This window comes from Streptomyces sp. NPDC056628, from assembly GCF_042792555.1.
Lineage (GTDB): Bacteria > Actinomycetota > Actinomycetes > Streptomycetales > Streptomycetaceae > Streptomyces.
Genome location: NZ_JBHTWG010000025.1, coordinates 55,922 through 106,843 on the forward strand (window position 1 = coordinate 55,922; position 50,922 = coordinate 106,843).

Genomic DNA, 50,922 nt, shown 5'->3' on the forward strand with positions numbered 1-50,922 from the left:
GATGCCGCCGCCGGCCAGGATCAGCGACCGCTTGCGGGGACGGACCGACTCCTCGGCCACCTCGACATGCCGGGTCACCGGACGCCTCCCCGGGTCGCGGACGGCAGCGACAGCGGCACGGGCAGCCTGGGCCGTACGAAGACGTCCCACAGCGAACCGGCGAAGAACAGCCCGAAGCGCGACAGCGCCCCGGCCTGCCACAGCGGGTTCGCCGTCGCACTGATCCGCACGGTGGTCAGCTGCCGGGCGAAGTCGAGGACGCCCAGCCGGAGTTCCCCACTGAGGACCACCGGACCGTCCGGTGCGCTGCCGCGGCGGATACGGGTGTGCAGCGTCGTGGTGGAGCCCCAGATGTCGAACCGGCCGTGGTCCCGCACGTCCTTGACGCCGTCCAGCAGATACGGCCGGCCGTCCTCGCCGAAGAACGGCAGCGTGTAGATCATCTTCCGCGCGTCCCGGTCGTCACCCTCGATCAGCAGGTTCACCGCTCCGCCCGCCACCTGGGCGCCGTCCGGACCGGTGATACCCGGCACGTGGACCGTGCCGCGGACGGCCATCGGGTGCGTCGCGTCGTTCAGGAAGTCCGTCAGGACCGGCGCGGTCACCGTCACGCGGAAGAAAGTCGCGGCCCCTTCTCGCGGGGCGGTGTTCTCGGGGCGGTACATAGGGCCGTGCATGGTCTCGGTGAACCGCAGTCCGGTCCCGGGCGCGGCCGGGGCCGGAGTACCACCGGCCGGAATGTGCAGGGCGTCCAGCGGATCCGCCACCGGGACGGCGTGCTCCCGCTCCGGAGCGGTCCATCGCGGCTGCCCGGCGATCCGGCGGATCAGCGCCTCGACGTTGCGTTCGGCCACCGCGGTGATGGTGTGCGCCGGATTGACCCCGGTCGAGGAGGGCAGGCATCCGCCGTCCAGGACGAACAGGTTCGGGTGGCCGAACACCTCACCCTGGGCATCCACCACTCCTTGTGACGGGTCGTCGGCCATGACGCAGCCGCCCAGGTTGTGCACCGAGACCGGCAGACGCAGCGCCCGCCACAGCGGATTGGCCGCCGGCCTGGCACCTAGCGCCTCGGCCATGTCCTTGCAGAAGCGCTCCTCGGTTTCGTACAGGCCGAGGTTCTTGTTCAGGTTCCAGGTGACTCGCAGATCATGGGTGACCGGCACGAGCGAGATCCGCCCGTCCGCCGTGTCCCGGCCCATGGCCAGGAAGCACGCCGAGCGCTCGCCGTCCTTCTCATCGTTGCCGATCCGCTCGCGGGCCGCCTTCCTGATGCCCGCCAGTACGTCGTCCTGGGCCCGGTGCAGACCGACGAGGCGCTCGTCGTCCTCGTCGAGCATCTGCAGCAGTCCCGCGATCTCGCGCGGGAAACCGCCCTCCTGGAAGAGGAACCAGCGCCGGGCGGCACCGGTGCCGCGGTCGTGAACGATTGCGGAGGTGATGGTGGGGCCGGACCACGGCTCCATCGGCAGATCGGTGCCGAACGCGAAGCCGAGATAGTCGCCGTTGCCCGAGTAGCGGCGGCCCAGCATGGAGGACAGCCGCGGCAGCGTGCGGTACTGGTCCCGGCAACGCAGTAGCAGCTCCGTGGTGTTGACCGCGCCCGCCGCGAGGACGACGACCGGCGCGGTGGTCCGGCGCTCCTCACCGCTCGCCTCGTGATCGGTGAACAGGACCTCGTACGCACCGTCATGCGCCGGAGTGACGCGGGTGACCTCACAGCGGGTGCCGAGCTCCGCCCCGTGCTGCGCCGCCACGGTCAGATAGTTCAAATCAAGAGAGTTCTTCGCCTGGTAGTTGCAGCCGATGTCGCACTCCCCCACATGGCGACAGCCGTACTGCTGGGCGCCGAACTTGTTGGTCCGCAGGGTGTACGGGTCGCCGAAGTCCACGGCCAGCGGAGTCAACGTGAACTGACCACCGCGCCCCATTCGTTCGGCTGCCTCACGAGACCGCTGGGTCTTGGGCGGCACCCCGAACGGCTGGTCGTCGCTGACGGTGTTCAGGTCCAGCATCCAGGCGGCCAGGTCGTAGTAGGGATCCAGCGACGCCCGGTCGTATCCGCGCGGCCACCCGTGCGCGAAGCCGTCCGGGGGCATCCGCAGATGCACATTGGCGTAGATGTGCGAACCACCGCCGTACGCGGCACCCTGCACGATCGTCATCTCGTTGATGGGACGCACATCGAACAATCCCTGATCGTGCTGATACAGCCAGCCATTCAGCGGATTGCTCCAATCACGCGGGAACGAGCCCAGCGTGTACCTACGTCCCCGTTCCAGAATGCCGACGCGCTGACCCGCCTGGGCCAGTCGGCACGCAGCCACCGCCCCGCCGAATCCGCTTCCGATTACAAGGGCGTCATAACGGTCACGCATGGGTTACCCACCTTCGCCAGTGTCTGCCAGGCCTCGGCAAGCGATCGCCCAATACGGCGTCGTCACCCGCCGGTTGATGTGCGGCATGCCGGAACATGCCTGTCGCAGCCGCGCGCGCCAAGAGGCGTTTCTCGAAGAAGGGTCTATTTCGACCATAAGTGACATCTATGAATATGTCGTCCGGAAGGCGTAAGCCCCTGTGGCGGGCGCGACATCGCCCGGACCAGATCGAAGTCCCGCTACACTCCCGCCACCCGACGAAAAGACCAGGTCAGACAGCGAAATCCTGCTGGAGTATTAGTGGCTAGTGAGACCAGGACCGAGATCACGCCGCCCGAGTCGGCAGTTTTACAGCGGGCTCCGTTCCCCGCCTCTGGCCTGCGACTTCATTTGAGGACGCCATTGTCGGGGGACGCCTGAGGGAAACACGGCACTCACGCCGCTCCCGTGTGTGCCGGCGCCCATGCTTCGGGCAGCGGCGCTCACCAAACACGCTCCCCAAAGCCTCCCAAACTCCTGGGGACTCAAGCACGCAGTGTCCTGGTTGGGGCAGGGGGACGGCCTTCACTGAGCTCACTGGATCGGGGAGTCGGGCGGGGGAAGCCGGATGGTGCTCTCCCGGTCGACGGAGTCGACGCCATTGACCGCCTCCAGGGCCGAGATCCGGTCCTCTGCGACGGTACCGGAGAGCGTGCCGAGGACCGGCTGCTCGCCCGTGACCGTCAGCCCGGCCCGCCGCAGGGCCTCGACCACCTCCGCGAACCGGTCGGGGTCGACCGCAAGGATGACCCCGACCGGCGCGGATGGGGACGACTCGCTCACGGGGCCTGGAGCAGGCCCGCCCCGACGTCCCGGACGGGCTGCATCAGCGGGAACGCGCCGGACTTCAGGCCGGCCATGAGATCGGCCGCGGAGGCGTTGGGGTTCGCCTGGGCGAGCAGGGCGATGACACCCGCCACGTGCGGCGTGGCCATGCTGGTGCCACTCATTGACTGGTACCCGCCGCCGGGGGCGGCCGAGTGCACCTGCCAGCCGGGCGCGGCGATGTTGATCTCGCCGCCCTGTCCGTTGATGCTGGCGTTGGAGAAGAACGTCGGCGCGATCGCCTTCTCGAGCGCGGCCACCGCGAGGATGGAGGGACAGTTGGCGGGCCGACCGACCGGCTGGATGACCCGGGGGCGTTGGCTTTCGTTGCCCGCGGCGGCGACGATCACCGTTCCGCGCTCCAGCGCGCGCCGGGCCAGGATCTCGTAGGTCTGCGGGAACAGTTCACCCGGTCGGACCCCAGCGCCCAGCGACATGGAGATCACCCGCGCGCCGTGAGCAACGGCCCAGGCCATACCCGCCAGTATCTGGCCGTCGGATCCGATGCCCGCGTTGCTGAGCACCTTTCCCGCGAGGATCTGGGCCTCGGGAGCCACGCCGTAGCGGGGGCCCTGCCGGGGGCCGGCCGGACCGGCGGCGGTGCCGATGCAGTGCGTGCCGTGGCCATGGCCGTCCTTTACGGTCTCGCCGGGCACGAAGGATTCCGTCGCCTCGATGCGGCCGGCGAAGTCCGGATGGTCGGTGTCCACGCCGGTGTCCAGGACGGCGATCTTCACACCGCGTCCGGTCAGGTGGGACAGGTTGGCCCGGATCGCCTGCAGGCCCCAGGTCCACTTCTCCTCGATCCAGGACGGGCCCTGGCCTGCGGCTATCTCGGCCCTGGTGTGGCGGACGACCACGTCCTCGTCGCTGCGGTAGGCCGGGAAGTATTCGGTCGGCGCCTGCTGCGGGGCGGTGATCGGCAGCGCGTAGACCATGCGCTCCGGTTCCGCCGCGATGATCGAGGGTTCCGCCTCGGCCGTGGTCGCCAGCGCGTGGCGCTGCTCGGGCCGGACCTCGACGACGGCGGCGTTGAGGTCCTCGAAGAGAACCGAGACGTCGGGTCGATCGAGGAGTTCGGCAACGTTCCCGGCCTCGGTGCCTCGAACGCGCTCGACGGACGCGATGTCGGCGGAAGAACGCAGTGCGTTGATTCCGCTCTCCTGGTTGCTCGGGTCGAGCAGGACCACGTACCGGCCGGTGTACTCGGCGCCCTGGCCTCTGACGGAGCCGTTGGGCCGGTTGGGCTGCTCGCCGAAGGCGCGCCCGTCTATGGGACCGATCGCCATTGAATTTCCCACTTTCTGCTGGTTTACCCCGCTTCGTGGACGCTCGCCGATGCATGGAGTGTCGGGTGCGAGGGGTGGCGGGGTGCGGTTCAATCGTGGATCAACGCGTGATGCCGTCGCCAGCAAGGCTGCCCCTCGCCAGGCCGTCGGCGCCCCTCGCTTAGACCGTGGCATTGGGCACGGAGGCCCGCAACTTAGCGCCGCCCCCACGGCGCGAGGCGGCGCCCCGCCTGTCGGCCCAATGCCTCACCCTTCATCTGACTAGCTGGTCAGGCAGCGAAAACCTGCTGGAGTACTAACTGATCGTTTCAAAATGAGGTTCGGAGTCGTCTCAAGCAGATAATCCTGCGGGCGAGTTGGAGTAGTCCGAGGTGGAGGTCGGCTCGTATCTCGTAGCGGATTCGGAGTCGTTTGAACTGGTGGAGCCATGCGAAGGACCGCTCGACGACCCAGCGGGTTTTGCCCAGACCGGAGCCGTGGGGTGTGCCTTTGCGGGCGATCTTCGGTGTGATGCCGCGGGCCCGGATCAGTCGGCGGTACTTGTCGTAGTCGTAGCCGCGGTCGGCGAACAGCCGACGTGGCCGGTTGCGAGGCCGGCCTCGAACACCGCGGATGCGGGGTATCGCGTCCAGCAAGGGCATCAGCTGGGTCACGTCGTGACGGTTTCCGCTGGTCAGCGAGACGGCCAAGGGGGTTTTGTGCCGGTCGACGATCAGGTGGTGCTTGCTGTCGGGCCGGGCCCGGTCGACCGGCGAAGGTCCGGTGTGAGCCCCCCTTTGAGGGCCCTGACGTGCGAGCCGTCGATCGCTGCGTCTTCCATGTCCAGCAGTCCTGCCGCCCGCAACTCTGCCAGCAGCACCTCGTACAGTTGCGGCCAGACGCCCGCTTCGGTCCAGTCCCGCAGACGCCGCCAGGCCGTCACGCCACTGCAGCCGACCTAATCCGCTGGCACGTCCCGCCAGCTCACGCTCTTGCACAGCACATTCTGAAACGATCAGTAAGAGCGCTGATTCACACATACGGCATGCCGAAATCCCGGGCGCACACCACGTGTTGGGGTTCAGGACGAAACAGCGGAGAGGCCGCGGGCGGCGTACAGGGCGGCGGTCGTGAATTCGGTGGGGCTCGACCGGCACGCGGTCGGGATCCTGTACGAGACGGAGGTGACGGGGACGTACGAGACGGTCGCGTTCCGCCGGGTGCCGCGCGGAGCTGGACCAGACGTGACAAACACCCGAAGTGGGAAACCGGTACAGGAAGTTGAAACCAATACGGTAAGAATCCCCCGTTTGCTGGCATCTGCTCCTGATGTGAGTATGTTATGGGGAGCCTGAGCACGTTGTGGGGGGCCGGTGCAGGGAGCACCCATGGCCGACGCATCCCAGGACAGTCAGAACACAGCCGTCGTCGACACCGTGGTCGTCGGCTCGGGCTTCGGCGGGGCGGTCACCGCGTACCGCCTCGCCGAAGCCGGCCAATCGGTGGTGGTGCTGGAGAGGGGGAAGCCGTACCCGCCGGGCGGCTTCCCCCGCAGCCCCGCCGAGATGGCCCGCAACTTCTGGGACCCGAGCAACGGCCTGCACGGACTGTTCGACATCTGGTCCTTCCGCGGTCTGGAAGGCGTCGTCTCCAGCGGCCTGGGCGGCGGATCCCTCATCTATGCCAACGTCCTGCTGCGCAAGGACGAACGGTGGTTCGTTAAGGAGTCGCCGCTACCCGGAGGCGGTTACGAGAACTGGCCGGTCGGCCGCCCCGACCTCGACCCGCACTACGACCGGGTGGAGCGCATGCTCGGCGCCACGACCTACCCGTACCAGAGCACCTCGAAGACAGTCGCCCTGCACCGGACGGCCCGCCGGCTCGACCTGCCGGTGTTCCGGCCGCCCCTCGCCGTCTCCTTCGCGCCCCGGCCCGGTGCGCCGCCCGTGCCGGGCGCGCAGATCACCGACCCGGACTACGGCAATCTGCACGGCCTGCCCCGCAGCACCTGTCGGCTGTGCGGCGAGTGCGACATCGGCTGCAACTACGGCGCCAAGAACACCCTCGACCACACCTACCTGTCGGCTGCCCGGCACCACGGCGCCGATATCCGCACCCGCTGCGAGGTACGAGGTTTCACGCCCCGTCCCGGCGGCGGCTACGACGTCTCGTACGTCGTGCACGACCCTGCCCGGGAAGGCCGCCGTACGGCCACCGACCGGCTGTCCCTGCACCGCATCGGCTGCCATCGCCTGGTGCTGGCGGCCGGCACCTTCGGCTCGACCTATCTGCTGCTGCGCAACCGGGCGGCACTGCCCGGCCTCAGCAGCGCGCTGGGCACCCGGTTCTGCGGCAACGGCGACCTGCTCGGGCTGGTGCTGCGCGCCACGGCGGGCGCCGACGGAGACCGTCCCCTGAGGCTGGACGCCAGCAGGGGACCTGTCATCACGAGCGCCGTGCGCGGCGGCGACGCACTCGACGAGGACGGCTCGTCGGGGCGCGGCTTCTACATCGAGGACGCCGGCTACCCGGACTTCGTGGCGTGGCTCGCCGAGTCCTCCCGACTGCCGGGCGGCGCCCGCCGCCTTCTCGGGTTCGGACTGCACCGGCTGCTGGCCCGGCTCGGGGTGGATCCGGCGAGCCGCGTCGGTGGGCAACTGGCGCTGCTGCTCGGGCCCGCCGTGTTCTCCGCGACCTCCCTGCCCCTGCTGGGCATGGGGCGGGACGTGCCGGACGGCCGGATGCGGCTGCGCCGCGGCCAGCTCGACGTCGACTGGACGACGCTCACCTCACGTGCGTACTTCGAGCGGGTCCGCTCGACCATGCGGGACATCGCGGGGGCGCTGGGCGGCGACTTCCTCGACAACCCGCTGTGGTGGTGGGGCAACCGCGTGATCACCGTGCACCCGCTCGGCGGCGCCCCCATGGGCCGTCATCCCGGGGAGGGCGTGTGCGACGACATCGGCGAGGTCTTCGGGTTCCCGGGCCTGCATGTGCTGGACGGATCGCTGCTGCCGGGCGCGGTGGGCGCGAACCCCTCCCTGACGATCGCCGCCGTCGCGGACCGGGCCTGCGACCGGATCCTGGAAGGGAAATCGGCGCCGCACGCGTCCGGCCGGGCCCCGGCGGGACGTACGGCACACGAGGGGCCGGCGGCCGGCGGGACCGCGCCGCGCACACCGGCCGAAGCCGCTCCGGCGGGCTCCACCGGTACTGCGTTCGGCTTCACCGGAGCCCCGGCGGACTCCGCCCCCACCCCGCCCGTCGAGCCACCGACCAGCCTCAGCTTCACCGAGGAGATGAAGGGCCATGTCGCCCTCGACGTCGACGACCCCGAGGAGGGCCGCGCGCTCGGACGCTCGCTCGGACAGCGGCTGAGCTTCCGGCTCACCATCACCGCTGCCGACGTGGACCGCTTCGTCGCCGAGCCGGCGCACGCGGCGGACGCCGCCGGCCACGTCGACTGCGACATCCTCGGCGGACGGCTGGAGGTGAAGCACGGCTGGTTCAACCTCTTCACCCAGGACGGCGACGCGGGCCGACGGCGCATGCTATACCGGCTCCACCTGCGCACGCAGGAGGGCGCCCCGCTCACCCTCACAGGGCACAAGGACGTCCACGACGACCCCGGCGCCGACGTCTGGCCCGACACCTCCACCCTCTACGTCCGCCTGCTCGCCGGGCACACCCACCCCGACGACGACGCCACCGCGCCCGTGATCGGCGCCGGGATCGTCATCATCCGGATCGGTGACTTCCTCCAGCAGCTGACCACCTTCCGCACCACCGGCCCACACCCGGCGCGGGCGATGGAGCTCTTCGGCAAGCTGTTCCTGGGCGAACTGTGGGCCGTCTACGGCGGACGCCTGGCGCGCGCCGTACCCGCGAAGGACAGGCCGTGAACCTCAAGCACCTGCGCGCCCACGCCAAGGAACTCGGCTTTACCCCGTGCGAGCCGGTGCGCTGGCTGGACCCGGCCTCCCTCGTACGGACCGGCGTCAAGGTCGCGCTGGCCGACGTGTTCGCCGCGTACGCGGACAAGCGGGAGATCCAGGGCACTCTCAGGGCCGAGCCCCTGCGGGCCCCGCTCGACGACCCGGACGCGCGCGAGATGTGGATCGACCACGTCGCCGACCTCGGTGACGGATTCGACGCCACCGCGTCGGTGGCCTGGTCCCTCGCCGCCCCCGGCCTCACCGTCCGCCGTGAACGGCTGCCGCGTGGCTCGCTGCTCGTGCTCGGTGGCGACGAGACCTACCCGGTGGCGTCGATGCAGCTCTACCGCGACAGCATGACCGGCCCCTACGCCTCGGCCCTGCCGGCCACCGAGGGCGCTCCGCCGCTGATGCTGGCGTTGCCGGGCAACCACGACTGGTACGACGGCCTCACCGCGTTCCTGCGCACCTTCGGCCTGCGCCAGCCCGTCGGCGGCTGGCAAACCCGGCAGACCCGCAGCTACTTCGCCGTACGACTGCCGTGCAAGTGGTGGCTCCTCGGCCTCGACAGCCAGCTCGGCGCGTACCTGGACGACCCCCAGCTGCGCTACTTCCAGAACCATCTGTCGGCCCGTCTGCGACCGGGAGACGGAGTGATCGTCTGCTGCGCCGAACCCACCTGGGTCAAGTGTGCCGACGACGCCGGCGCCTTCGACACGCTGCACTGGTTCGACCGCGCCGTGGTCCGCACCCGCACCGACCCACGCACCGGCGAGCCGGTGCCCACCGGCGCGTCGATCCGGCTGTGGCTGACCGGCGACAAACACCACTACGCCCGCTACGCCGAGCGCCTGCCCACGGATCCGCCCGAGCGCGAAGACCTCCCCCCGGATCCCCGGCGCCGGCAGATGGTGACGTGCGGTCTCGGCGGCGCCTACCTGGCGTCGACCCACACCCTGCCCCGCAGCCTGTCGCTGCCGCCAGCAGCGACCCGGATGCAGGAGAAAGACGACCCCGCAGTGACCTTCACGCGCGCCGACGAGAGCACGTACCCAGAGGTCCGGGAGTCCCGTCGGCTCGCCCGCCGGATCGCGGCGCCGTGGTCCCCGTACTGGCTGCCACGGCGCAACCCCGGTTTCTGCCGGCTCACCGCGGCCGTGCACACCGCCGCCTTCGTCGTTTTCGCCTTCCTGTTCGCGGTGGCGCGGAACCAGCTCCAGCCCATCGACGCCGTGCGACAGGCGAGCGCCGCGGACCTCGGCCTGTTCACCGCGGTGACCGGCGGTGTCCTGCTGGTGCTGTGGGGTCTCCTGCGCCGGACCTGGCGTCCGCGCCCGGCCAAACCCCGGGCAGCCGACGCCGTACTTCTTCAGGCCGTGGTGGCGCTGGGGGCTCTCGCCGTCTCCGTCGCGCTGCCGTTCCCCGCGCGCTGGCCCGGCTGGGCGGTGCTGCTGGTCTGTCTCGCGGTCGCCGCGGTGCTGGGCGCGGTGGCCGGCGCGCAGGCCTTCGCCCTGTGGGTGCTGTCGGCACGCGGCGGCGCCGTCGCCGACTGGCAGATGTCCGGCCAAGCCGTCGAGGACCACAAGGGCTTCCTGCGTCTGCACATCGCGCCGAACGGCGACCTCACCCTGCACGCCCTGGTGCTCGACGGGATCTGCCGCCAGTGGAACCTGGCCGACGCACCGGGCGGCCGGAAACGCGCGGTGCCCGCCGAGCCCCTCACCGTACGGCTGATCGAGGACCCCGTCGTGATCGCCCGGGAGGCGAAACGCCATGACCCCACGCCCCGGACCGAACCCGCGCGGCCACGGCAGCAGCGGCCCCCGGACCGGGACCGGCTCCGTCCGGCGCACGCCCACGCGCCCTACGACCCGCCGTGACCACATCACCGAGGTGCGGCCCCTCACCGCCCGCGACGGCCTGCCGCTGACCGTCGTCCATGTGCAAGGCCGGCATCCGCCGACCCGTGGGCCGGTGCTGGTCGTGCACGGCGCGGGCGTACGGGCCGAACTCTTCCGGCCGCCGCTGCCCAGGACCTTCGTCGAGGCCCTCATCGACGCCGGCTGGGACGTATGGCTGCTCAACTGGCGGGCCTCCATCGACCTGGACCCGATGCCCTGGACCGTCGACCAGGCCGCCGCCCACGACCATCCGGCCGCCGTCGAGCACGTCCTCGCCGCCACCGGCGCGGACCGGCTCAAGGCGGTCGTGCACGGCCAGGGCTCGACGTCGTTCGTAATGGCCGCCGCGGCCGGGCTGCTGCCCCAGGTGGACACCGTGGTCAGCAACGCCGTCTCGCTGCATCCCGTCGTGCCCGCCGTGTCCCGGTTCAAGATCAGCAAGGTGGCACCGATCGTCAGCCGCGTCCTGCCGCACCTCTCACCGGCCTGGGGCGACCGGCCCGAGGGCTTCGCCGCCCGCTGCGTCGCCGACTTCGTCCGCGCCACCCACCGGGAGTGTCGCAACGGCGTCTGCCGCATGGTCAGCTTCACTTAGACGTCGTTTCTGGGCGTGATCACTCGTTGAGCCGTGCATGACGGATCTGGTGGAACGGTTGGTGCCGGACGAGTTGTGGACGTTGTTCCGGCGGGTAGTCCCGCCGAGGAGGTCATACGCCCGCAAGGTGGCGGGCGACGTCGGGCCGGGGACCGCGAATGTTTGGCGGCGATCATCTTCGTGGCCACCTCGGGCTGCACCTGGCGGCAGCTGCCTGGCCCACCGTCTACCGGCGCTTCGCCCAGTGGAGCCGAGGGCGGGTGTGGGCCCGACTGCACCGGGTCGTCCTCGACGAACTCGGCGCTCGGGGCAAGCTGGACTGGTCGCGATGCGCCATCGACTCCGTCAGCGTCCGGGCGGCAAAAGGGGGCCACTGACCGGACCGAATCCGACCGACCGTGGCAAGCCGGGATCGAAAATCCACCTCATCACCGACCGAAACGGCGTGCCGCTGTCGCTGGGCATCTCCGTCGCAAACATGCACGACAGCCTCGGCCTGCAGCCGCTCGTGCGCGGTATCCCGCCCATCCGCTCCCGCCGCGGCCCGCGCCGCCGGCGCCCGGCCAAGCTCCACGCCGACAAGGGCTACGACTACGACCACCTGCGGAAATGGCTTCGCGAGCGCCGCATCCGCCACCGCATCGCCCGCAAGGGCATCGAGTCCTCCAACCGGCTGGGCCGACACCGCTGGGTCGTCGAGAGAACGGTCTCCTGGCTGGCCGGATGCCGCAGACTGCACCGCCGCTACGAGCGCAAGGCCGAGCGCTTCCTCGCCTTCGTCGGCATAGCCGCAGCCCTCATCGGCTACCGCCGACTCACCAACTGAAACGACGTCTTACGGCTCCGGACGCTCGGCCCTGTGGTCCCACGCGAACCTCGACGAAGCCACCCACGACTGGATCCGCGGCGAGTTCGCCGACGTCCCCATGACTTTCTTCGCGCAGATGGACGCCTGTGTGCGGGCCGGCCATCTCGTGGCCACCGGCGCGGTCGAGGGCCTGCTGTTGTCCTTCACCGACCGGGCACCGCAGACCGACGCCCGCTTCGCGCTGTTCGCCGGCGAGGACCACCGCTGCTTCCTCGCCGAGAGCCAGCGCCGCACCTTCAACTTCCGGCACCGTCACCGCCCCGGCCGCGACAGCCTGCACCTCCTGACCGGCTACGGCCACCTCGACGTCTTCCTGGGCCGACGCGCGGCGGCCGACACCTATCCGCTGATCCTGGAGGAGCTGGTGCGATGAATCCCGCACTGGGCCTGGCCCGGCTGGTCCTGTCCGCGGCACCGTCACCGGTCCCGCGCCGGCAGCGACGACTTGCCGGACGGCACGCTCTCGTCGACGGCATCCCGTTCGTGCTGCCGGTGGATTCCGCCGACACGCCCGCGCTGATGGCCGCGTTCCCCGTCGACCGCGCGGCGGCTGCCCGGCGGCGAGCTGCACCCGCTGGCGATCCCCGGCGGCCGCGGTCTGCTCGTCGTCACCGTCGTCGACTACGCCCGCACCGACATCGGCCGCTACATCGAGTTCTCCGTGGCCATCGCCTGCACCCACGGCTCCCGGCCCGCGCTGCCCCTGCTGCCCGGGCTGCTGCGCGGCAGCTTCGGCACCGGCCAGTACGTCGTGGACCTTCCGGTGAGCAGCGAGATCTCGGTCAAGGGCGGCAAGGGCATCTGGGGCATGCCGAAACACCGGGCCAGCCTCGACTTCCAGGTGAGCGACCGGGCCGTCTCGAGCCAGTCCGAGGACGACTACCGGCTGGGCATGCTCATCGAGGTCGAGCGCCCGCCCGACACGCGGCTGCCGCTGCGGGTGGCCGCGGTCAACTACTGCGCTTTCCGGGGGATGCTGATGAAGTCCTCCATCTACTTCGAAGGCGCCGCCGACATCGCCCTGGGCAGGCAGGCCCGCGCCCGACTCGTCCTCGGCGACGCCCCCGGAGCCGCCGCGCTGCACGGCCTCGGGATCGCCGAACAGCCGCTGTTCACCTCCCGGCCATGAACACCTTGCTGCTGGTGAACGCGCTGTACTTCCTCTTCGGAGCCACGATGTACATGGGCACCATGTGGGTGCTGCGTCTCTTCCTGTATCCCACCTGGCGTGCGCTGACTCCTGAGAACGTCGACGTGCACTTCGGCGTACCCATGACGCTGGCGACCCGGTTCTTCACGGTCGTCGTACTGCTGATGTTCATCTCCGGCATTGTGCTGGTGGGAAGCGAGTGGGGCAGCTGGTACGTCGCGCTGGCGGCCGTCTGCCTGGTCGGTATCGCGCTGCTCACCTGGGTCGGGCAGGGGATCATCATCCCGGTCAACAAGCGGATCCGGGCCGGCCGGTTCGACGGCCAGGTCGGCCTCACCCAGCTGCTGGTGCGGCGAATGCGGCTCAACGACATCCGGTTCGTCGGTGCCACGGTGACCTGGGCGGCGATCGTCTGGTACATCGCGGCAAGGGGGATCTGTGGGGTGCCCTCTCATGACCCTGCTCCCGGCCCGGGTGACCGGTGACCCGCTCCGGTTGGTCCTCCCGGCCATCGCCGCGGTGACGATGGTGACCGGAGTGTGCCAGCTGGTGGCCCCCGGCCCCGTGCTGGAGCTGCTCTCCACTAACTGATCGTTTCAGAATGCCGTCCGGCGGAGACGCTGGCGGCTCATGGAACAATCTCTTTAGCCACGGGCTCAGGGGGTGACGCCGTATGGAACGGGTTGGGGCTGGGCAAGACCTCGTGCTCGGTTACGTCCGTGCTCTGAAAGCGATTGACGAGGCCATGAGGGTGGCGATCCCCTCGCTTGAGCGACTGGCAGACGTCCTTGGCCTGGCCAGATCGCGCCGGATCAGCCGGAGTGGGCACATCGGTACCTACTCCTACACGGTTCATGGGGCGGGATGTCGATTCGTCAGCGGCAACGGCACTGAGGTCGATGTGGACTTCGAAGCCGACGGAAGCGAAGTCTTCGACCTCTGGCGGCTGCGCTGGTATGGGCTGAGCCTGCCGGAGCCTGTTGACGTCACGGATGAGGACCTGCGGTCCGCAGTGCGGTCGCTGCAACCGCTTCTGGCCGAGGTGCGGCCGGGGTGGTACAGCGTAGCCAGCTGATCGCTTCAGGATGATGTCCGCAGACGGCGCAGGCATATGAGGCTGCAGGCCAATTCGAGCAGCCCCTGATGGAGGTCGGCGCGGCGTTCGTAGCGGATGCGGAGCCGCTTGAACTGGTGCAGCCAGGCGAAGGCGCGCTCGACGACCCAGCGCACCTTGCCCAGTCCGGAACCGTGGGCGACGCCGCGTCGGGCGATCAACGGCTTGATACCCCGCTTCCACAGCAGGCGGCGGTACTTGTCGAAGTCGTAGCCCCGATCCGCATACAGACGCCGTGGCTTGCGGCGGGGGCGTCCCCGCGCTCCCCGAATCGGCGGGACCGCGTCGAGCAGGGGCAGGAGCTGGGTGACGTCGTGCCGGTTGCCGCCGGTGAGTGTGACGGCGAGCGGGGTTCCGTGCCGGTCGACGATCAGGTGGTGCTTGGAGCCGGGGCGGGCGCTGTCGACGGGTGAGGGGCCGACGTGGTCCCCCCTTTGAGGGCCCGGACGTGCGATCCGTCCACGGAGCAGTCGTCCAGGTCCAGCAGGTCGGCGTGGCGAAGCTCGGTCAGCAGGGCGGCGTGCAGGCGTGGCCAGACACCGGCCTCGGTCCAGTCCCGCAGCCGGCGCCAGGCCGTCACTCCGGAGCAGCCCACGGTCTCCGCCGGGACGTCCCGCCAGGCGACACCGGTCCGCAGTACGAACAGGACGCCGGCGAGTGCTGTTCGGTCAGGAACACGCAACCGCCCGGGATGCCGGTGGCGTCGTTCGGGAGCGGGTGGCAGGAGCGGGGCCACCCGTTCCCACAGGTCGTCCGGAACAAGATCAGCACGCACCCGGACACCCTGCCGACCAAGATCGTCGAGCACGAGACCCGCAGCTCTACTCATTCTGAAACGATCAGTAACTCGGCCCGCTCCGTGTCCCTGAGTCGGCATCTCTTCGCGACCGTCGGCATGTTCGTGATCGTCATCGGGGGGCTGCTCGCCCAACAGCTGCTGTCCCCGCGGGCGCCTTCCTTCCCGCTGCTGTGGGTGGGGCTACAGAAGTTCGGCGCGTTCGCCCTGGTGACGGCAGGGGTGGCGAGGGACCTGTTCACCGGCCTGGCACTGCTCGTGGCGCTGTTCGACCTCGCCACGGCGGGGCTGTGCTGGCTGCTGTGGCGCCGGCCGCCCCGCCCGGCCGAGTCCCTCGTCGCCGCGGACGCCGATACGGCAGGGCCCGGGATCCGGTGAGGCGGTGATCGGCGATGAAACGGTCGTTGGTCCTGGCGGGCGGCGGGATGCGGGTGGCTTGGCAGACCGGCGTGGTCCGGGCGCTCGACGAGTACGGTACGGAGTTCGATCACGTCGACGGCACCTCCGGCGGCATCCTCACCACCGGCATGCTGCTGTCCGGCCAGGACCCGGCGGAAATGGGCCGGCGCTGGTCCGACCTGCGTGTCCGTGACTTCAACTCGCCGCTGCCGCTGTCGGACTACCTGCGCGGACCCTGGGCGCAGCCCGCCCTCGGCGACGCGGACGGGGTGATCCACCGAGTCTTCCCCGCGCTCGGCATCGACCCAAACGCCATCCGCTCCTCGCCGCTGCCCGGCACCTTCAACCTGGTCGACTTCGCCACCAAGACCTGCGTCGCCGTACCGCACACCGAGGTCGACGCGGAACTGCTGGCCGCGGGCATGTCGCTGCCGCTGTTCATGCCACCGCTGCATCGCGACGAACACATCTGGACCGACGCCGTATGGGTCCAGGACGCCAATGTGGGGGAGGCTCTGCGCCGCAGCGCCGACGAGGTCTGGCTGACCTGGTGCATCGGAAACACGCCGTACTGGGGCGACGGACCGCTGGAACAGTACGTCCACATGATCGAGATGTCCGCGAACGGGGCGCTGTTCGCCGAACTGGCCACCGCGTCCCAGCCGTTCACACTGCACGTGGTCAAACCGGAGTACCCGCTGCCACTGGACCCCGAGTTCTTCGCAGGACACGTCACCGCCGACACCCTGATGGAGATGGGCTACCGCGATGCCTGGCACTACCTCGACGGCGCCGCCCCCGAGGGCGTCCCGAAGGACTCCCGCTGTACGGCGATGCGGGTTCCCCCGCGCGGCATGCGGTACCGGGAGCGCCTGCACGGCGAATTCGACGGCGCCGGCCTCATGCTGGAGGCCGCCGTCGACCTGCCGCTGCCCGACGACGACGCCCCGTCACCCGGAGCCCGGCTGGTCGGACACATCGACCACGACCCGTGGGGCGGCCGGGTGCTGCTGGCCGACGGTCGCGTGGAGGCGGACGGCAGCGCGCTCACCTACACGGCCCGGGTGCGCCTGGCGGGTCGGTGGCACGAGGTCCGGGCCCTCCGCGCACCGGCCGACGCGACGGTAGCGGACTTGTGGACCCGGACCGGGCCCGTGCCCTTCCGGATCGCCGACGGCAAGGACGTCGCACTCGAACTGGGCCTGCGCGCCGCGGCACACGCACTGGCCTCCGTGACCCCCTTCGGCACGCACGGCATCCACGACCGCGCCGACACCGTCACCGAACTGGCCGGCACCCCACTGCGCAGAACGGTGACGGGCGCGCAGGGCAGGCCCCGAGGCCGCTGACGTCTCCGTACGGCCCCTTTAGGAAGGGAAGTCCGGGTACGTCGCGAGAAGGCCCGGTTATTTTCCGCGATGGCTGTTCAGCGCCCGCTTCCCCATCTGCTCCCAGAACAGCCTCAGGTCGGCCAGGTCCGTGCCCCGTTGCCAGCGCGCCTCGGGTCTCACGAGGGATCGCCATCGCGACCGCGACAGCAGTGTCAACTGACCCCGGCAGAAGGCCTCGGAAAGCTCCGGACGGTAGCCGTCCAGCCCCGAGGGAGGATACGGACATAGCTCGAAGGCACAGTCGTCGCGGCAGTTGGAGCCGGCGTGGGCGGCGGCCGTGCGCACCAGGGAGCGGCCCGGGTCGAGAGGGCGGCGGTCCTTGGTCAGGCACGGCGGCAGCTCCGGCCGGGCCGTGCGGTGCAGGCGCCGCAGCCGGTCCTTGGGCCAGTCGCCGCGGCCGGCGAGGTTGAGCAGCAGCATGACGTCGGCGAGGAGCTGCTGGGCGCGCGGATGCAGGGTGCTCCAGCCGGTGGAGGGCGGAATCCACAGCTGGTGCTTGCGCACATCCCCGTCCCCGGCCGTCCGGGAACCGACGTGCGCGGACCCACCGGACTCGTCGATCCACAGGAACCGATCGGGCCGACGGGTCATCAGGGCCCAGACACAGAGCTCGGCGGCGGCCTCGACGAAGGGATGCTGCGGCGCGCCGTCGGGCAGCGCGAGCCACTGACGTACCTGTTCCGCCGGGTCGAAGCCGTGATCCTCGGGGCCCGGGGCAGCACTCGCGCCGTCGGGCAGCTCCCACAGCGTCAGCGCGTGCAGCAGCGTGACGCGGGTGAACCAGAACCGGGAGCGTCTGAGCATGTCCCAGGCCTGTTCGCTGAGGTACTCGCGGGCCTGGGGTCGGGCGTGCAGATGACGGGCACGGCGGTTGGCCGCGTACTTGAAGCCCTGGGCGAGGGCGATCTCCAGGGTGAGGTCCAGGCCGGAGCCGTCGTCGTTCTCGTCGCAGGCCCTGACCCGCCGCACCCAGCTCTCCAGGATCTCGTACGGGGTGTCGTGGTGGCGGCGGGTGGTGACGGAACCCACGAGCAGGGGGATCAGCCAGGCGCACAGCACATTGTCCCGCCACTTGTGTTCCTCCTCCTCACGTTCCTCCTCCTCTCGCCTGCGCAGCCGCGCGATGTCGTCCTGCGTGCCGTCGGGTCCATCAGGTCCGGGGTTCCCTTGCCACTCGGCCTTGTCGTCCCACAGGTCCACCAGCCACTCCGGTCTGCGCCCCAACGGCTGTTCGCGGATGGTCTGAGGACCGCGCAGCCGTGGCTGGAGCACGTCGAAGGCTTGGTCGCCGCCCGCGCCGATCTCCTGCGCGATGGCGACCCGTACGTCATGCGACGGCTCCAGGCGCCCGATCTCGAAGAGTTCCGCATACGCGGGCTGGAAGGAGTGGCGGCGGGCGACGCTGCGCACGGCCTCACCGAAGCGGGAGACCAGAAGCGCCTTGGCCACGCGCAGCGTGTACGGGTCGCGCGCCCGCAGGTCCGACCACGACGTCGTCAGTTCCATGGCGATACGGTGTTGCTGCGGGTCCGCAGCGACGCAGTCGATCTCCAGGGCGGCGGCGTACAGTTCGAGCGCCTTGGTGTGCAGGGTGCGGCCGAAGACGTGCCGCGGATCGACCGCCCCCTCGGCGCGCCCGGCGTCCTGGGCGCCGGTGGCGCCCTGGTGGCCGGTGCCGGCCGACTGTGCCCGGCCTGCCGCGCGCAGCAGGAGGTCCCGCGCCGAGGCCACCGGGCACCAGGTGCGGTCGCCCGCGGGGGACGCCGCGTGCGCGCAGGAGCCCTCCGGCGTACGCGAGTAGAGCACCAGGGCGATCAGCAGTTCGCGACCCGGGCTCGCCAGCGCCGCCGGGAAGTACGAGCCCTCCGTGGGCTCTTCGGGCACGTGCGGATGGATCACCGCGTTCATGAACCGGGCACCCAGATGAGCCTGGATCACGCTGTGCTGGAACCGCACGCGGTCCCCGTCGAGTTCCACCAGGCCCATACGGGTGCCCCAGTGTGCGGCCAGGCGGATGTCCATCCGGCTTGCCTGGGCCCGCTTGGCCAGCTCCCGGACGATCTCCGGGAACCGGGACCCCTCCGGATCGTGTTCGTCAACCACATCGGTGATATCGATCTCGGCAGCGTCGTCGGCCAGCGCCCCGCACGCCAGCGCTGACAGGTAGTCCAGCACCACCCTGCGTTCGTCCCGGCCGAGCGGCAGCTGCGGGGACAGCCTTCCGGCGACGAGGGCGCTCAGCCACGCGTCGAGCAGGTGCAGGCGCAACCCCGCCCGGTCGCCGCCGCGTGTCTCCACGCCCTCCTCGAGCCGACCGGTGAGGGCGCGTTCCAGCAGGCCCTCCTCGTGCAGGTCGCTCGCGACCTGCAGATAGGTCGGGGCCTCGGCGATCCCCGCCTTCTCCACGATCCAGTCGAGCCGTTGCCGGTCCTCCCAGGCGGTACCGGAGGAGATGTAAGCGAGGGCCGCCTCCTCGCTGAGCGGTTCCAGATCGGTCAGTGAGGCATCCAGGCCACGCAGCGCGTCGTGCGGGCGCGAGGTGATGATGAGCGGCAGGCGCTCCTCATTGGCACGGCGGATCGCCAGCCGGATGACGGTGTCGCGCTCCTCCTTCTGGCCGTCCCCCGTCAGGGCGTCCTCGAGGCCGTCCGCCAGGACCACGATGCGGCCCTGCCGGCACAGCCACTGCCACACCTTCTCCGCCTCGCCCTCGGATCGGATGTGCTCCTGCACCTCTCGCTTGAAGCGGTCGTAGGCCAGCTGCCGAAAGTCCAGATCGCTCCCCGCGCCGCGCAGCCGCAGCGGGACGGGCACCGCCTTGCGCTGTGCCAGCCGCTCCGTGAGAAGCACGAGCAGCGCGGTCTTGCCCGCACCGATGCCGCCAACCACCAAATGGGTGCGACGGAATCGACTGACCCTCAGATCCTCCATGAGCACGTCGCACAACTGGTCCCGGCCAACCACCCGCCCGAAGATGCCGCCCGCCGTCTCCACCAGATCCAGTGGTGCTTCCCGGGCCATCCTGAGGTAGGCCCCGCTCACCTGCCGGAAGCGGAAGACCAGGTACGTGAGGGTGGCCAGGGCCAGGGTGAGCAGGGGCGTGAGGACGCCGGACAGGATGGCGCAGGCCTGTTCGTTGTTCCGGCACCGGCTCTCCACTTCACCGAGGGCCCAGTGCGCCCCGCCCAGTGCAGCCACGGCCACGCCGACCAGGAACAGCTCGGCGAGCGCGCCCAGCACGGTCAGGGCGAGGACCGGGTAGTACCAGCGACTCCTCCGGACCCGCCAGGTGCGGGCCGGCTCCGAGCCCTGTCGGACCAGTTGGGAGGAGGACGCCCGGCGGAGGTTCACGTCAGGTGAGGTTCCATGCGGAACTCGCGGACATTCCCTTCAGACCAGGGGTTTCGTCCTCCGTCGACCGACTTTCACCCGCCCGGACCAGCGAACCGGGGGACACCCGGCGGCCAGCCGCTTACAGCAACCCCGCACGGCCAGGTACCTCGTCCTGCTGACCTGCGGCTCTTGACGGGAGAGCGGAGACGGCCGTTCTCCACGCTTCGAGATGTCGAGTCACAAAGCACGAGATAACGGCCGCTGCCCATGAGTCTGCCTGTCGGGGTGGCCGGAATCGAGGCGTTGGGCCTGTTGTCCCGCTTTCGGGTCGAGTTCTACGAGTGTCTCTACAAGCGGGCGGACGCGCTCTTCGAGCTCACCGACGCGGTGCTGTGCGCGGACGGGCCGGTGAAAACCCTGGTCGAGCTCTCCTTGGCGGTCGAGCACCGGCGCGGGCACGGTGCGCTGTACGCGGCCCTGGACCGTGGATGGCTGGAGCCGACACGGTTGCGCCGCACGCTGGCGGGCCGGCCTGCCGCTGCCGAAGGCGGCCGACGGGCGGATCGTGCTCGCCGTGGACGTGTCGCACTGGCTGCGACCCGACGCTCCCACCAGCGGCGACCGGCTCTTCTGTCATGTCTACGGACGCGGCGACCGCAGCTCGGACCAGTTGGTGCCCGGCTGGCCCTATTCCTTCGTCGCGGCCCTGGAGTCCGGCCGCACCTCCTGGGTCGCTCTCCTGGACGCGGTCCGCCTGGGCCCGACCGACGACGCGACGACCGTCACTGCCGACCAACTCCACAATGTCGTGAAGCGGTTGACGAGTGCAGGCCACTGGAGGCCGGGCGATCCGGACATCCTGATCGTGATGGACTCCGGCTACGACGTCGCCTACCTGACCCACGCTCTCGCCCACCTGCCCGTCGTACTGGTCGGGCGCCTGCGCTCGGACCGGGTCGTGCTCCGCGACCCCGGCCCCGCCCGGTCGGGTCAACGGGGCGGGCGCCCCCGCCGGCATGGCGGCGTCCTCACGTTCAAGAAGCCCGACAGCTGGCACGAGCCCGACGTCACGACCGCCACGGACACCACCCGCTACGGCACGGCCACCGCGACGGCCTGGGACCGCATGCACCCCCGGCTCACTCACAGCGGCCCCTGGCTGAACCACGCCAAGAAAGAACTCCCCATCCTGCACGACACGTTGATCCGCCTGAAGGTCGAGCGCCTGCCTGGTGACCGTGACCCGAAACCGGTCTGGCTGTGGTCTTCGGCCACCGCCGCCGCACCGGCGGACGTGGACCGCTGGTGGCAGTCCTTCCTCCGCCGCTTCGACCTGGAACACACCTTCCGGCTGAGCTTGTTCTTTATCTACCGGCCTGCCCAGGCACATGAGGAGCGCCCCTCAACCTGCACCTCTCAGCCTGCGGCTGGTCTCGGGCTGAGATGCTTCAGCTCATGATCGAGCCGCCTCTGATCGGCATCACGCCGGTGATTCCGCCCGTCGCCGCCTCCTGGCAGCGCATCGACGCATGGCTGGCCCGGCATGCGCCCGCTCGACTCGCAGAGCTTGCTCCTCCGGCTTCGCCACAGGCCATCGACCAGCTCGAAGTCGCGTTGGGCGTACGTCTTCCCACCGACCTGCGCGCATCGCTCCTGTGCCACGACGGGGATTCGTCCTATGTCGGCATTCTGCCGTGCGGCCCGCTGTACTCCACGGACGCAATCGCCGGCGTGAGACAGGGGCGCATGAAGATCTGGGAGGGCGAGGACGACCCAGACGAGCAGCAGACTCCGTGGTGGGGAAGGCAGTGGATCCCCTTCGCAGGCGGCCATGGCGATGAGCACTTCATCGACGCGGGCCCGGGCTTGTGGCAGGACCATCTCGGTCACGCCCCGCACGCCGACCATGCCTACTTCCTGGGGTGGCCGAGCCTTGGAACCTGGCTCCACGAGGTGGCCGAGGCCATGGAACACCACGATCGGACCGACCGGCTCGACTCCGTCGCCCATCCCTCCGTAGACGAGGACGGAGAGATCGACTGGTGAGCAGAGGGACGCGCTGTTGAGTCGGTCGGTCGTACTCGCCTCGGCATGTCTGGGTCGGTGTGGCACCTGGCATCGAACGACGTCTCGCACTAGGCCGTGTGTCGAAAGTGGATCTTGAGGCGGTGAATGATCACCGTCCATGGGGCGGGGAGATCTCACGGACGATCAGTGGGCGGCGCTGGAGCCGTTGCTGCCGAAGGGTGTGAAGGCAGGTCGGCCGCCTGTCTGGTCTCGGCGGCAGTTGATCGACGGCATACGGTTCCGGGTCCGGACCGGTGTTCCGTGGCGGGACGTACCCGTCGAGTACGGGCCGTGGGGCCGGATCTACGACCTGTTCCGCCGATGGCAACGGGATGGCACCTGGGACCGGTTCCTCACCCACCTCCAGTCCCTGGCCGACGCAAAGGGGGCGATCACGTGGGACCTGAGCGTCGACTCCACGGTATGCCGTGCCCATCAGCATGCGGCCGGGGCCCGGAAGCGGGGTGACCTGCAGAAGGAGTTACCGGGTGGTGTCGTCACCGAGCCTGGTGATCACGGGCTGGGGCGTTCGCGCGGTGGGTTGACCACCAAGCTGCACTTGGCCGTCGAGCAGGGGCAGAAGTCCATGTCGATCGTAGTGACGGCCGGGCAGCGTGGAGACTCGCCGCAGTTCGAACCGGTGCTGGAGACGGTTCGAGTGCCCCGCATCGGACCGGGACGGCCACGCGTCCGCCCCGATCGCGTGTGGGCCAACAAGGCGTACGCCTCCCGCAAGAACCGAGCCTACCTGCGCCGACGTGGCATTCGCTGCACCATCCCGGACAAGGCCGACCAGGCCCGCAACCGCAAGAGACTCGGCGCTCGCGGCGGCCGGCCGCCCACGTTCGACGCCGAGGACTACAAGGCTCGGCACGCGGTCGAATGTGGCATCAATCGTCTCAAAAGGAATCGCGCCGTGGCCACGAGATACGACAAGCTCGCGGTCAGCTATGAGGCGACCGTCCTCGTCGCGGCCATCAACGAGTGGCTGTGACCACACACGCGCACCGTCTCTTCGTTACTGACTTCGGCTTGTCAGGGTGACGTTGGATCGTCGAGGGTCAGGCCGGTTCCCGCTATGAAGCCGTCGAGGGTGTCGGGCCGGTACTGAAGTCGTTTGAGCCGGTTGCGGACGAGGGCCTCAAGCCGGTCGAGGGCCACCACGGCTAGGTTGGCCAGGCTGCGCTTGACGTGTGCCCATACCCCTTCGACGGGATTGAGGTCGGGCGAGTAGGCAGGTAGCAGGAACACTGTCAGCCATGCACGCTCGGAGATCAGCTCACGCATGGCGTGGGAGACGTGGGTGTTCAGGCGGTCCCACACCAGCACGATCGGCGCTTTGACGAGCTGGTGAATGCCGTCGATCAGCGCGATGAAGTCGCGCTCTCCCATGCTGCGTCGCTTGCCTTTGCCCGATGGGTGAGTGCGCAGGCGGTGACACAGCCGGGTCCGGAAGCCGGGTCGCATAGCGATCAGCCCGGCCACGGACAACCGTCCCGAACGCCGTCCGCTCACTGTCACCCGCGGAGTCACTCCGCGTCGGCCCCAGGTACGTCCTTTGGGCGGCTGGCGGGTGAAGCCTGCCTCGTCCTCGAAACAGATGTAGCCCCCGCAGGCCGCCCGGGCTCTTTTACCTCGGCCCAGGTCGCCTCCTTCCACACGGTGACTGCCTGCTCGTCGCGCTCAGCGACCCGCCGCGCGGGCACCTGCGGGCTGAAGCCGAGCCGGCGCATCAGCCTCGTCGCACCGGAGACGCTGTAGGAGATGTGGAACTTCCTGCCGATCAGGGTGGCCACTCTCGCCGCTGTCCACACCTGGTCCTCCACCCAGCCGTGCGCGGCCGGCCCCTGCTCGAGGTACGCAGCCAGCTTCTCCAGACAGCGCGGGGATAGACGGCACCGCGATCCGCTCGGGCCACGGGAGGCCAGAGCCTGAACACCGCCGTCCCGCCACAGCTGATGCCATTGATAGGCAGACTTCGGGCTCACTCTCAGGCGCCGTGCCACCTCCGACGGCTTGATTTTCTGCTCGAACAACTCGGCCGCCTGCAGCCGTACCGACTCTCGGCGCCGCCGTCCCGCAGTGGTCAGCCCGCCCCCATCCGCATACCTCACACACCACGGGATACAGCCACCACACCGGGGCCCACTGGGAACCTCGCGAAAGTTCACCCTAACGAGCCGAAGTCAGTAATCCGTTGCCCAGGGGTCCGTCGGCCAGCTAGGTTCACCCAGCCGCCCGCATCGGTGCAGGCCGGCGCTGTCGACCAGGAGGTGTGGAGCACATGCGCACGAGTGCCCAGGAGTTGAGCTCGCGTACTGACCCTTGCCACCTCCTCTCGACGGAGACACCTTGTCCCTTCGCATCACCCCACTGACCGACCCCGCTCACGGGCCGCACGGCCGGCGTCTCGCCTGGCTGGCGTCGGACGCGGACTCCATCCCTGCCGGGACCGCCTTCCTGCGCCTGCTCGACGGCGGACAGGAGCACCTCGCCGAGCTCGACCTCCGCGTTCATCCTGCAGAGCGCCGCAAGGGCGTCGGCTCCCGGCTCCTCGACACCGTCGTGGCCACCGCCCGGGACAACGCCCGACGCCGCGTCGTCGCACAGGCAGAAGCCGAATCGCCCGGCGACCACTTCCTGGCAGCGCGCGGTTTCCGAAAGGTCCTCACCTTCAGGTACACCCGCCTGGCAATGGCCGAGGTGGACACCACCGTCCTCGCTGGGATCGTCGAGCGTCCGCATCCCGGCTACCGGCTGACGTCATGGCAGGGAACCGTCCCCGACGACCTCGCCCGGACGTTCGCCGCCTCACGCCGCGCCATGGACGACATGCCCATGGACGACGCCGAGTACGGCACCGTGGCCTGGGACGTGGACCGCGTGCGGGCCGCGGCGAAGGCCGTCGAACAGCGCGGGGACCACCTGCACACCGTCGTCGCCGTCGACGCCTCCAACGGCTCGATCGCCGGGTTCACCGAACTCGTCATCCCCGGCAACGGCGCAGGTGACGGCCAGCATTACGGCACCGGTGTGCTGCCCGAGCACCGTGGACACGGCCTCGGCGGATGGATGAAGGCCGAGTCGATCCGACGGGCCCATAGGGACTATCCGGACCTCGACGGCCTCCTGACCGACACCGCCGACAGCAACACGCACATGCGACGGATCAACGACGGTCTCGGCTACACACCCACGCACACGACACACCAGCATCAGCTCGACCTTTAGCAGAGAGCGGACGGGCCGGACCGGGGCATCGCCCCGCCCGGCCTGTCCGGGCTTTCGATACACGCCCTAGCGGTCGTCCCTCGACCTGTTTCGGCGCCGGTACGGGCAGCAACGGCTCGATCAGCGACCACAGTTCGTCCGACGCGATCCACGGCCGCGACTGACGCTTCCCCATGCCCCCATCAACGAGCGACCAAGCCGACAGTCACATGATCAACCCGCTTTTTGTTGGGGCCAGTTAGTGGTCCGAGTAGCTGAAGTCGCCCATGGTCCAGGCACTGACGTCCTCGATCGCGACGCGGTACATCCCCCCTGTCTCCGGGATCCCCACCGTACCCTGCAGGATCCGGGCGACGTGGAAATGCAGATGCGTGGGCGGTCCGTCCTTCCTCGCGGGGTTGTCGAAGACGGCGGAGAACTCGCCCAGATCGGCTGAGTCCGTCAGCACCTCCGACACCCTCTGCCTCCACATGGCTTCCGGAGCGAGCCGACCGGTGATGACAGCACCACTGGTGACCACGGTCAGGGACATCTGATTGCTCTGTCTGGACTCCACAAGGGCAGTTATCGCAACGAGCAGCTCGTCAGGCTTCGGCATGGGATCGGATTCTATGCACTCGCCCGCACGGGCGGCTTGGACGATGGCGCAACCGGGCGAGACGGGCGCATACGGCTCCCCTAGGGCGTGTTGTGAAAGTGGTTGCTGTGGGTTCGGGGGCGAGCGGAGCGGTGGCCCTTGATCAACGCGGCCGGGCTCCATAACCTCGCTCGATGGGACATGACGACCTTCCGACTCTTGAACTCGCCTTCCCGGGTCCGGAACGTGACCGTGGTGTGGCGGCGATCTTGAGCGGTCAGAAGACCACGCTCACGGGTCTCCTGGAGATCTACGAACACGCCGGCGAGGCAGTACCGGTGACCGGACAACGATTCTGGGTGCTTGATTCCGAAGGCCGTCCGGCCGTCACGATCGAGCTCGTCGACGTGCGCGTCGTTCCCATGAAGGAGATCGACGGCGACTTCGCTCGAGCAGAGGGACGCGGCTACTCCGACGTGGCGGAGTGGCGGGCAGCGCACGAAGAGTTCTTCCGGAGCGAGGGCGTGAGGGAGTACCTGGGACCCACCCCGGTCATTGATGACGACACCCTTGTCGTTGCAGAACGCTTCCGCGTGGTCGAGCCCGACGACTCGGGTGGTCCGTGACCCGCGTCCGACTCGATGGGAGTCCGGGAGGATCAACCGGACAGGCCCTGTGGGTGCGGACGGCTGCTGGTCACAGCCACTCGTTGATGGCTGCGACCAGTACGGTTGCCTCGTGACGGACGGCGAGCTTGTCCTATCGCGTGGCGACGGCTCGGTGGCGCTTCAGCCGATTGATCCCGCATTCCACCGCATGGCGCTCCTTGTAGTCGGCCGTGTCGAACTTGGGCGGTCGGCCGCCTCGGGTGCCGAGCTTCTGGCGGTTGCGGACCTGGTCGGCCTTCTCCGGAATGGTGCACGCGACACCTCGTCTGCGCAGGTAGGCGCGGTTCGCGCGAGAGCCGTAGGCCTTATCGGCGCGGACCTTGTCCGGCTTGGTGCGGGGCCGGCCCGGGCTAATGCGGGGCACCCGGATGCCCTCCAGCACGGGCTGGAACTGCGGGCTGTCGTGCCTCTGTCCCTGCTCGACGACGCCCGAGACAGGGCGCAGAACGCCTCGACGGCTCCCGGCACCACCTCCGTCGTGCCGGTCCTGCGCCGACTGGTCGAGAGCCTCGACACACCGGAGCATGTGAAGATCGTCGTCGACGTGGAGGATCCAGGACTACAGGCAGGAGTCGCGTCCGCCCTCCTCGAACGCATCGTCAACCCGCTGCTGACCAACTCGGTGCGCTACGCACATTCCGCGATGACCGTGTCCACGCGGCGGCTGCCCGGCAGCGTGCGTATCGACGTCACCGACGACGGCCCCGGTGTGCCGGCGGCGTTCGCCGACGACCTTTTCCAGCCCGGCCGCCGCGCCGACCCCAGCGACGGGCACGACGGCGCGGGTCTCGGACTGCCGCTCGCACGGCGCCTGGCACGCGCCGTCGGCGGTGAGGTGTCCCACGATCGCGGTCACACCTGCGGGGCACGCTTCCGGGTCGACCTGCCTGTCGAGTGACCGGACTCAGTCGGCCCGCTGACTGACCGGCTCCCGTCCCGTCGGCCTCGGTGCGGTGGTCCGGCGTTCCTGGACCTGCGCGTAGGCCACCAGACTGAGCAGGATGCCCAGGAGCACGACTGAGGACCCTGCGGTGCCGAGGTCCAGGCCGCCCTTGGCGACCGGCTTGGTCAGGAAGTCACCCGCGGTGGCGCCCAGGGGGCGGGTGAGGACGAAGGCGATCCAGAACAGCAGCACGTTCGGCACCACCGGCACCTTCATCAGGGCGACGAGCACAGCGAGCGCCCCGCTCACGAGCAGAGCGCCACCGGCGTAACCGAGCCCAGAGCTGTCGGAGAGGAAGTCACCCATGGAGGTGCCGAGGGTGTTGGAGACGAGGATCGCCGACCAGAACAGCGCCTCGCCGCGGAAGGTGACGATGTCGCGGATCTGGAAGGTCATCCCGGACATCTTCCAGACGGCGAAGATGACCAGCAGGATCGAGATGAGGATCGCTGCCCCGGTGGGGTAGCCGAGGCCGAGACCCTGCGGTCCCCAGCCGAGCGAAGTGGCACCGCCAGAAAGGAACTTGGTGCTCGCGTCACGGTTCATGAAGTCGGACATCGTGGTGCCGGCCATGCTGGTCGACAGGATCACGGTCCAGTAGAAGAACGGGTTGTAGCGGCTGGACCTCAGCTGGACGACCAAGGTCACCACGAACAGAAGGAACAGGGCGATCGTGGTGAGGAAGTAGCCGAGCTTCAGGGTCTGGGCGAAGAGGTCTCCGGCTGTCTCGCCGAGGGTGGTCGCGGCGATCTTCATGATCCAGAACGCCAGAGTGACCTCGGGCAGCTTCTTCATCACAGACTTGGTCGCGCTCGCGACCTCGAGATCAGTGAACACTTCCGGTGGCTGCATGGTGGGGGGCTCCGATTCGGTCGTACGGCAGAACGCCCGCCCCGAGGCTGAGGGGCGAGCACCCTATGCAACGAGGCGACCTCGAAGAGTGATCGCCGGACCGATCTTGGCAGCGCCAGCCTGAACGCATCCTGAACGCGGGCCGCGCCCCTGCTCAGGCCGCATGCCGGGCGGCGCACTGCGACTGCGCCACGTCCTTGCGGGTCACCGACAGATGCACGACCAGACCGAGGATGACGGTGAGGAACAGCGCACTGGTGACGACGGTTCCCATACCCAGGCCGCCGTCGCCGGTGGGCTGGGAGAGGTAGTCGCCGATGGACGCGCCGAGCGGTCGGGTGAGGATGTAGGCGATCCAGAAACTCCACACCGCGTCCAGGTCAAGGGCGAAGTGCGCGAGGGCGACCGGCGGCAGCGGACTGATCACCGCGATGATCCTGATCGTGTCGATGCCGGTGGCCGCCGGAGCCACCGTCTGGACCGGCAAGGGTGAGGGCGACCAGCCCGCCATGGTGGGACTCGTCCTCGCCTCCACACTCCTCAGCCCGCTCACCATCCCGCTGATCATCACCACCTTGGTGCCGCTCCTCCACGGCGGCTACCGGCGGTCCGAAGATCTCCCTGGCGACGGAGAAACTGGTCGGCAATGTAAAGGGGTCGGTAGACCTCAGCAAGACGTTCACCAACGACTTCGCCCTCCAGGCCAACAAGACCGAGGGCTTCAAGACCACCACGACCCCGGCAGGCCCGAACGGCTGAACCCCCACCCGGCACGGGGCCGCCCAGGTGACCTCGACATGGGCGGCCCGCCCTCGTCAGGCCGGGGCACACCGGATCGCTCAGCGGACCGGCAGCACCGTGGTGTGCTCCTCGCGCACGGCCTGCAAAGAGCGGGGGTTCAGACCGAGCAGGTTCAGGATCGTCGGTGCGATCTGCTTGGTCTGCATGCTCGCGGAGTCGCGCACGCCGTCCGGAACCGAGGCGCCCGACACCACCAGCGGAACGTCCAGGTCGTCAGCGTGGGCGCCGCCGTGCTCGGCGATCTTCTTGGTGCCGCCGGTGTAGACGACGCCGTACTGCGCGAGGCCGAAGATGTCCGGGACACGGGCGTCACCGGCCTCGACGTGGAAGTAGTGGGCCGCGGTCTTGCCGGCGTAGACCTTGCTGAGTCCGCTGCGGGTGAAGGCCTTGGGTGCGGCGTTGATGTCGGTCCCGGTGCCGCTCTGCGCCAGCAGGTATTTCTTTGCGAACTCGGTGGCGGCCTGCGAGCGGTCGGTCAGCCAGAGCAGTATCGCGTCGTCGTCCACGGAGTGCGCGACCAGATCGCCGGCGGCGGGATGGATCTTCCTCCAGGCGGAGTTGAGGCTGTCCAGCAGCGGGCCGTCGTCGATCCGGGTGAGCGCGGTGGGCTCGGTGGGCGACTGCCCGTGCTTGGCGGACAGGATGACCGTGGTGCTGTCGGCCAGGTGCCGCTTGGCGATCTCAGAAGTCAGGGCGCCGATTTTCACGTTGCCGAAGTCCAGGTTCTTCGCCAGCAGCGGTCCGGGCACGTTCTTGGCGGTGTAGCCGCCTTCGAGCTCGTCGGAGGCGGGCAGCTTCTGCGCGGTGGAGACCGACTGGAAGTTGAGGCCGAAGATCGCCGGGGTGCCGATCTTGTGGGCCCGGCTGTGGTCGTAGCCGTCGATCTCGTTGAGGACGGCCTTCACCTTGTAGCCGTCGTACTGCTCGGTGGCCTGGTTGTCCTTGGTCCAGTCGTCGCCGGCCGGGCAGTCGAGGGCGTCGCTGTTGATCTCGGGCGTGAACAGGTCCTGAATGCCGCTGCCCGAGGGCCCGTTGAGGATCTCGTACGCCGCGTGCTTGTCCGACCACGCGGTGCGCAGACCCGCGCTGCGGCTACCTCAAAGACGGTGTTCACCTTGAGGTAGGAGTGCGGGTAGACCGGCTTGCAGGTCTTGGGGTCGACCGGCAGCTTGGAGGCGTTGATCAGGCTCGCAGGGTTGCCCGTCATCGACAGGAGGCTGTCCGGCAGGCCGGTGAGGCCCTGACCGGCGTCGATGGATGCCTGGTTCCTGTCCAGGTCCTCCGTGAGGTCCACCTCGGCACCGGGCTTGACGGTCTTGCAGCTGGTGGTCCCGGCGGGCAGGAGCGCCGCGTTGTAGGTGTCGTCGTAGTAGAGGCCGGTGGTGCCGGGGCCGCCACCGGTCGCCTGGGCGACCATGCCGGGGAAGGAGTCGGACGGCGTGGTGGTCTTGGCGTGGGTGTCCTCCACGCCGCCGCCGACCAGCCGGGCCAGCGCGGAGTTGGGGTGCTGGGAGACGTACCAGGCCAGGTCTGGCTGGTGCAGTCCGTCGACCGAGATCAGCAGGACGTTCTTGGCGGGGGCCTGGTGGTGGGTGGCGGCAAAAGCGGGGGGCTGGACGGCAGTCACGCCGGTCAGGGCTCCGGCAGCAGCGAAAACGGCTGCGAGTCTGACATGACTTCTGGACATGTGTGCATCTCCCGGCTCTTTGGGGTGCTTTGCGAGGCGGGCCCATCAGAGTCGCGCCTTGCGTACCGGAAACGGCGCATGTGTGAACGCACACGGAAGAAGCGGTCGTGTCTTCATCAAGCAGGTCTGTTTTCCTCAAGGCCGAAGGACGGCCACACACGGGAGGGCGGCGCAGGACGGCCCTCTCACCCGGGCGACTCCTGTGCCTCGTCCCGGTCGACGGGAATCAGCAAGGTGAAGGTGGCGGGGCGAGCACTGGTCAGGGAGATCCTGCCGCCGAGCGAGACGGCCAGGTCCCGGGCGAGAGCCAGGCCGATGCCCACCCCCGGTCCGTCCCCGGTGTGTCCCCGGTCGAACAGCCGGGCCGGCTCGCCCGCCACGGCACCCTCGTCACGCACGTCGAAGGCGAGGGCGTCCTCCAGGTCCCGCACGGTGACCCGGACGGTGCCGCGCCCATGCACGCGGGCGTTGTCCAGCAGGATGCCGAGCACCTCCGACACGGGCGCGCCTGGGACCAGGACGTCGGCCGGTGTGTCCCGTGCGGCGCACTCCAGGCGTCTGCCGTCCCGGGCGAACAGGCCGTGCCAGCGTTCCTCGGCGTCCCGCAGCAGCTGCCCCACCGCGATCTTCCCGGCGGCGGAGGGGGACACCTTGCCGGCACCCGACAGACGCAGCACCTCCTCCACCGTGTGGTGCAGGCGGTGGGTGGTGGCCAGTGCTTCGGCCAGGACGGGTCGCAGCCCGGCGTCGTCGTCCTGGGCGAGGCCCGCTTCCAGGGCGAGTTGCAGACCGGTGAGAGGGGTGCGTAGCTGGTGGGAGGCGTTGGCGGCGAAGTCGCGTTCATGGCGGAGGAGTTCGGAGAGGCTGTGCAGCATCTCGTTGTGGGTACGGGCGACCTGGTCGATCTCGGCCACGCTGCTGGGGGCGGCCCTGGCGTTGAGGTCGCCCTCGGTCACGGCCCGGCAGTGGCGGGAGAGGTCCTCCAACGGTGCGGCCAGCACCCGTGCCTGACGGCGGGCAACGACGACCGCGACGGCCAGCGCCAAAGCCGACACCCCCAGCAGCACCGCCCACGCGACGAGGACGCGGTCGCGCACGGAGGCTGCGGGGGACGAGGCCCGCACGACGCCGATCACCTTCTCGGCGTGGGAGACGGGCACGGTGACCACCAGGTCGCCGCCCGAGTGGCCTCGTACGGCGTCTCCGCCCAGGGCGCGACTGACCGGGGCGTCGCCCGAGCGGGGCCCGCTGCCCGCCCGTAGCCGCGACTGCGGGTCGTACAGGCCGAGGTGCCCGCCTGCCGGGGGCCTCGGCAGTTCCGCCGGGTCGCCGGTCGCGTAGTCCGGGCTCACGCGTACGGCCCCGGCCAGGGCGGACCGCTCAAGGGTGTCGCGCTGGTCCGCGTACAGGGACGACCTGATGGCCAGGGCGAGCGGGACGGCGAGGAGGACGACGGCGACCAGAGCGGCGGTCAGGGCGACTCGCACCACGCGCTGTCTCATGACCCCATCATGCGGGCCGTTAACCTGGGCGGACGTGCAGCGCCACACGCTTTTGCCGTCCTCTAACCCGCGGCGAGCAGGGCGTTAACCGGCCTCTCCCTAGCGTCGGTGCCGTGGACCGTCCGGTCCGAGGACTCCCCTTGGAGGGCAGTGGTCATGGCAGCACGCACACGGACGTACGCGGTCGTCGGACTGGCCCTCGTGGCAGCGGTGACTGCGGGCTGTTCCGGGACGAGTTCGGGGTCGGGCTCGGGTTCGGGTTCTGGTTCGACGACGTCCCCGGCCGGTTCCTCTTCCGGAGGCGGGCAGAACAACGCGGCGCCCACCGAGTCCAACCCTCCCGGCGACATCCCCGACAACCAGGCCTTCGTCGCCTACCGGCCGAGCGGCGGTTCCTTCACCGGATTCACGGTCAAGGTGCCCGAGGGCTGGGCCCGCACCGACCAGGGCAGCACCAGCGTGTTCACGGACAAGCTCAACTCCGTGAAGATCACGGCGGTCTCCGCCAACAGCGCGCCGACGACCGGCTCGGTCACCAACAAGGTGATCCCGCAACTGCGCTCCCAGGTACCGAAGTTCGCCGCTCCGAAGGTGTCGGAGGTGACGCGGCACTCCGGTCGTGTGGTCCTGCTGACCTACCAGGGCTATTCGGCGAAGGACCCGGTGACCGGCAAGGTCGTGCGGGACGCGTTCGAACGGTACGCCTTCTATCGCGCGGGGCACGAGGTCGACCTGACACTGTCCGGCCCGGTAAAGGCGGACAACGTCGATCCCTGGCGCATCGTCAGCGACTCCTTCGCATGGCGGTGAGCGCGATGCCAGTCGACTCGTACGACTCCCGCGGCTCGGCCGACGATGTGCTGACGGCCCGCGAGCTGTACCGCTTCTACCGGGCCGGCGAGGAGGAGACGCTCGCGCTGCGCGGGGTGTCGCTGACGGTGCGACGTGGTGAGACCGTCGCGGTGGTGGGACCTTCCGGGGCCGGAAAGTCGACTCTGCTGGCGTGCCTGGCCGGACTCGACGAACCCTCCGGCGGCGAGGTCCGCGTGGGGGACGTACGGATCAGCCACCGGCCGGAGACCGAGCGGGCCCGGCTGCGCGCCCGGCACATCGGCGTCCTGCTGCAGACCCGCAATCTGCTGCCCCACCTGAACGTGCGCGACAACGTCCGCCTGCCGCAGCAGGCGCGGGGCCGCAGGGCCCCCGTCCTGGCCGAGACCCTGCTGGCGCAGGTGGGGCTGGCCGGGCGGGCACGTGCCCTGCCCCGGCAGCTGTCCGGCGGCGAGCTGGCGCGGGCAGGGCTCGCCGTCGCCCTGGCCAACGCGCCCGCCGTTCTGCTCGCCGACGAACCGACCGGTGAACTGGACGGCGAGACCGAACAGTCGGTGCTCTCACTGCTGCGGGAGCGGGCCGCGGAAGGCTGCGCGGTGCTGCTCGTCACGCACAGCGCGGAGGCGGTCCGGATCGCGGACCGGGTGATCACGTTGACGGACGGCAAGGCCACCGACGGCCCACCGTCGCACGACCGCGAGGAGGCACCCGATGTCATCGGATGACGTGCTCGTCACCTGCACGGACGCGGCCCTGACCTTCGGCCGGGGAGCCCAGGCGGTCGTGGCCGTGCACGGCGCCGACCTGGAGATCCGGGCCGGGGACCGGCTCGCGGTGGTCGGCCCCTCGGGATCGGGCAAGAGCTCGCTGCTCCATCTGATCGCCGGACTCGAACAGCCCACCCGCGGCACCGTCATCCGCGCCGCCTCCCTCGGGCCGTACGACATCGGCCTCGTCTTCCAGGGCGACAGCCTGATCCCCGCCCTGAACGTCGCCGAGAACACCGCCCTCCCCCTGGTCCTCGCCGACCGCCCGGAGCACGAGGCCAGGCGGACCGCGCTCGCCGCGCTCGCCCTGGTGGACGCCGCCGACCTCGCCGAACGGCTGCCCGAGGAGATCTCCGGCGGCCAGGCACAACGGGTGGCCGCCGCCCGAGTCCTGGCCCAGGCGCCCCGCCTGATCCTCGCCGACGAACCCACCGGCCGCCTCGACCACGCCACCGCCACCCGCGTCCTCGACGCCCTGCTGACGGCCGCCGGTCACGCGGGCGCGGCGCTCGTCGTCACCACCCACGATCCGGCCGTCGCCGCCCGGCTCACCGTCCGGCGCACCATGCGCGACGGACGGCTGCTCGCACCCGAGGAGGTGTCATGATCGCCGCATGGGCCGGCGGGCTGGCCCGCCACCGCACCGGACGGCTGCTGGCCGCCCTGGCAGGCATCGCGCTCGCGGTCGCCCTCGTCGCCGCACTCGGCTCCTTCCTCACCGCGTCGAAGGCGACCATGACCCAGCGCGCCCTGCGCTCGGTCGCCGTGGACTGGCAGGTCCAGGTGCAGCCCGGCGCCGACCCGAACACCGTCCTGTCCCTGGTGCACAGGACTCCCGGCACCCGCGCCGCGCTGCCGGTCGGCTTCGCCCACACCAGCGGCTTCACCGCCCGCGTGCAGGGCAGCACCCAGTCCACCGGTCCCGGCATCGCCCTTGGCCTGCCCGACGGCTACCGCGCGCGCTTCCCGGACGCCATCCGCACGCTGTCGGGCTCCTCCACCGGCGTCCTGCTGGCCCAGCAGACCGCCTCCAACCTGCACGCCGCCCCCGGCGACACCATCGGCCTACGGCTCCCCGGTGCGGGCCTGCGCCAGGTGAAGGTGGACGGCGTGGTCGACCTGCCCCAGGCCGACTCCCTCTTCCAGACCGTCGGCGCCCCCAGCCAGTCCCAGCCGACCGCGCCCCCGGACAACGTCGTCCTGCTGCCCGCCACCCGCTTCGCCTCCCTCACCCGCGGCGCCACCGCCGTCACCACCCAGATCCACGTCACCCGCGACCACACCCGCCTGCCCTCCGACCCCGCCTCCGCGTTCTCCTCCGTCACCGGCGCCGCCCACAACCTGGAGGCCCGCTCCGCCGGCACCGCCCTGGTCGGCAACAACATCGGCGCCGCCCTCGACTCCGCCCGCCAGGACGCCCTGTACGCCCAGATCCTCTTCCTCTTCCTCGGCGTGCCCGGCGCGGTCCTGGCGGCCGCGCTGACGGCGGCGGTCGCCTCGGCCGGCGGCGAACGGCGGCGGCAGGAACAGGGGCTGCTGCGACTGCGCGGGCTGCGGCCCCGGCAGATCACCGGTCTCGCGGGCCTGGAAGCCGCCCTCATCGGCCTCGCGGGGGGCCTCGCGGGGCTGGGTGTCGCGGCGCTCACCGGCCGTCTCGCGTTCGGTGCGGCCTCGTTCGGCGCGAGCGCGGGGCAGTGGGTCGTCTGGTACGCGATCGCCTTCGTGCTGGGAGCCGCGGTGGCCGCCGGCGCCGTTCTCGTCCCCGCGCTGCGGGACCTGCGCTCGGTCACCGTCGCCGACACCCGTAAACAGGGGGGCGTACGCCCCGCCCGGTCGCCCTGGTGGCTGCGGTACGGCCTGGACTTCGTGCTCCTGATCGGCTCGTGGCTGGTCTTCCGTGCCTCCTCCGGCAACCAGTATGCGCTGGTCCTCGCCCCCGAGGGCGTTCCCAGCATCTCCGTGTCGTACTGGGCCTTCCTCGGCCCCGCCCTGCTGTGGATCGGCGCGGCCCTGCTGCTGTGGCGCCTGACCCTGCTGGTCCTCACACATGGCCGTCCCGTTCTGACCCGGCTGGCCCGCCCGCTGACCGCGACCCTGGCCGGGACCACCGCGGCCGTACTGACCCGGCGCCGGCGACCGCTCGCCCGCTCGGTGGTGCTGCTCGCCCTGGCCGTCTCCTTCGCCGTGTCCACCGCCGTCTTCAACGCCACGTACCACCAGCAGGCCGAGGTCGACGCCCGGCTCACCAACGGCGCCGACGTCACCGTCACCGAACCGCCCGGAGCCCAGGTCCCACCCGCTTCCGGAGCGGCCCTGAATATCTCGGGTGTACGGCACGTCGAACCCCTCCAGCACCGCTTCGCCTATGTCGGCTCCGACCTCCAGGACCTCTACGGCGTCCGCCCGGACACCATCGCCAGGGCCACCTCGCTCCAGGACGCCTACTTCGCCGGCGGCAGCGCCCGGCGGCTGATGCAGCGCCTTGCCCAGCACCCGGACAACCTGCTGGTCAGCGTCGAGACCGCCAAGGATTTCCAGCTCTCCCCCGGCGACACCGTCAACCTGCGCGTCCAGGACGCCCGCACCAAAGCCCTGCACACGGTCCCCTTCCACTACGCGGGCATCGCCAAGGAGTTCCCCACCGCCCCCAAGGACAGCTTCTTCGTCGCGAACGCCTCCTACGTCGCCAAGGCCACCGGCAGCGACGCGGTGGGCGCCTTCCTCCTCGACACCGGCGGCAGCCACCAGAAGCAGATCGCCGCACATCTGCGCCGGCAGCTGGGCACCGGTGCCACCGTCACCGACCTCACCCAGACCCGCGGCACCGTCGGCACCAGCCTGACCTCGGTCGATCTGGCGGGCCTGACGCGCATCGAACTCGCCTTCGCGGTGCTGCTGGCCGCGGGAGCCGGCGGGCTCGTCCTCGCCCTCGGGCTCGCCGAACGCCGCGGTACCTTCGCGATCGCCACGGTCCTCGGCGCGCGGGCACGTCACCTGCGCGGCATGGTCCTCACCGAGGCCCTGCTGCTAGCCGCCGGCGGTCTCGCCGGAGGCGCCCTGATCGGCTGGGCCCTGTCACAGATGCTGGTCAAGGTGCTGACCGGCGTCTTCGATCCGCCACCCGCCGGCCTCTCGGTCCCCGGCACCTACCTCGCACTCACCGCCACCGCCGCCGTCGCCGCCATCCTCGCCGCGGCCCTCAACGGCATCCGCACCACCCGACGCCCCGCCGTGGAGGAGCTCCGCGACCTGTGAACACTCCCCGCACGCACAACGGGCCCGTCGCCCTGTCCACTCCTAGGCTGTGGTCCATGCGCACGCCCGCCGCACCGGACCGCCACCGCCACCATGTCCTCGTCGTCGAGGACGACGACACCATCGGCCGCCATCTGGAGGCCGGCCTGCGCGGCCACGACTACGCGCCGACATGGTGCCGTACGGGGGCGGGCGCGCTGGCCGAGGCCGCGCGGGCACCGTACGACGTGCTGCTGCTGGACCTGGGGCTGCCCGACATGGACGGCCTGGACGTGGCCCGGGATCTGCGGGGCCGCCTCCCCGATCTGCTGATCGTCGTGCTGACCGCGCGGACCGAGGACATCGACGTCATCGCCGGACTGGATGCCGGGGCCGACGACTATCTCGTCAAACCGTTCAGCATGACCGTGCTGCTCGCCCGGCTGCGAGCGCATCTGCGGCGGCAGGCAGTGGCCGCCCCGGTCCAAAAGCCGGTGCGGCTGGGCGATCTGGTCGTCGACGTCTCCGCCCGGCGTTGCGCGCTGCACGATGCCGAAATCCCCCTGCGGGCCAAGGAGTTCGACCTGCTCGCGGTGCTGGCCGAGCGGGTCGGTGAGGCGGTGTCGCGGGAGACGTTGATGACCGAGGTATGGGACGAGAACTGGTTCGGACCCACCAAGACCCTCGACGTGACGATGGCGGGCCTGCGACGCAGACTGACCGAGGCGGTGCAGGCGGGGGGCGGTCCCGTCCGCCTGCCGGAGATCACCACGCTGCGGGGGCACGGATACCGGCTGGAACGGCCGCCGGATCCGGTGGATTGAGCGAGGGCTCGACCCATGCAGCGCCGACGTAGACTGCCCGGACCAGGCTGCGGCTCCTTGAGGTGGGGAACGTGACGTCGAGTGCGGCATCCCTCGTCCCGGTCAACACCACCCTCGGCGTCCTCCTCGCCGCTCTGCTCCTGGCGGCGGCCGTGGTCGCGGGGCAGTTCCATCTCGACCCGCACCCCTACAAGAACCGAGCCCGGGAGATCCTCTTCGCCGGGCTGAGGGCCGCGGCCCAGCTCGCCCTCGTGTCGGTGGTCATCGCGTGGGCCGTCAAGTCCGTGGCAGGGCTATTGGCGTTCCTTGTCGTCATGCTCTCGGTGGCGGTGCGTACGGCCGGACGGAGACTCACCGGCGACCACACCTGGTGGCTCACGGCCGCCCCGATCGCCGCCGGCGTGGTGCCGGTCGTCGCGGTACTGCTGCTGACGGGGCTCGTCCCGCTGCGAGGCATGGCACTGATCCCGATCACGGGCATCCTCATCGGCGGCGCACTCACCGTGACCGTCCTCGCCGGACGTCGTGCCCTGGACGAACTGACCCAGCGCCATGGGGAGGTGGAAGCCGCGATGGCCCTGGGCTTCCTGGACCGGGACGCACGGATGGAGATCGCACGGCCGGCGGCATCGGAGGCACTGCTGCCGGGCCTCGACCAGACTCGGACCGTGGGGTTGGTCACCCTCCCGGGTGCTTTCGTCGGCATGCTGATGGCAGGGGCGAGTCCCGTGATGGCCGGGGCGGTGCAGTTGTTCGTCCTGATCGCGCTCATGGCAGTGCAGTCCGTCGCGGTCGCGGTGACGCTCGAACTCGTGGCCCGCCATCGCCTGCACCGCCCGGTTCCCGGCGCGCCGACAGGATCGCCTCGCAAGGCGAGGCGGCCGGTGAAACGGCTGCCGCCGTGCCGCACTCCGTGAGCCGTTCGCCACGCGGCAGGACTTGCTCAAGCTGGTCCGGGCGGACGGTGGAGAGGGGCAGCGAGCACCGTCACCGGCTCAGAGCGCCGAACGGCGGGCGAGCACCCCCAGGACCAGCAGTCCCGGTGCCATCGGCAGCCATCCGGTGAGCAGGCGGTAGCCGATGACCGCCGAGATCGCCGTCTGCCCCGGTGCTCCGACGGCCGTGAGCGCGAAGACGAGCGCGGCATCCAGCGACCCCAGTCCACCGGGCGTGGGAAGCAGAGCCGCCGCCCCGCTGGCAACGAGGTACGCCATCACCACATGACTCGTGGGCAACGCGAGACCGAGCGCGTGGACCACTGCCACGACCACGCCCGCGTGCAGCAACGCGAACCCGACCGAGCCGCCCCACAGCGCGCAGGCCCGCCCTCGGGAGCGATGCACCTCCCGCACGTCGGTCACGGCCCGCCCCACCGCCCGCCTGATCCGACCGCTGGCCATCAGCGCCGGCACAACGGTTGCCGCCGCTACCGGCACCAGGACCAGCACGTGTGGGACCCGTGCCGAAAGCGGGACAGCGCCCGGTGATGCCACCAGCAGGACGACGCCCAGCGCGCACCGGACGATCCCGCCGACAGCCGCCTTCACCGCCAGCGCGGTCGCCGAGCGCCTGGTGGACAGGCCGCACCGCGTCAGGAACCGCAGGTTGACCAAGCTCGCCCCGGCTCCTGCGGGCAGGATGTGGTTGGCGGCGCACGCCGCGAACTGAGCGGCCACCAGCCGTCCCTTCGGCAGTCGCTCGACGACCGCCCCCTGCTGCGCCACAGCAGCGCACACCCACGTGGCGACAGTGGCGAAGCAGGCGAGCACCAGCCATTCCCCGTCGCCTGCGGCCAGTTGGTCGGTACTGCTGTCGAGGGTGGCCCGGTGCGCCGTGAGGATGCCGCCGGCGGCGACGAGCACCGCGAGGGTGATGCCCAGCCGGACGTAGTGGCGCCTGCCCGCGGTCACGGTCACGCTGTCGGACACGGTCACCACGGTCACCGTCCCTGCCGGACGAAGGGAGCGACGTAGGCGTGGAGAACGCCGGCCCGCTCCACGGGCCAGGTGCGTGCGTAGGCGGGCGGACGGTCGCCGGGCCGGGCGAGGACGGCGAGGGAGGTCCGGTGGGCGGCCCGGACCAGTGCGCCCGCGGTGGTGCTGGTGTCGTGGCCGTCGGTCTGTGCCGAGCCACAACCGGTGTAGAAGGCGATGGGGACGGCCTCGTAGCCGTTGAGCAGGCACGGTGGCCGCACACCGAGCGTGTGGAGGGCTGAGGCGGTGCGGGACCAGTTCTCACGGTGGGCGGCGGAACTGCGCACAGTGTGTTCCAGGACGACGTACTGCACGGCCAGATGAGCCGCCAGGCAGGCCGCGACGAGACTCACGGCGACGGTGCGCGCGGTCCTCCGACTCGGGGCGCCGACCAGGTGAGCGAGGCCATGGGCCACGGGGAGGGCGAGCAGGGCGTAGGCGGGCAGCAGGAAGCGGGGGGCCGCGTAGCCGATGAGGAATAGGTAGGGGACGGCGGCCGTGACCGCGCAGGCCAGCGGCAGCATGACGGGCAGGGCACGGCGGGCGCGGACGGCGGTGACCGCGCCGAGCGCGGCGAGGACGGGCAGCGCGAACCACCACAGGGTCACCACCGGGTTGGGGGCCGATCCGGTGCAGGGACGGCAGAGGGTACGCCCGCCGAGACTGTGCACCTGGTCGACGACCGCCAGGTGCAGACCGAGACCGCCCTGGATGCGGGAGGCGTCGGAGAGGCGTTGCGCGAGGCCGCCGTAGCTCATGTCTGCCTCGATCACCCACTCACCGGCGCCGGCCAGCAGGCCGGCGACCAGTACGACGAGATGGCGAGGGCGACGCAGGGCAAGGGCAAGCGCAAGCAGGGGCAGCATCACGTACACGGCGTCCATCGGGCGCATCCATGCCATCAGTGCCGCGCCCGCGAACACACCCCACCATGCTGCCCGGTCCCCTGGGTTCGCGCGGACACGCAGGAAGCAGCCGACGCAGGCCAGGGCGCCGACGGCGACCCAGTAGTTGGGCATGGCCTGCGGGCCGTAGAACAAGGTCACCCAGAGGGAGGCGAACAGGGCACCCGCCAGCGCCAGGACGCGCGGCATGACGTGGGCTCGCCAGATGCGCAGGGCGAAGTAGAGGCCCAGACCGGAGAGGACCGCCAGGTAGATCCTGAGAAGGGCGGTGGAGTCGGACCACGACGCGATCGGCGCGGCGAGCAGAGAGATGCCACGGGCGCGGGGCGCACTGAAGAAGGCGGCGGGAACCTGGCCGCTGACCTGGCTGACGTAGACCGTCTCGTCCCAGCCGAGATCGAGATCCGGTCGTACGAGGATGAGCTGGGCGAGCGTGAAAGCTCCCGCGACCGCCGCGAGCCACGGTTCACCCCACCGGTGCCGAGGCCGGGCCGTCCGCGACGGGGAGCCGGTGCGAGAGGCACCGGTCAACGTGACGTTCGGGCCGTCGGCCATCCTGCACCTTTCGCCGTCACACACCCGGGAACCATGTTCTCCTACATTTCGTAGGAGCCACTTGACCGTACGGCTCGCCGGTTAGAGACGAGTGAGAGGAAATCGTCTCCCTTACCCCTGTCCAAGGTGAGGGGGTGGCGGGCCGCAGCCCACTCGACAGGCCCGAACGGCGTAGTGCCGACGAGCCAGAGCGGCCTCCGCTGTCCTCCCACCCGGTACCCGGACGAGAACCCGCGCAGCGTTCAGTTTGCGTTCGTGCTCGAAGTGCGATCGTGCGGATCATGACCGCAGAGCCTGTCCTCGGCGAACGCCCCCTCGCCCCCGCACGTCAACTGGCGAACAAGGTGCGGGAGGTGACCGTCTATTTCTGGATCATCAAGGTGCTGACCACCGGCATGGGCGAGACCGCGTCGGACCTTCCGGCCCGGACGTTCGGCCGGATCCCCGCGGTGGCGCTCGGCGGCCTCGCCCTCGTGGCATCCCTGGCCGTGCAGTTCACGCTCCGCCGGTATGTCGCCTGGGCCTATTGGACCGCCGTCGTGATGGTCAGCGTTTTCGGCACCATGGCCGCCGACGTCCTGCACCTCGGCCTCGGCGTGCCGTACGCCGTCTCGCCCCCGGCGTTTCTCGTCGTCCTGGCCGCGGTCTTCGCCCTCTGGTACGCGAGCGAGCAGACCCTCTCCATCCGCACGATCCGGACCCGGCGCCGCGAGGCGTTCTACTGGGCGGCCGTCCTGGCCACCTTCGCCTTCGGCACCGCCACGGGCGATCTCACCGCCACGATCGGCTTCGGCTTCGGCTACCTGGGCTCGGTCGCCCTCTTCGCAACCGCCATCTGCGTACCCGCCCTGGCCCACCGCTTCGGGGCCCTCGGCGCGGTGACCGCCTTCTGGACCGCCTATGTCATCACCCGCCCCCTCGGAGCCTCCCTCGCCGACTGAATGGCCCTCCCCCACACCCGCGGCGGCCTCGCCCTCGGCCTGGCACCGGTCACCCTCGCCTGGACGGTGGCGATCATCGGATTCGTCGGCTACCTGGCTGTGTCACAACGCGACAGGGTCGCGCACGCCGCGGCATTGAGGTGAGACCGCGGACCGGAATGCCCCGCCTGTGTGGGACACGGGGCGGTCGGAGTCGTCAACACCGGCTTCGACCGCCCCGACGGCGTTCGCGGAGACGGGGGGCCGGTCAGCCCATGTCCGTCAGGAGCGTGTTCAGTTCCTTCTCCTGCTGCGCGGGCGGCATCGGCGGGTTCGAGTGATCGATGCCGAAGGTCCCCAGCACCTTGTCCATCTGGGCGTCGATGGAGTCCCACCCGGTCTGGTCCAGCGGCTGCAGCGAGGTCTGGTCGGCATCCCACAGGTCACGCAGCGACTGTGCGGCCGTGTGCGCACCCTTCGCGTTCCCGGAGCGGGCGTCCTTGAGCGAGGTGGACGCGAGGGTCTTCAGGGCGGCGACCTTGGAGGGCGGGAACTTCTTCACCGCCTCACCGGGAGCCATCTGGACCGCGGAGGTGTTGTCCTCCTCCGGCGCCGGGCCGGTGTGCGGCTGGCTGTGGGCCCAGACCAGCAGGCCCGTGGTGGCGACGGCGAGCAGTGCGAGGCCGGCCAGACCGACGTGCTCCTTTCGCGGGTCGCCGGTGGTGTGGGTGGCGTGGGCGGCCTCGTAGGTCTCCGTCACGTCCGAGCGCGTCACCGTCAGGTAGACCACGGTCGCCAGGATCAGGCCGAGGAAGATCAGACTGGTGGTGAAGGTGCCCAGCGCGAGGCCGGTCGGCTCGCCCGGCTGAGCGACCTTCGGGGAGGCGAGCCAGTCGCCGATGTTCGCGCCCAGCGGGCGGGTCAGGATGTAGGCGAGCCAGAAGGACAGCACCGGGTTCGCGCCGAACTTCCACAGCAGCGTGATCGCCGCAATGAGGCCGAGCGGCAGCAGCACCGAGGCGCCCGGGCTCCAGCCGGTGAGCTCGAGGGTCCAGTCGCCGGTCGCGGTGCCGAGCGCGAAGGTGACGAGAACGGCGAGCCAGTAGAACGACTCGCGCGGAAGTGTGATGACCGAGTGGATCGACAGCGTGCGCTCGCGCAGCCACCACACGCCGAAGACCACCGCGAGCAGCACCGAGAAGACCGCGGAGCTGATCCACAGCGGCACGTTGAGCTGGTCCGTGAGGATGTCGGTGTACAGGGTCCCCGTGACGCTGACAACGACCACGGTCAGCCAGTAGGGAAACGGAACGTACCGCTTCAGCCGCAGCTGGACGGCCAGGACCACCACGAACACCCCGGTGAAGATCCAGGCCGTGTTCACCAGGCCGACGCCCAGCTTCATGTTGATCCAGTCGGCGAAGCTCTCACCCACAGTGGTGCACAGGATCTTGATCACCCAGAACCAGATGGTGACCTCGGGGACCTTGTTGAGCATGAGACGCTCGCTGCGCGTGCGCGCTTCCGTTGTCGTTGTCATGCGGCCACCTTTACGCGGGGAACCTGCAAGCAACCTGACTACGTGATCGCACGCACGGCCGGGAGCGTCACCTCGACATGACCGCGGCCGTCCGCGATCGCACGGACCTCCACACCGGCCGAGGCGGCGATGCGCCGGACCACCGGCAACCCCAGCCCATATCCGTCGCCACCGGTCACACCCGCCTCGAAGACCCGCTCGACGTCCGCGGGATCGAACCCCGGGCCGTCGTCCAGGACATCGACCACGACGGCCGCACCCTGGTTGCGCGCGGTGATCCACACCCGGGACTTCGCATGCCGCAAGCCGTTCTCCAGCAGGGGGGACAGCAGCGACACGGCGACGTCAGAAGCCACGGCCACCTCGACCTTCGCCGGGAAGACGACCTCGACCACGCGACCGCCGATCGCCTGCCGCGCGGCGGAGCGCAGATCGCACCGGGTTCCCTCGTCCGTGCGGGCGCGTGCGGCGCGCAGGATCGTCGTGACCGCCGCGTCGAGGCGGTCGACCTCGCTCAGTACCGCCTCCGGCGGCACCGGGTCGCCGGACAGCTGAGCCAGCTGCGCCTCGCCCCGCAGGACCGTGAGCGGTGTCCGCAGCTCGTGGGCGATCTCGTCGGTGAGCCGGCGCTCGTCCGCCAACGCGTTGTCGACGCGCTCCAGGAGGCGGTCCAGAGTCTGTCCCAGTTCCCCGAACTCGTCGCGGGGGACGCCGAGGTTGAAGCGCCGCCCGGGTTCGTGATGGCCCCAGTCGTCGGCGAGGGCGGCCATCTCATGCACGACTCGCAGCGCGCGACGCACCACGAGATGCGCGACACCGCCGGCGAGGACGATCGTGAGGCCGCCCAGGATCAACGACAAGGTCAGGCTGCGCTGCTCGGACGTCTCATAAGGCGCGAGGTCCACCCGGACGACCACCATGACGTGGTGGCCGTCGACCGGGACCTGCCGCGCGTACAGCAGGGAGTCGCCGACGGTCGCGGTCTGCGAACGCCCCGAATCCGCCAGCTCCTCGACACGCCCGACCACGCTCGCCGGTACGTTCCCGTCGATCAGGCGGCCGTCGGCATACACCCAGGCGACCTCGTCCAACGCCTCACTGCCGTTCTCCGTGAGCACGACACGGCCGCCCTTGGCGCTGACGTTCGCCGCGACCGCCTCGGCGCGCGTACGGGCCAGATCGTGCGCGTCGGCGTCCGTCACCCTGCTCAGCAGCACGTGCGAGACCACGACCAGGATGGCGACCACGGCGGTGGCGATCAGCACCGTGAGCGCGACGACGCTTCTGCGGAATCCCGTCACTGCCATCGGTAGCCCACGCCGCGGACGGTCGCCAGACGCTCGGCCACACCCAGCGGACCGAGCTTGGTCCGCAGCCGGCGCACATAGGAGTCGAGGGTGTTGTCGCTGACCTGCGCTCCGTGCGGCCAGCCGGCGGCGACGAGGGCGTGGCGACGTACTGCGTCACCCTGCGAGGCGATCAGGCGGCCCAGTAGGCGGAACTCGGTCGGGGTCAGGCTCATGCTCACCGCGTCGTAGCTCACCATGTGCTTCGCCGGATCGAGGACGACCTCGTGCGATGCGCGCGCCACGGTGGCCCGGCGCAGCAGCGCCCGGACGCGGACCAGCAGTTCCGGGATGTCGAAGGGTTTGGTCATGTAGTCGTCGGCGCCCGCCTCGAAGCCGTCCACCTTGTGATGCAGACCGTCCAGGGCGGTGAGCATCAGCACCGGCACGTCGACGCCGCGAGCCCTCAGGGCCAGGCAGACATCGCGGCCGTCGGCGTCCGGCAGCCCGAGATCCAGGACGACCAGCTGGGGCGCCGGTGTGAGCTGCCGCAGCAGGCTGTCGGCCGTGGCGGCGACGGAAACGGTGTGGCCGTCGTGCTCCAGGGCACGCCTGAGGATGCCGCGGACCGCCGCGTCGTCTTCGCACACCAGGATGAAAGCCACGTGCCGACCCTAGATGCTGACATCTCAATACTCCATCTGCCCCGGCCAGGTACTTGACACCGGGGCCCGGCCGACCGAGGCAACCAGCGCGACTGCACAGTCCTCCAGGCCGCCGTCGGTTTCGCGCGCCGCGTCCGTCGGCGTCAGCCGCAAACGCACTGTGCGTGACGTGGCGCGGCGTAGCGACCCCGGGCCACGGCTCTCGCCTGCGCGGCCCCCTTCAGGGGAGTCGTGGCCGTCCTGTCCGTGACGGTGCCCCGCAGCCGAGCACCGTCCAGGATGGCGGACATGGCGATGACTCCGACGCGACCACGGCGGTCGCCACCAGGCCGTAGCGAGGGCCGCCAACGGCCTCGCCGAGCAAGGCGCAGCGATGGGTCGGCACCAGGAGTACACCAGAACGACGGAGCTGATCAGGACCTGGAGGACCTGGGTGCCGATTTCACGGAACCCGCGACGGAGCCGGTATGCCGAGGCCACGACCGCATGGGCCTTCTCACAATTCGGGCCGGAATGGGTTCGAAGTGACGGGGGCCACTTCACCTCGCGCGCGTTATCTCTACCTTTGCCATGCGGTTTCCCTTTGTCGACCCACTGCGAGGCCTGCCCGACCATGTCCCGCCCGCGCTCCATACCGTATTCGAAGACCTCAGCCAGGCGCCGTGGAAGCCGCGTCGGCGCCTGCACCGGTGTGCTCCTGGCCTCGGTGACGACCCTCTTCTCCCTTGGCGCCCTGCACACGGCACCCGCGGCCGCCACGCCCACGCTGTCGGCCCCCACCCAGGCCACGGCCGGCGTCAACGCCGCGATGCAGCCTCAGAGCAAGGCACGCGTGACAGCGGCCGTGCTCCGCCTCGACGGTGGGAGCCGGAAGCCGTCGCTGTACGGCCCGGACGCCCTGTACGACACCGCCAGCATCATCAAGGTCGACATCCTCGCGACACTGCTGCTGCAGGCTCAGGACGCGGGCCGACATCTCACCGCCCATGAACGCGCTCTGGCCGAACCGATGATCCGCAACAGCGACAACGCGGCGGCGAACCTCCTGTGGCGCGAGATCGGCCGGGCACCGGGCCTGGAGGCGGCCAACAAACGTCTGGGACTGACCTCGACCAAGGGTGGTCACGGCCCGAAGTGGGGGCTGACGCGGACGACGGCGAGTGACCAGATCAGGCTCCTGCTCTCCGTGTTCGACGGCGCTGCGACGTCGAAGACCGGCTCCCCGCTCAACAAAGAGTCCCGGACCTACGTCCAATCCTTGATGAGCCGTATCGTGAGCGATCAGGCGTGGGGGGTCTCGACGGCCTCCGGCGCGGAGTACGCGTTGAAGAACGGCTGGCTGCAGCGCAACACCACCGGACTCTGGGACGTCAACAGCGTCGGCCGGGTGACGGTGGACGGACACCGCTACCTCGTCACCGTGCTGTCGGACGGCAGCGCGTCGATGAGCGACGGCATCTCACTGGTGGAGCGGGCGGCCCGGCAGGCCGTGACCGCGACCGCCCGGACCTGATGGGCAGACCCGTCCTCACCTGTCCGCACGCATCACGCCTGAGTCGGTCGCCGACTGGGCTCAACGCCCTCCTGTGCACAGCTTCGGAGGCCGTTCATGAGCGACCTCGCGCCCCCTGCCGCAGGGCTTCTGCACCAAAAAACCGGCGCTCCAACTCCAGGAGAGCCGGCGCACCTTCGCGGACTACCGCGACACCTTCACCTTCCAGTAACGCCGGACGACGTGTTGGAAGTGGCGTCATTTTGATGCCGCACTTCCCGCGAGCAGCCGCTCAGGAGATCCGACGCATCAAGGAGGAAGAAACTGATGCTTTTGCGGACCGTCACCCCTCCACAAGGTCCTGGCCTTCGACGGCCTCGCCGCCGCGGTCATCGCATTGCGCGAGACGGTGCGCCACAGGCGCTCTGAGCGCGACGGGCCGCGGCGGCCCGACGGTGGCCGCCTGCCTGTGGTCGTACGGGCTCGGTGGTCACCCGGGTTCGGGGGCGGTGACGGCCGGGGCGACGCCGAGGAGGCCGAGGAGGGTCTCGCGGTGGAGGTCCGCGATCGGGCCGAGGAAGTCCGGGTGGCGCAGCAGGGGGGCCGCGCGGTGGTCGCGCGGGCTGGGGATGGTCAGCCGGCGCGCGTCGCCCACGCTGTCGGGGCCGTGGTGGGTGGCGGCCAGGCAGGCGGCGGCCAGGGCGGCGAGGTCGGCGTCGGCCAGCAGGCAGGCCGCCCAGCTGACGACGGTCTCGTCGACCTGGGTGCGCCAGGCGTAGGTGGCGCCCGTCAGCGGGGGCGCGTCGGCGCCGGTGACGAAGTCCAGCCGGCCGGAGCCGCCGGGGCCGAGCAGGTCCAGCAGTTCGACGTCCAGCGCGGTGGGGTAGCGCAGGGCGGCGGCGATAGTGGCCGCATGGCCTGCCTGGGCTTCGGCCAGGGCCTGGTTCAGCGGGCCGGTGGCCGGGGGGAAGGCCGCCAGCAGCCAGCGTGCGGAGGCGGCGATGACGGGCGAGAGCGCGGTGGGCATGGTGGACCGTCCTGTGCGTATACCCGCCTGTCCTGGTGTTCCGGGGTGGGTGATCCGGTCGCGGGCACTGCGCGCCCGGGCGGGGAGGTGCGGACAACGGTACGGCGGCCTCCCCCGGGGGCGACAGGAGCTGCGTCACAGCCGGGGACCACCCCCTGGCCTTCGGCACTGGCTCCCCACTCCTTCCCTGGGGACGCCCGGGTCAGCCGGGCGCAGGTGACCACCAGGCCAGGTCGTAGGAATGCCGGTAAGTCTGGGCATACTGCCGGGCCAGCTCGGTCTTGCCGACGCCGCCCAGGCCATGCACCACCACAACCGGGATGCCGACGCCGTCGGCGCGTCGGAGCAGCTCGGTCCGGATTTCGGCCAGCTCCCCCGCCCGGCCGGTGAAGGTCGCCTTCGGAGGGGCGCAGGTCGGACTCGCCGCAGGCCTCGGTTTCGGCAGCCCAACGGATCGCCGTCGGCGGGAGCTGCGTGACACGGGGGATTATCGGGCCGTGGTTGTCCCCGACGCCACCTACCGCCCCAGTACCGTCGACCAGCCTGCCTAACTCTCGGTCTGGCCCTGAGGTCGTCTCCGGTGCTGGAACAGGCTTGCCGACCGCAGTGCGTTGCAAGTCCAGCAGTTCCTGTGTCTGCTCCTTCGACAACGCCAGCCCGCCCGCGATCGCGGCGACCGTCCTCGCCGTCGGCACGGGAGCGCCGGGCCGAAGTGCCTCGAAGAAGGTACTGCGGCTTACTGCCCCGACCCTGGTCCTCATGCGGCCGACGAGCTGGTCCACGTCCAGCCCGGAGAGAGCCACGGCGTCCTTCAGGCGGGCACGCGACTCGGCCAGTGCCGCTGCCTCACGCCCACCGGCGTCCCTCTCCACATGCCCCCCGAGGCCCGCACATCCGAAGAAGTCCATCTTTGTCCAGCCGGACCGGGGCGGACACCTGTTCCGTGAATTTGGGGCGGGTCAGCATCCGCCCTCTTCGGGGAGATCGCCGTGAACCACGTCCTGCTCAGCATCGGTCTGGTTGTCGTACTCGCACTCCTCGCGGCCACGGCAGCGGCCGTGCTCACCCGCCTGGACGGCGCCACCTGTCCCACCGCCTTGATGCGCGTCGCAGCCACCTTCGCTGCCGTCCTCACACTGGCCATCGCCCTCACCGGCGTGCTCGCCCAGGTGCTCTCCTGACAGGCTCCACATCGCGGAAAGTCCCGCCGGACGAGGAACACCATCACTCGTCCTCCGCTTGCGAGAGGCGGCGGCCCGGTCTCGAAAGGGGAGAGTAGAGGACAGGAGACTCCACCGCCCCTCTACTGCCAGTAGAGGGAAGCAGTAGAGTGAGGAGCATGGCAGCAGACGAGACGAGTATCAAGGTGAGCACGGCCGCGCGTGACCGGCTCGCCCAGCTGGCCGCCGAGCACGGCACCACCATCCGCAGTCTGGTCGAGGACCTCGCGCAGAGCACGCCCACGCAGGCCGAGTACGCCGAGCGCGCCGAGCTGGCCCGCGCCGAGCTCGCCTCCGCCCTCGGCAGCGCACCGAGCCCCGAGGCGGAGGAGAAGGCCCGGGCGCTGCTGGAGCGCCTGGGCGGCGCCGCGCACGGTCCGCGGGCAGCCGCGTAGTGGCACCGATCGCGGTCGTCCTGGACCACACGACCGCGGGAGCGCTGTACGACCCGAAGGACCCGTTCAACGAGGCAGTCGCCGCCTTCTACGTCCAGGCCTCCGGCGGGCTCGGTGACCTGTATGCGCCGGTGCTCTCGCTGACGGCCGGCGACGCCGAGCGACCTGGGTTGCTGGGCTACATCAAGGGGCTGCGGTTCATCCGGATCGAGGCCTTCGACACCGACGCCGCGGTCACCGCCACCGAACTGCTCCGGTTCGGACACTCCTGGGCCGCCGTCCATGCCATCCACGCCGCCCGCCCCTCCCCCGTCCACCCCGCCGGCCGGTACCTGCTCACCCTCACACCGAAGGCCTACGCCGGCACCGGCATCCAAGCCGTCCACCCCGACCAGTAACCGCCCAGCCGCCCTGCCACAAGAGCTGAGGCGCGAGGTGCGGGAACTGCGCCGGGCGAACGAGGTCAGCTCGACCCGGCCCGGCCTAGGTGACCGCTCACCGTTACCTGAGCCTTCATCGTCAGCGGGTACATATGGGCACTGCGACATCCTTCCGGCCCGCCTCCGGCCGGTGGCGCCGCCCCGCACGCCTGCACCGTGCCCGCCTTGACCTCACCCCCGGCGACGTCCCCCGCATGACGACGCCGCCGCGCTGACGCCCGAGCTCGACTGCGGCCACGTCGCGCGCGACACCCAGACAGTTCATCGGGCCGATCGAGGGATGGCAGGTGGGCCCAGCTCCTCACCCAGGCGGAAACGTCGGCATGAACCGGGACCATCCACGCAGAGCCCAACGAGCGGGAACTCGGGCAGATCTGACCGCCCCTTGGCTGGCCTGGGCGCCCAGCACGCGACGACATATGGCGTAGGCGATTGTCGGCGACGGCTGAAAAGTGGACCAGCGGCGACGCTTGAAAGTTGACCCCCTCCAGGGGCTTGGCTCGTTGAGTCAGGCCGGGAGGAGTGGTG

Annotated in this window: 48 protein-coding genes and 5 pseudogenes (1 of these 53 running past the window's edge); 30 read left to right on the top strand and 23 right to left on the bottom strand. The window is 70.3% G+C overall.

The genetic code is table 11. From position 1 onward, the window contains the following. The 5 genes and pseudogenes from ACFRAC_RS25750 to ACFRAC_RS25770 all read right to left on the bottom strand — a co-directional run. On the bottom strand, positions 1-78 hold the start of the coding sequence (locus ACFRAC_RS25750; protein WP_382928978.1) for a patatin-like phospholipase family protein. It extends 1,506 nt beyond the left edge of the window; 78 of the gene's 1,584 nt are visible here — the first part of the coding sequence; it begins with the start codon at positions 76-78; the stop codon falls past the left edge of the window. After that, positions 75-2,378 carry a GMC oxidoreductase gene (locus ACFRAC_RS25755; protein WP_382928990.1) on the bottom strand — a complete coding sequence of 768 codons (2,304 nt, stop codon included), beginning with the start codon at positions 2,376-2,378 and terminating at the stop codon, positions 75-77. Before ACFRAC_RS25755 ends, ACFRAC_RS25750 begins: the two co-directional genes overlap by 4 nt. 573 nt (positions 2,379-2,951) lie before the next feature. Continuing rightward, positions 2,952-3,200 carry a hypothetical protein gene (locus tag ACFRAC_RS25760; RefSeq protein ID WP_382928998.1) on the bottom strand — a complete coding sequence of 83 codons (249 nt, stop codon included), beginning with the start codon at positions 3,198-3,200 and terminating at the stop codon, positions 2,952-2,954. After that, positions 3,197-4,531, bottom strand: coding sequence for a S8 family serine peptidase (locus tag ACFRAC_RS25765; protein WP_382929007.1), 1,335 nt, complete (start codon positions 4,529-4,531; stop codon positions 3,197-3,199). The genes ACFRAC_RS25760 and ACFRAC_RS25765 overlap by 4 nt, the downstream gene beginning before the upstream one ends. A gap of 308 nt (positions 4,532-4,839) precedes the next feature. After that, a pseudogene (locus ACFRAC_RS25770) lies at positions 4,840-5,474 on the bottom strand (IS5 family transposase); the annotation flags it as partial. Positions 5,475-5,898: 424 nt separating this feature from the next. On the opposite strand from ACFRAC_RS25770, the gene ACFRAC_RS25775 reads away from it, so the two are divergent. From ACFRAC_RS25775 to ACFRAC_RS25815, 9 genes and pseudogenes are all read left to right on the top strand, one after another. After that, positions 5,899-8,412 (top strand): GMC oxidoreductase, encoded by a 2,514-nt coding sequence (locus tag ACFRAC_RS25775; protein WP_382929020.1) that lies wholly within the window; start codon positions 5,899-5,901, stop codon positions 8,410-8,412. Further along, positions 8,409-10,325: a hypothetical protein gene (locus tag ACFRAC_RS25780; RefSeq protein WP_382929032.1), complete on the top strand. Its 1,917-nt coding sequence runs from the start codon at positions 8,409-8,411 to the stop codon at positions 10,323-10,325. Before ACFRAC_RS25775 ends, ACFRAC_RS25780 begins: the two co-directional genes overlap by 4 nt. Before the next feature lie 13 nt (positions 10,326-10,338). Then, positions 10,339-10,941: an esterase/lipase family protein gene (locus tag ACFRAC_RS25785; RefSeq protein ID WP_382929044.1), complete on the top strand. Its 603-nt coding sequence runs from the start codon at positions 10,339-10,341 to the stop codon at positions 10,939-10,941. Positions 10,942-10,987: 46 nt separating this feature from the next. After that, positions 10,988-11,767, top strand: a pseudogene (locus ACFRAC_RS25790) (IS5 family transposase). 100 nt (positions 11,768-11,867) lie between these two features. After that, positions 11,868-12,182 carry a hypothetical protein gene (locus ACFRAC_RS25795; protein ID WP_382929053.1) on the top strand — a complete coding sequence of 105 codons (315 nt, stop codon included), beginning with the start codon at positions 11,868-11,870 and terminating at the stop codon, positions 12,180-12,182. 201 nt (positions 12,183-12,383) lie between these two features. Further along, positions 12,384-12,938, top strand: a complete 555-nt coding sequence (locus ACFRAC_RS25800) for an acetoacetate decarboxylase family protein (RefSeq protein WP_382929457.1) — start codon at positions 12,384-12,386, stop codon at positions 12,936-12,938. Beyond that, a complete protein-coding gene (locus ACFRAC_RS25805) occupies positions 12,935-13,444 on the top strand; it encodes a hypothetical protein (protein WP_382929063.1) in 510 nt (169 codons plus the stop codon). The genes ACFRAC_RS25800 and ACFRAC_RS25805 overlap by 4 nt, the downstream gene beginning before the upstream one ends. Beyond that, positions 13,413-13,550, top strand: a complete 138-nt coding sequence (locus tag ACFRAC_RS25810) for a hypothetical protein (RefSeq protein ID WP_382929073.1) — start codon at positions 13,413-13,415, stop codon at positions 13,548-13,550. Before ACFRAC_RS25805 ends, ACFRAC_RS25810 begins: the two co-directional genes overlap by 32 nt. Before the next feature lie 82 nt (positions 13,551-13,632). Further along, positions 13,633-14,034: a DUF6896 domain-containing protein gene (locus ACFRAC_RS25815; RefSeq protein WP_382929079.1), complete on the top strand. Its 402-nt coding sequence runs from the start codon at positions 13,633-13,635 to the stop codon at positions 14,032-14,034. A 5-nt stretch (positions 14,035-14,039) separates the two neighbouring features. Here the strand turns inward: ACFRAC_RS25815 and ACFRAC_RS25820 are convergent. Further along, positions 14,040-14,848 (bottom strand): IS5 family transposase gene (locus ACFRAC_RS25820; RefSeq protein WP_382929466.1). Its coding sequence is split into 2 segments (ribosomal slippage): positions 14,040-14,509 and positions 14,509-14,848, totalling 810 coding nucleotides; the frame shifts between segments, so codons are not numbered across the junction. Between ACFRAC_RS25820 and ACFRAC_RS25825 the strand changes: the two genes are divergently transcribed. Together ACFRAC_RS25825 and ACFRAC_RS25830 are read left to right on the top strand one after the other, a co-directional pair. Further along, on the top strand, positions 14,771-15,247 hold the full coding sequence (locus ACFRAC_RS25825; RefSeq protein WP_382929491.1) for a hypothetical protein: 477 nt from the start codon (positions 14,771-14,773) through the stop codon (positions 15,245-15,247). The genes ACFRAC_RS25820 and ACFRAC_RS25825 overlap by 78 nt on opposite strands. A gap of 14 nt (positions 15,248-15,261) precedes the next feature. Beyond that, positions 15,262-16,617, top strand: coding sequence for a patatin-like phospholipase family protein (locus tag ACFRAC_RS25830; protein ID WP_382929085.1), 1,356 nt, complete (start codon positions 15,262-15,264; stop codon positions 16,615-16,617). Between the two features lie 57 nt (positions 16,618-16,674). Here ACFRAC_RS25830 and ACFRAC_RS25835 read toward each other — a convergent pair whose 3' ends face one another. Beyond that, positions 16,675-20,010, bottom strand: coding sequence for an NACHT domain-containing protein (locus tag ACFRAC_RS25835; protein ID WP_382929094.1), 3,336 nt, complete (start codon positions 20,008-20,010; stop codon positions 16,675-16,677). Positions 20,011-20,259: 249 nt separating this feature from the next. Here ACFRAC_RS25835 and ACFRAC_RS25840 point away from each other — a divergent pair. The 3 genes and pseudogenes from ACFRAC_RS25840 to ACFRAC_RS25850 all read left to right on the top strand — a co-directional run. Beyond that, positions 20,260-21,346: pseudogene (locus ACFRAC_RS25840) on the top strand (transposase); the annotation flags it as partial. Positions 21,347-21,447: 101 nt separating this feature from the next. Next, positions 21,448-22,038: an SMI1/KNR4 family protein gene (locus tag ACFRAC_RS25845; protein WP_382929105.1), complete on the top strand. Its 591-nt coding sequence runs from the start codon at positions 21,448-21,450 to the stop codon at positions 22,036-22,038. Positions 22,039-22,177: 139 nt separating this feature from the next. Next, positions 22,178-23,053, top strand: a complete 876-nt coding sequence (locus ACFRAC_RS25850; RefSeq protein ID WP_382929117.1) for an IS5 family transposase — start codon at positions 22,178-22,180, stop codon at positions 23,051-23,053. Between the two features lie 41 nt (positions 23,054-23,094). Here ACFRAC_RS25850 and ACFRAC_RS25855 read toward each other — a convergent pair whose 3' ends face one another. After that, positions 23,095-23,703, bottom strand: a complete 609-nt coding sequence (locus ACFRAC_RS25855; protein WP_382929473.1) for a transposase — start codon at positions 23,701-23,703, stop codon at positions 23,095-23,097. Beyond that, a complete protein-coding gene (locus ACFRAC_RS25860; protein ID WP_382929122.1) occupies positions 23,589-24,230 on the bottom strand; it encodes a transposase in 642 nt (213 codons plus the stop codon). The genes ACFRAC_RS25855 and ACFRAC_RS25860 overlap by 115 nt, the downstream gene beginning before the upstream one ends. A 181-nt stretch (positions 24,231-24,411) precedes the next feature. Here ACFRAC_RS25860 and ACFRAC_RS25865 point away from each other — a divergent pair, with 181 nt between their 5' ends. After that, positions 24,412-25,290 carry a GNAT family N-acetyltransferase gene (locus ACFRAC_RS25865; RefSeq protein WP_382929140.1) on the top strand — a complete coding sequence of 293 codons (879 nt, stop codon included), beginning with the start codon at positions 24,412-24,414 and terminating at the stop codon, positions 25,288-25,290. 238 nt (positions 25,291-25,528) lie between these two features. Here the strand turns inward: ACFRAC_RS25865 and ACFRAC_RS25870 are convergent, their stop codons facing one another. Further along, on the bottom strand, positions 25,529-25,888 hold the full coding sequence (locus ACFRAC_RS25870) for a hypothetical protein (protein ID WP_382929152.1): 360 nt from the start codon (positions 25,886-25,888) through the stop codon (positions 25,529-25,531). 173 nt (positions 25,889-26,061) lie between these two features. Here ACFRAC_RS25870 and ACFRAC_RS25875 point away from each other — a divergent pair, with 173 nt between their 5' ends. Further along, a complete protein-coding gene (locus tag ACFRAC_RS25875) occupies positions 26,062-26,493 on the top strand; it encodes an ASCH domain-containing protein (protein WP_382929163.1) in 432 nt (143 codons plus the stop codon). Between the two features lie 133 nt (positions 26,494-26,626). Here ACFRAC_RS25875 and ACFRAC_RS25880 read toward each other — a convergent pair whose 3' ends face one another. Then, positions 26,627-26,917 carry a transposase gene (locus tag ACFRAC_RS25880; protein WP_382929193.1) on the bottom strand — a complete coding sequence of 97 codons (291 nt, stop codon included), beginning with the start codon at positions 26,915-26,917 and terminating at the stop codon, positions 26,627-26,629. A 21-nt stretch (positions 26,918-26,938) separates the two neighbouring features. Here ACFRAC_RS25880 and ACFRAC_RS25885 point away from each other — a divergent pair, with 21 nt between their 5' ends. Further along, positions 26,939-27,433, top strand: a complete 495-nt coding sequence (locus ACFRAC_RS25885) for a sensor histidine kinase (protein ID WP_382929211.1) — start codon at positions 26,939-26,941, stop codon at positions 27,431-27,433. A gap of 6 nt (positions 27,434-27,439) precedes the next feature. On the opposite strand, the gene ACFRAC_RS25890 is transcribed toward ACFRAC_RS25885, so the two are convergent. Next, positions 27,440-28,315: a hypothetical protein gene (locus tag ACFRAC_RS25890; RefSeq protein WP_382929222.1), complete on the bottom strand. Its 876-nt coding sequence runs from the start codon at positions 28,313-28,315 to the stop codon at positions 27,440-27,442. 169 nt (positions 28,316-28,484) lie between these two features. After that, a pseudogene (locus ACFRAC_RS25895) lies at positions 28,485-28,736 on the bottom strand (hypothetical protein); the annotation flags it as partial. 1 nt (position 28,737) lies between these two features. Here ACFRAC_RS25895 and ACFRAC_RS25900 point away from each other — a divergent pair. Then, positions 28,738-28,932, top strand: a pseudogene (locus tag ACFRAC_RS25900) (sodium-dependent transporter); the annotation flags it as partial. Positions 28,933-29,169: 237 nt separating this feature from the next. Here ACFRAC_RS25900 and ACFRAC_RS25905 read toward each other — a convergent pair. The 3 genes from ACFRAC_RS25905 to ACFRAC_RS25915 form a co-directional block, all read right to left on the bottom strand. Then, positions 29,170-30,036, bottom strand: coding sequence for a hypothetical protein (locus tag ACFRAC_RS25905; RefSeq protein ID WP_382929228.1), 867 nt, complete (start codon positions 30,034-30,036; stop codon positions 29,170-29,172). Further along, a complete protein-coding gene (locus tag ACFRAC_RS25910) occupies positions 30,033-30,758 on the bottom strand; it encodes an alkaline phosphatase family protein (RefSeq protein ID WP_382929243.1) in 726 nt (241 codons plus the stop codon). Before ACFRAC_RS25910 ends, ACFRAC_RS25905 begins: the two co-directional genes overlap by 4 nt. A 245-nt stretch (positions 30,759-31,003) precedes the next feature. Next, complete coding sequence (locus ACFRAC_RS25915; protein ID WP_382929261.1) at positions 31,004-32,320, bottom strand: sensor histidine kinase; 1,317 nt, start codon at positions 32,318-32,320, stop codon at positions 31,004-31,006. Between the two features lie 156 nt (positions 32,321-32,476). Between ACFRAC_RS25915 and ACFRAC_RS25920 the strand changes: the two genes are divergently transcribed. The 6 genes from ACFRAC_RS25920 to ACFRAC_RS25945 all read left to right on the top strand — a co-directional run bounded on the left by ACFRAC_RS25920 (position 32,477) and on the right by ACFRAC_RS25945 (position 38,893). Continuing rightward, the gene (locus ACFRAC_RS25920) at positions 32,477-33,130 is read left to right on the top strand and encodes a hypothetical protein (RefSeq protein ID WP_382929269.1); all 654 of its coding nucleotides are present in this window, start codon (positions 32,477-32,479) and stop codon (positions 33,128-33,130) included. 5 nt (positions 33,131-33,135) lie between these two features. Then, positions 33,136-33,876, top strand: coding sequence for an ABC transporter ATP-binding protein (locus tag ACFRAC_RS25925; protein ID WP_382929279.1), 741 nt, complete (start codon positions 33,136-33,138; stop codon positions 33,874-33,876). After that, positions 33,863-34,525, top strand: coding sequence for an ABC transporter ATP-binding protein (locus tag ACFRAC_RS25930; protein WP_382929294.1), 663 nt, complete (start codon positions 33,863-33,865; stop codon positions 34,523-34,525). Before ACFRAC_RS25925 ends, ACFRAC_RS25930 begins: the two co-directional genes overlap by 14 nt. After that, complete coding sequence (locus ACFRAC_RS25935) at positions 34,522-37,173, top strand: FtsX-like permease family protein (protein WP_382929302.1); 2,652 nt, start codon at positions 34,522-34,524, stop codon at positions 37,171-37,173. Before ACFRAC_RS25930 ends, ACFRAC_RS25935 begins: the two co-directional genes overlap by 4 nt. A gap of 56 nt (positions 37,174-37,229) precedes the next feature. Further along, positions 37,230-37,976 (top strand): response regulator transcription factor, encoded by a 747-nt coding sequence (locus tag ACFRAC_RS25940; RefSeq protein ID WP_382929311.1) that lies wholly within the window; start codon positions 37,230-37,232, stop codon positions 37,974-37,976. Between the two features lie 71 nt (positions 37,977-38,047). Further along, complete coding sequence (locus ACFRAC_RS25945; protein WP_382929333.1) at positions 38,048-38,893, top strand: ABC transporter permease; 846 nt, start codon at positions 38,048-38,050, stop codon at positions 38,891-38,893. Between the two features lie 78 nt (positions 38,894-38,971). On the opposite strand, the gene ACFRAC_RS25950 is transcribed toward ACFRAC_RS25945, so the two are convergent. Then, complete coding sequence (locus ACFRAC_RS25950; protein ID WP_382929341.1) at positions 38,972-39,910, bottom strand: YbhN family protein; 939 nt, start codon at positions 39,908-39,910, stop codon at positions 38,972-38,974. Positions 39,911-39,915: 5 nt separating this feature from the next. Further along, positions 39,916-41,409: a hypothetical protein gene (locus tag ACFRAC_RS25955; protein ID WP_382929347.1), complete on the bottom strand. Its 1,494-nt coding sequence runs from the start codon at positions 41,407-41,409 to the stop codon at positions 39,916-39,918. A 281-nt stretch (positions 41,410-41,690) separates the two neighbouring features. Between ACFRAC_RS25955 and ACFRAC_RS25960 the strand changes: the two genes are divergently transcribed. Together ACFRAC_RS25960 and ACFRAC_RS25965 are read left to right on the top strand one after the other, a co-directional pair. Beyond that, positions 41,691-42,350: a hypothetical protein gene (locus tag ACFRAC_RS25960; RefSeq protein ID WP_382929354.1), complete on the top strand. Its 660-nt coding sequence runs from the start codon at positions 41,691-41,693 to the stop codon at positions 42,348-42,350. Beyond that, positions 42,351-42,494, top strand: coding sequence for a hypothetical protein (locus ACFRAC_RS25965; protein WP_382929359.1), 144 nt, complete (start codon positions 42,351-42,353; stop codon positions 42,492-42,494). A 103-nt stretch (positions 42,495-42,597) separates the two neighbouring features. On the opposite strand, the gene ACFRAC_RS25970 is transcribed toward ACFRAC_RS25965, so the two are convergent. From ACFRAC_RS25970 to ACFRAC_RS25980, 3 genes are read right to left on the bottom strand one after another with little or no spacing between them, the layout of a single operon-like run. Next, positions 42,598-43,869 carry a hypothetical protein gene (locus tag ACFRAC_RS25970; RefSeq protein ID WP_382929367.1) on the bottom strand — a complete coding sequence of 424 codons (1,272 nt, stop codon included), beginning with the start codon at positions 43,867-43,869 and terminating at the stop codon, positions 42,598-42,600. 38 nt (positions 43,870-43,907) lie between these two features. Beyond that, positions 43,908-45,176 (bottom strand): sensor histidine kinase, encoded by a 1,269-nt coding sequence (locus tag ACFRAC_RS25975; protein ID WP_382929374.1) that lies wholly within the window; start codon positions 45,174-45,176, stop codon positions 43,908-43,910. After that, positions 45,167-45,820 carry a response regulator transcription factor gene (locus ACFRAC_RS25980; protein WP_382929384.1) on the bottom strand — a complete coding sequence of 218 codons (654 nt, stop codon included), beginning with the start codon at positions 45,818-45,820 and terminating at the stop codon, positions 45,167-45,169. Before ACFRAC_RS25980 ends, ACFRAC_RS25975 begins: the two co-directional genes overlap by 10 nt. A gap of 613 nt (positions 45,821-46,433) precedes the next feature. Between ACFRAC_RS25980 and ACFRAC_RS25985 the strand changes: the two genes are divergently transcribed. Beyond that, entirely contained in the window at positions 46,434-47,333 is a 900-nt protein-coding gene (locus tag ACFRAC_RS25985) for a serine hydrolase (RefSeq protein WP_382929480.1), read from the top strand. A 469-nt stretch (positions 47,334-47,802) separates the two neighbouring features. Here ACFRAC_RS25985 and ACFRAC_RS25990 read toward each other — a convergent pair whose 3' ends face one another. Continuing rightward, positions 47,803-48,339 carry a hypothetical protein gene (locus ACFRAC_RS25990; protein WP_382929391.1) on the bottom strand — a complete coding sequence of 179 codons (537 nt, stop codon included), beginning with the start codon at positions 48,337-48,339 and terminating at the stop codon, positions 47,803-47,805. A 202-nt stretch (positions 48,340-48,541) separates the two neighbouring features. Then, positions 48,542-48,820 carry an AAA family ATPase gene (locus ACFRAC_RS25995; RefSeq protein WP_382929396.1) on the bottom strand — a complete coding sequence of 93 codons (279 nt, stop codon included), beginning with the start codon at positions 48,818-48,820 and terminating at the stop codon, positions 48,542-48,544. 508 nt (positions 48,821-49,328) lie between these two features. Here ACFRAC_RS25995 and ACFRAC_RS26000 point away from each other — a divergent pair. From ACFRAC_RS26000 to ACFRAC_RS26010, 3 genes are all read left to right on the top strand, one after another. After that, on the top strand, positions 49,329-49,520 hold the full coding sequence (locus ACFRAC_RS26000; RefSeq protein WP_382929402.1) for a hypothetical protein: 192 nt from the start codon (positions 49,329-49,331) through the stop codon (positions 49,518-49,520). Positions 49,521-49,678: 158 nt separating this feature from the next. After that, the gene (locus ACFRAC_RS26005; protein WP_201843983.1) at positions 49,679-49,954 is read left to right on the top strand and encodes a hypothetical protein; all 276 of its coding nucleotides are present in this window, start codon (positions 49,679-49,681) and stop codon (positions 49,952-49,954) included. After that, positions 49,954-50,352: a hypothetical protein gene (locus ACFRAC_RS26010; RefSeq protein ID WP_382929412.1), complete on the top strand. Its 399-nt coding sequence runs from the start codon at positions 49,954-49,956 to the stop codon at positions 50,350-50,352. Before ACFRAC_RS26005 ends, ACFRAC_RS26010 begins: the two co-directional genes overlap by 1 nt. Positions 50,353-50,922 lie beyond the last annotated feature (570 nt).

Coding starts and splice junctions, on each gene's coding strand:
- ACFRAC_RS25870 (WP_382929152.1), bottom strand. CDS start 25,888: ATGCCGAAGCCTGACGAGCTGCTCGTTGCGATAACTGCCCTTGTGGAG.
- ACFRAC_RS25755 (WP_382928990.1), bottom strand. CDS start 2,378: ATGCGTGACCGTTATGACGCCCTTGTAATCGGAAGCGGATTCGGCGGG.
- ACFRAC_RS25920 (WP_382929269.1), top strand. CDS start 32,477: ATGGCAGCACGCACACGGACGTACGCGGTCGTCGGACTGGCCCTCGTG.
- ACFRAC_RS25915 (WP_382929261.1), bottom strand. CDS start 32,320: ATGAGACAGCGCGTGGTGCGAGTCGCCCTGACCGCCGCTCTGGTCGCC.
- ACFRAC_RS26005 (WP_201843983.1), top strand. CDS start 49,679: ATGGCAGCAGACGAGACGAGTATCAAGGTGAGCACGGCCGCGCGTGAC.
- ACFRAC_RS25810 (WP_382929073.1), top strand. CDS start 13,413: ATGACCCTGCTCCCGGCCCGGGTGACCGGTGACCCGCTCCGGTTGGTC.
- ACFRAC_RS25930 (WP_382929294.1), top strand. CDS start 33,863: ATGTCATCGGATGACGTGCTCGTCACCTGCACGGACGCGGCCCTGACC.
- ACFRAC_RS25925 (WP_382929279.1), top strand. CDS start 33,136: ATGCCAGTCGACTCGTACGACTCCCGCGGCTCGGCCGACGATGTGCTG.
- ACFRAC_RS25970 (WP_382929367.1), bottom strand. CDS start 43,869: ATGACAACGACAACGGAAGCGCGCACGCGCAGCGAGCGTCTCATGCTC.
- ACFRAC_RS25775 (WP_382929020.1), top strand. CDS start 5,899: ATGGCCGACGCATCCCAGGACAGTCAGAACACAGCCGTCGTCGACACC.
- ACFRAC_RS25990 (WP_382929391.1), bottom strand. CDS start 48,339: ATGCCCACCGCGCTCTCGCCCGTCATCGCCGCCTCCGCACGCTGGCTG.
- ACFRAC_RS25805 (WP_382929063.1), top strand. CDS start 12,935: ATGAACACCTTGCTGCTGGTGAACGCGCTGTACTTCCTCTTCGGAGCC.
- ACFRAC_RS25815 (WP_382929079.1), top strand. CDS start 13,633: ATGGAACGGGTTGGGGCTGGGCAAGACCTCGTGCTCGGTTACGTCCGT.
- ACFRAC_RS25850 (WP_382929117.1), top strand. CDS start 22,178: ATGGGGCGGGGAGATCTCACGGACGATCAGTGGGCGGCGCTGGAGCCG.
- ACFRAC_RS25955 (WP_382929347.1), bottom strand. CDS start 41,409: ATGGCCGACGGCCCGAACGTCACGTTGACCGGTGCCTCTCGCACCGGC.
- ACFRAC_RS25875 (WP_382929163.1), top strand. CDS start 26,062: ATGGGACATGACGACCTTCCGACTCTTGAACTCGCCTTCCCGGGTCCG.
- ACFRAC_RS25965 (WP_382929359.1), top strand. CDS start 42,351: ATGGCCCTCCCCCACACCCGCGGCGGCCTCGCCCTCGGCCTGGCACCG.
- ACFRAC_RS25960 (WP_382929354.1), top strand. CDS start 41,691: ATGACCGCAGAGCCTGTCCTCGGCGAACGCCCCCTCGCCCCCGCACGT.
- ACFRAC_RS25830 (WP_382929085.1), top strand. CDS start 15,262: ATGAAACGGTCGTTGGTCCTGGCGGGCGGCGGGATGCGGGTGGCTTGG.
- ACFRAC_RS25795 (WP_382929053.1), top strand. CDS start 11,868: ATGACTTTCTTCGCGCAGATGGACGCCTGTGTGCGGGCCGGCCATCTC.
- ACFRAC_RS25845 (WP_382929105.1), top strand. CDS start 21,448: ATGATCGAGCCGCCTCTGATCGGCATCACGCCGGTGATTCCGCCCGTC.
- ACFRAC_RS25935 (WP_382929302.1), top strand. CDS start 34,522: ATGATCGCCGCATGGGCCGGCGGGCTGGCCCGCCACCGCACCGGACGG.
- ACFRAC_RS25975 (WP_382929374.1), bottom strand. CDS start 45,176: ATGGCAGTGACGGGATTCCGCAGAAGCGTCGTCGCGCTCACGGTGCTG.
- ACFRAC_RS25985 (WP_382929480.1), top strand. CDS start 46,434: ATGTCCCGCCCGCGCTCCATACCGTATTCGAAGACCTCAGCCAGGCGC.
- ACFRAC_RS25765 (WP_382929007.1), bottom strand. CDS start 4,531: ATGGCGATCGGTCCCATAGACGGGCGCGCCTTCGGCGAGCAGCCCAAC.
- ACFRAC_RS25940 (WP_382929311.1), top strand. CDS start 37,230: ATGCGCACGCCCGCCGCACCGGACCGCCACCGCCACCATGTCCTCGTC.